General features: G+C 45.4%; 44 protein-coding genes (2 of these 44 running past the window's edge). 6 read left to right on the forward strand and 38 right to left on the reverse strand.

What is annotated here, in order from left to right; all coding sequences use genetic code 11:
* The 13 genes from GC098_RS24615 to gabT form a co-directional block, all read right to left on the reverse strand.
* On the reverse strand, positions 1-1,135 hold the 5' portion of the coding sequence (locus tag GC098_RS24615) for a flavin monoamine oxidase family protein (protein ID WP_171645858.1). The gene continues 458 nt to the left of window position 1, outside the view; the window shows 1,135 of its 1,593 coding nt (coding positions 1-1,135); the start codon lies at positions 1,133-1,135; its stop codon lies beyond the left edge, outside the window.
* A 37-nt stretch (positions 1,136-1,172) separates the two neighbouring features.
* Positions 1,173-2,606, reverse strand: a complete 1,434-nt coding sequence (locus GC098_RS24620; protein ID WP_171645859.1) for a gamma-aminobutyraldehyde dehydrogenase — start codon at positions 2,604-2,606, stop codon at positions 1,173-1,175.
* Positions 2,607-2,641: 35 nt separating this feature from the next.
* Complete coding sequence (locus GC098_RS24625; protein ID WP_171645860.1) at positions 2,642-3,700, reverse strand: ABC transporter substrate-binding protein; 1,059 nt, start codon at positions 3,698-3,700, stop codon at positions 2,642-2,644.
* 37 nt (positions 3,701-3,737) lie between these two features.
* Positions 3,738-4,520, reverse strand: coding sequence for an ABC transporter permease (locus GC098_RS24630; RefSeq protein ID WP_171645861.1), 783 nt, complete (start codon positions 4,518-4,520; stop codon positions 3,738-3,740).
* Position 4,521: 1 nt separating this feature from the next.
* Positions 4,522-5,421 (reverse strand): ABC transporter permease, encoded by a 900-nt coding sequence (locus GC098_RS24635; protein WP_171645862.1) that lies wholly within the window; start codon positions 5,419-5,421, stop codon positions 4,522-4,524.
* A gap of 30 nt (positions 5,422-5,451) precedes the next feature.
* On the reverse strand, positions 5,452-6,555 hold the full coding sequence (locus GC098_RS24640) for an ABC transporter ATP-binding protein (RefSeq protein ID WP_171645863.1): 1,104 nt from the start codon (positions 6,553-6,555) through the stop codon (positions 5,452-5,454).
* Between the two features lie 19 nt (positions 6,556-6,574).
* Entirely contained in the window at positions 6,575-8,179 is a 1,605-nt protein-coding gene (locus GC098_RS24645) for an amidohydrolase (RefSeq protein WP_171645864.1), read from the reverse strand.
* A 118-nt stretch (positions 8,180-8,297) separates the two neighbouring features.
* Positions 8,298-9,437 (reverse strand): saccharopine dehydrogenase family protein, encoded by a 1,140-nt coding sequence (locus tag GC098_RS24650; RefSeq protein WP_171645865.1) that lies wholly within the window; start codon positions 9,435-9,437, stop codon positions 8,298-8,300.
* A 43-nt stretch (positions 9,438-9,480) separates the two neighbouring features.
* Positions 9,481-10,941: an aldehyde dehydrogenase family protein gene (locus GC098_RS24655; protein ID WP_171645866.1), complete on the reverse strand. Its 1,461-nt coding sequence runs from the start codon at positions 10,939-10,941 to the stop codon at positions 9,481-9,483.
* A 29-nt stretch (positions 10,942-10,970) separates the two neighbouring features.
* A complete protein-coding gene (locus tag GC098_RS24660) occupies positions 10,971-12,329 on the reverse strand; it encodes an aspartate aminotransferase family protein (protein ID WP_171645867.1) in 1,359 nt (452 codons plus the stop codon).
* A gap of 20 nt (positions 12,330-12,349) precedes the next feature.
* Positions 12,350-13,813 carry a CoA-acylating methylmalonate-semialdehyde dehydrogenase gene (locus tag GC098_RS24665; RefSeq protein WP_171645868.1) on the reverse strand — a complete coding sequence of 488 codons (1,464 nt, stop codon included), beginning with the start codon at positions 13,811-13,813 and terminating at the stop codon, positions 12,350-12,352.
* A 42-nt stretch (positions 13,814-13,855) separates the two neighbouring features.
* The gene (locus GC098_RS24670; RefSeq protein ID WP_171645869.1) at positions 13,856-15,283 is read right to left on the reverse strand and encodes an aldehyde dehydrogenase family protein; all 1,428 of its coding nucleotides are present in this window, start codon (positions 15,281-15,283) and stop codon (positions 13,856-13,858) included.
* A gap of 9 nt (positions 15,284-15,292) precedes the next feature.
* A complete protein-coding gene (gene gabT, locus GC098_RS24675) occupies positions 15,293-16,648 on the reverse strand; it encodes a 4-aminobutyrate--2-oxoglutarate transaminase (RefSeq protein ID WP_171645870.1) in 1,356 nt (451 codons plus the stop codon).
* A gap of 189 nt (positions 16,649-16,837) precedes the next feature.
* On the opposite strand from gabT, the gene GC098_RS24680 reads away from it, so the two are divergent.
* Positions 16,838-18,427, forward strand: coding sequence for a PucR family transcriptional regulator (locus GC098_RS24680; protein ID WP_171645871.1), 1,590 nt, complete (start codon positions 16,838-16,840; stop codon positions 18,425-18,427).
* 150 nt (positions 18,428-18,577) lie between these two features.
* Here GC098_RS24680 and GC098_RS24685 read toward each other — a convergent pair whose 3' ends face one another.
* The 4 genes from GC098_RS24685 to GC098_RS24700 are packed head-to-tail and all read right to left on the reverse strand — an operon-like array spanning position 18,578 to position 23,120.
* Positions 18,578-18,814, reverse strand: a complete 237-nt coding sequence (locus GC098_RS24685) for a twin-arginine translocase TatA/TatE family subunit (RefSeq protein WP_171645872.1) — start codon at positions 18,812-18,814, stop codon at positions 18,578-18,580.
* A gap of 42 nt (positions 18,815-18,856) precedes the next feature.
* Positions 18,857-20,479, reverse strand: a complete 1,623-nt coding sequence (locus tag GC098_RS24690; protein WP_171645873.1) for a flavin monoamine oxidase family protein — start codon at positions 20,477-20,479, stop codon at positions 18,857-18,859.
* A gap of 39 nt (positions 20,480-20,518) precedes the next feature.
* Entirely contained in the window at positions 20,519-21,709 is a 1,191-nt protein-coding gene (locus GC098_RS24695; protein WP_246358916.1) for an amidohydrolase, read from the reverse strand.
* 34 nt (positions 21,710-21,743) lie between these two features.
* Entirely contained in the window at positions 21,744-23,120 is a 1,377-nt protein-coding gene (locus GC098_RS24700; RefSeq protein WP_171645875.1) for a purine-cytosine permease family protein, read from the reverse strand.
* Between the two features lie 688 nt (positions 23,121-23,808).
* Between GC098_RS24700 and glpX the strand changes: the two genes are divergently transcribed.
* The 4 genes from glpX (at position 23,809) to GC098_RS24725 (ending at position 28,392) form a co-directional block, all read left to right on the forward strand.
* Positions 23,809-24,774, forward strand: coding sequence for a class II fructose-bisphosphatase (glpX, locus tag GC098_RS24705; protein ID WP_171645876.1), 966 nt, complete (start codon positions 23,809-23,811; stop codon positions 24,772-24,774).
* Between the two features lie 518 nt (positions 24,775-25,292).
* The gene (locus GC098_RS24715; protein ID WP_171645878.1) at positions 25,293-26,504 is read left to right on the forward strand and encodes an MFS transporter; all 1,212 of its coding nucleotides are present in this window, start codon (positions 25,293-25,295) and stop codon (positions 26,502-26,504) included.
* Between the two features lie 14 nt (positions 26,505-26,518).
* Positions 26,519-27,478 carry a TIGR03571 family LLM class oxidoreductase gene (locus GC098_RS24720; RefSeq protein ID WP_216625409.1) on the forward strand — a complete coding sequence of 320 codons (960 nt, stop codon included), beginning with the start codon at positions 26,519-26,521 and terminating at the stop codon, positions 27,476-27,478.
* Between the two features lie 74 nt (positions 27,479-27,552).
* Positions 27,553-28,392, forward strand: coding sequence for an aldo/keto reductase (locus tag GC098_RS24725; RefSeq protein ID WP_171645879.1), 840 nt, complete (start codon positions 27,553-27,555; stop codon positions 28,390-28,392).
* 90 nt (positions 28,393-28,482) lie between these two features.
* Here the strand turns inward: GC098_RS24725 and GC098_RS24730 are convergent, their stop codons facing one another.
* The 6 genes from GC098_RS24730 to GC098_RS24755 form a co-directional block, all read right to left on the reverse strand.
* A complete protein-coding gene (locus GC098_RS24730; protein ID WP_171645880.1) occupies positions 28,483-29,388 on the reverse strand; it encodes a LysR family transcriptional regulator in 906 nt (301 codons plus the stop codon).
* Positions 29,389-29,498: 110 nt separating this feature from the next.
* Positions 29,499-30,707 (reverse strand): MFS transporter, encoded by a 1,209-nt coding sequence (locus GC098_RS24735; RefSeq protein ID WP_171645881.1) that lies wholly within the window; start codon positions 30,705-30,707, stop codon positions 29,499-29,501.
* 81 nt (positions 30,708-30,788) lie between these two features.
* Positions 30,789-31,448, reverse strand: a complete 660-nt coding sequence (locus GC098_RS24740; RefSeq protein WP_171645882.1) for a type 1 glutamine amidotransferase domain-containing protein — start codon at positions 31,446-31,448, stop codon at positions 30,789-30,791.
* Between the two features lie 258 nt (positions 31,449-31,706).
* Positions 31,707-34,868, reverse strand: a complete 3,162-nt coding sequence (locus GC098_RS24745) for an alpha-mannosidase (RefSeq protein WP_171645883.1) — start codon at positions 34,866-34,868, stop codon at positions 31,707-31,709.
* Between the two features lie 188 nt (positions 34,869-35,056).
* Positions 35,057-35,713: a YheC/YheD family protein gene (locus GC098_RS24750; protein ID WP_171645884.1), complete on the reverse strand. Its 657-nt coding sequence runs from the start codon at positions 35,711-35,713 to the stop codon at positions 35,057-35,059.
* 91 nt (positions 35,714-35,804) lie between these two features.
* Positions 35,805-36,362, reverse strand: a complete 558-nt coding sequence (locus GC098_RS24755) for an Hcp family type VI secretion system effector (RefSeq protein WP_171645885.1) — start codon at positions 36,360-36,362, stop codon at positions 35,805-35,807.
* A gap of 214 nt (positions 36,363-36,576) precedes the next feature.
* On the opposite strand from GC098_RS24755, the gene GC098_RS24760 reads away from it, so the two are divergent.
* Positions 36,577-37,941, forward strand: coding sequence for an MFS transporter (locus tag GC098_RS24760; RefSeq protein WP_171645886.1), 1,365 nt, complete (start codon positions 36,577-36,579; stop codon positions 37,939-37,941).
* A gap of 444 nt (positions 37,942-38,385) precedes the next feature.
* Here the strand turns inward: GC098_RS24760 and GC098_RS24765 are convergent, their stop codons facing one another.
* From GC098_RS24765 to GC098_RS24830, 15 genes are all read right to left on the reverse strand, one after another.
* On the reverse strand, positions 38,386-39,357 hold the full coding sequence (locus GC098_RS24765) for a Gfo/Idh/MocA family protein (protein WP_216625410.1): 972 nt from the start codon (positions 39,355-39,357) through the stop codon (positions 38,386-38,388).
* Positions 39,358-39,678: 321 nt separating this feature from the next.
* On the reverse strand, positions 39,679-39,948 hold the full coding sequence (locus tag GC098_RS41715) for a hypothetical protein (protein ID WP_246358918.1): 270 nt from the start codon (positions 39,946-39,948) through the stop codon (positions 39,679-39,681).
* Positions 39,926-40,621 (reverse strand): hypothetical protein, encoded by a 696-nt coding sequence (locus GC098_RS41720; RefSeq protein ID WP_246358920.1) that lies wholly within the window; start codon positions 40,619-40,621, stop codon positions 39,926-39,928. Before GC098_RS41720 ends, GC098_RS41715 begins: the two co-directional genes overlap by 23 nt.
* Before the next feature lie 663 nt (positions 40,622-41,284).
* The gene (locus tag GC098_RS24775) at positions 41,285-42,151 is read right to left on the reverse strand and encodes an SDR family oxidoreductase (protein WP_171645887.1); all 867 of its coding nucleotides are present in this window, start codon (positions 42,149-42,151) and stop codon (positions 41,285-41,287) included.
* The gene (locus tag GC098_RS24780) at positions 42,148-42,657 is read right to left on the reverse strand and encodes a hypothetical protein (protein ID WP_171645888.1); all 510 of its coding nucleotides are present in this window, start codon (positions 42,655-42,657) and stop codon (positions 42,148-42,150) included. The genes GC098_RS24775 and GC098_RS24780 overlap by 4 nt, the downstream gene beginning before the upstream one ends.
* A 113-nt stretch (positions 42,658-42,770) precedes the next feature.
* The gene (locus tag GC098_RS24785) at positions 42,771-43,334 is read right to left on the reverse strand and encodes a MarR family winged helix-turn-helix transcriptional regulator (RefSeq protein WP_171645889.1); all 564 of its coding nucleotides are present in this window, start codon (positions 43,332-43,334) and stop codon (positions 42,771-42,773) included.
* A gap of 506 nt (positions 43,335-43,840) precedes the next feature.
* Positions 43,841-44,413 (reverse strand): GNAT family N-acetyltransferase, encoded by a 573-nt coding sequence (locus GC098_RS24790; protein WP_171645890.1) that lies wholly within the window; start codon positions 44,411-44,413, stop codon positions 43,841-43,843.
* 30 nt (positions 44,414-44,443) lie between these two features.
* Positions 44,444-45,784 carry an FAD-dependent oxidoreductase gene (locus GC098_RS24795; protein ID WP_171645891.1) on the reverse strand — a complete coding sequence of 447 codons (1,341 nt, stop codon included), beginning with the start codon at positions 45,782-45,784 and terminating at the stop codon, positions 44,444-44,446.
* 63 nt (positions 45,785-45,847) lie between these two features.
* Complete coding sequence (locus GC098_RS24800) at positions 45,848-46,669, reverse strand: carbohydrate ABC transporter permease (RefSeq protein WP_312880322.1); 822 nt, start codon at positions 46,667-46,669, stop codon at positions 45,848-45,850.
* Between the two features lie 18 nt (positions 46,670-46,687).
* A complete protein-coding gene (locus GC098_RS24805; protein WP_376773943.1) occupies positions 46,688-47,578 on the reverse strand; it encodes a carbohydrate ABC transporter permease in 891 nt (296 codons plus the stop codon).
* A gap of 309 nt (positions 47,579-47,887) precedes the next feature.
* On the reverse strand, positions 47,888-53,032 hold the full coding sequence (locus GC098_RS24810; protein WP_171645892.1) for a sugar-binding protein: 5,145 nt from the start codon (positions 53,030-53,032) through the stop codon (positions 47,888-47,890).
* 39 nt (positions 53,033-53,071) lie between these two features.
* The gene (locus tag GC098_RS24815; protein WP_246358922.1) at positions 53,072-53,920 is read right to left on the reverse strand and encodes a carbohydrate ABC transporter permease; all 849 of its coding nucleotides are present in this window, start codon (positions 53,918-53,920) and stop codon (positions 53,072-53,074) included.
* Positions 53,921-53,940: 20 nt separating this feature from the next.
* Positions 53,941-54,810 (reverse strand): carbohydrate ABC transporter permease, encoded by an 870-nt coding sequence (locus tag GC098_RS24820; protein WP_171645921.1) that lies wholly within the window; start codon positions 54,808-54,810, stop codon positions 53,941-53,943.
* 101 nt (positions 54,811-54,911) lie between these two features.
* Positions 54,912-56,252 carry an ABC transporter substrate-binding protein gene (locus GC098_RS24825; protein ID WP_171645893.1) on the reverse strand — a complete coding sequence of 447 codons (1,341 nt, stop codon included), beginning with the start codon at positions 56,250-56,252 and terminating at the stop codon, positions 54,912-54,914.
* A 104-nt stretch (positions 56,253-56,356) separates the two neighbouring features.
* Positions 56,357-57,671, reverse strand: the 3' portion of a protein-coding gene (locus GC098_RS24830) for a response regulator transcription factor (RefSeq protein WP_171645894.1). The gene runs 131 nt beyond the window's last position; only the last 1,315 of its 1,446 coding nucleotides appear in the window; its start codon lies beyond the right edge, outside the window; the stop codon is at positions 56,357-56,359.

A 57,671-nucleotide genomic window follows, 5' to 3' on the forward strand; every position in this document is an offset into this window, starting at 1 on the left:
AATGGCGATCTGTGAATTGCAGCGCAAGTTTGGAGTTTGTGCCTACACCCAATTCAGCAATCGCTGTTTGCTTCAAACTTCTAAATCCTGCTCGATTTATTTCAACATCTCGTAGTGTAGCTACAGGCAATGCCAGAATTACATAATCAGCCAGTACGCTGCTCATTCTTCCTGTAAAAGTAAGCGAATACGTACCATCGTTATTTTTTCTTATGCACTCTAACGGGGAAGACAACGTAATTTGCCCACTCAATTTGTTTGCTAAACCTTGAGGAATAAGATCATTCCCACCACGAACATGATATCTTTCTTCGCCTCCGCTTCCAAAAGGTGAGTATTCCTCTTTAGAAGAGGTGCTCATGGCGTAAATCATGGATAGTGCGCTTAGCTTCGAACTCTCAAGGCCGACACTAGCTGTATAGGCTAAATCAGCCTCTTTTGCAAACTTTGAATTCATGCCATTCGGAACATTGGCTGTTAGCCAATCTACAATTGACATATTATCCAATTGCTTGCCACGTGCTGTATGGTGATTGTATAACGTCACATCGCCTGCAGCTTTACGATCTCTTTGAAGGGGAGCCCAGACATCCAAAAACATGCGGGAAAATTCCTCCAGTGAACAAAGGGATCCATCCATGACAACCCTGAAGTCGCCATTTTCGTAAGCCCATAAGTCATCCACTTGCAGATTGAGTTCCTGAATCAGATTTAAAATATCCGCGTGGTCGGTATTAATTAATTCTCCGCCGTGCTCATACGTTTGTCCTTCATTGAAGGCATTCCTTCCAGTAAAGCAGCGGCCGCCAATGCGTGAAGAGGCCTCATAGACTTGAGCGTTGATTCCTGCCTGTTTTAAACGATAAGCAGCCGTTAATCCTGCTAGCCCAGCACCTACGATCGCAACGCGGGGAGCTGTTGCCGCATTCACTAATTTGGCTCCTACGTTAAAGACAACCGGCGGCACCGCCAATACGGCTGAAGCAAGCAATGCTTTCTGCAAAAATTCTCTACGCGAAATGGTATGTTGAACGCGTTCTTCGATCACTTGTTCAACAGGAACATTTCTTTTGACCGCTTCACCGGCAATACTGGCTGCTGATTTCATTTGACGCATAAATGGTGTTTTTGACATATCATTCATCCTCCACGGGTTTCAGATAATTCAATCATCATTCAAATTTCATCATGACATGCTTCAAGCGGGTATACTCTTCTAACGCGTGGATGGACAAATCCGATCCGTATCCTGACATTTTATGTCCTCCATGCGGCATTTCACTGGTCAACATCAGATGAGCATTCGTCCATACTTCACCAAACTCCAGCTCTCTGCTAGCTCTCATTGCACGGTCCAAATTTTTGGTCCAGACGGACGAAGCCAACCCGTACTTGCAATCGTTTGCCATTTGAATGGCTTCTTCATCGGTTTTAAACGGTGTTACCGTGATAACGGGACCAAACACTTCTTCCTGAATAATTTCATCGGACTGCTTCGCTCCTGCGATCACGGTCGGTTTGTAGAAGAAGCCCGGTCGTTCCAAGCGAGAGCCGCCGGCTAACACTTGACAACCCGAGATCTGAACAGCACGCTGCACCATTTCATCAATCTTCTTCAGATGTGCCTCTGAAATGACAGGACCAACCACTGTATCTGGCAGCATCGGATCGCCAATGGCTGAACTTTCAACAAAAGGAATTAATTTCTGAATAAATTCGTCATAGATGCTTTCTTGAATGTAAATGCGAGTTGCCGCCGTACAATCTTGCCCGCTGTTATAATATCCGCCGGCAGCTGCCCAAAACACGGCGTCTTCGATATTGGCGTCGTCAAAAACGATAAATGGCGCTTTACCGCCAAGCTCCAAATGCAATTTCTTCATGGAGTTCGCCGCTTCCTTGGCAATGGAAATGCCTGCGCGCACGCTACCCGTAAGCGCTGCCATTTTCACTTCCGGGTGACGTACAAGCGCAGCCCCAGCCTCGGTGCCTTGACCGGTAACTACATTTAGTACCCCTGGAGGTAAAATCCCGATGCTGAGTTCCGCCAGCTTCAATGCCGTTAACGGCGTAAGCTCGGAAGGCTTAAGAACAACGGTATTACCTGTCGCGAGCGCAGGCCCGATCTTCCATATAGCCATCGCAAGCGGAAAGTTCCATGGCGCTATGGAGCCAATGACGCCAAGCGGTTCCCTGCGAATCATGCTGTTGTGCTGAGCAAGGTATTCACCTGAAACCGGACCCTGTAGCATGCGTGCCGCACTTGCAAAAAACCTCAAATTGTCCACGATGAATTCAATCAAATGCGTTGAAAATTGAATCGGTGTTCCTACGTTCTGTGTTTCCATCACAGCCAATTCATCCGCATGCTGCTCAATGCGATCCGCCAGTTTTAATAAAGCCAAACTGCGTTCTCCCGGCGTCGTACGCTTCCATGATTGAAATGCAATACCAGCGGCCTTAACGGCCGCGTTGATATCGTCTTCCGTGCAAGCAGGAGCTTCTGCAATGACATCCCCAGTTGTCGGGTTAATGATTGCATCGAATTGTTCGCTGCGACTGTCTACAAACTCGCCATTAATAAAGATTTGCTTTCTTTGGACCATGTTCGATTTCTCCCCTTCTTCTCTCTTCCTTTTTCCTACTCTAACAGCCACTGCTCAAAGCGCTCTTGAACTTTATCGAAATTTTCAATCCAGTAGTCATCGCCCGCTCCAAATTGAATCTTCTGCAGTTCAGGCGTTACACCAAGACGCTTCTTATCGGCTTCCGACAACTTAGCAATCGCTTTCTGGTTGGCAGGTGCATAGTCGGAATTTTTGCCGTATTCCAATTGAACTTCCTCGGATGTGGCAAAAGCAATAAATTTCATTGCCAAATCTTTATTTTTCGTACCTTTGGGAATCACCCAGCCTTCATAAGAGCGGAACGCGTTCTCATAGGTAAAATCAACTGGCGCTCCCTTCCTCTTCTGTTCAGCGAGCGTACCGTCATAGGCGGTCGAGAGGACTGCCGTTCCGTTGGTTAACAGATCTGGCACTTGCGCACCGCTAGTCCACCATGTTTTCATTTCCTTTTTGATTTCATTTAATTTCTTAAGTGCACGCTCGACGTCGAGTGGATACAGCTTATCAGCAGGTACGCCATCAGCAATAAGCGCCATTTCCATACTTGGAGCCGGGAACCTGTAAGCCGAGCGACCGCCAGGGAATTTTTTCAAATCCCAAAAATCGGCCCACGTCTTCGGTGCATGTGCCGCGTCTATTTTCTTCGAATTCCAGCTCATTACTGTCGCAAACGATTCAGAAGCGATATAATTCGCGGTCGCCGTTTGATCGTCATAACCATCCTTCTTAATGATACTGTAATCCAATGGTTCAAACTGTCCTTGTTGACCTGCTAATTTACCGTAAAATGAATCGACGTTCACGACATCCCATGTGACATTGCCGCTATCCACCATCGCTTTCAGCTTTCCGTAATCCGGCGGTGTCTCAATGTCAATCTTCACATTATATTTTTTCTCAAAAGCTTCATATACAGGTACTTTCCGATAGCCTACCGTGTTGGCATCCCAGTCAACAACCGTTAATTTCTGCGGCTTATCTTGACCTGCACTCCCTCCCTGTTCATTACTGCAAGCGATTAGTGAAGCACTTAAGGCGTAAACAACAACCATGATACTCAGCTTTTTCAACATATTTATTTCCCCCTCGTATACAAATAAGATGATAGAACTACTCCTTTGGAACGCTTCTCTTCGCTGCAGCTGCACCCATCCATCCTTGGATCAAGAACAAGGCTACAGTCATAACAATCAAAATGGTCGATACAACAGCAATGCTTGGGTCGATACTCGTTCGCAAGCTTTCCCAATATTTGATGGGAAGTGTTTTGGTATGGGAGCCTGCCATAAAGAGCGAAATGATCGGCTCATCAAAAACAATCGAAAATGCGAATAGCGCTCCTGAGAACAATCCCGTCTTAATTATGGGAACCGTAATCTTGAAAAATGCGCCAACGGGAGTGGATCCCAGTCCCATGGCAGCCAATTCCAAGTTGCGATCTACTCCTTTCAAACTGGCCGATACGGTTGTGAACACAATCGGAATCGAAATAACCGCATTGGATAAAATCATTCCCGTATACGTATCCGTTAACTTGAATGGCGCAAAGAAATGATATAGACCAATCGCAACAACGACTGTAGGAACCACCATCGGCGAGAGCATTAAGGGTACAAATAACTTCTTCCCCCAAAAATTCAACCGAATAAAGGCAATCGCAGCCATCGTACCTAAAATGAGAGAGACAATGGCCGTTATAAGTCCGATGATCAGACTGCGGAAAAATACTTGCATCCATACAGGACTTTGCAATACCTTTTCATACCACATGAGTGAATAGCCAGGCGGCGGAACTTGAAAATAGGCTACAGATGTAAACGACAACGGGATAATCAGCACAATAGGGAGCAGAAACACAAATAGAATTAGCGCTACCAGAAGCCTTAACCACATGTTATATCACCCCCTTCAGTGCAGAGTGTTTTCTAAATATAACAAATGGGATAGCGATTAGAAGGATGGTTGCTCCTAAGAGAATGATAGAAAGTGCAGCTGCCAAATGCCAATTCAAGGTTACGTTGATGAAATTAGCAATGAGATTGGAGATCATCTTATCCTTAGGACCCCCTAAGATCACTCCCGTAATAAAAAAGCCGAGACTGAAGACAAAAGAAATAAGTACGCCTGCGATCACTCCCGGCATGGATAAGGGGAGCATCACATCACGAAAAGCTCGCCAAGGACGGGCGCCCATTCCTTCAGCCGCTTGAAGCAATCGGCCATCAATCCCTTTCATGACGGAATATATGCATAGAACCATGTACGGAAATAAGTAATGAACCATACCAATAACGTTGCCAGTTGTGGAGTACAGCAGGTGAAGCGGCTGGTTGATTACACCGATTGCCAGCAATACTTTATTGATGACACCTTCTTCCTGCAGCATGATCATCCACGTAAATGTTCGAATGAGCACGCTGATCCAGAAAGGAATCATGATGAGAGACATTGTAAATCTTTGCCACTTCTCAGATTGTATCTTGTAGAGCAAATAGGCAACAGGATACCCGAGCAATAGCGTAATCAAAGTGGCAGTGAATGAGACCTTAAACGTATAGACAATAACCTTTAAATACACAGGTGTGGTAAACACTTGAATGAGATATTTAGCTGTATAAGCAACTCCGTCATGTACGCCTAATTTCATTATTCGCAAGATCGGAATAAACGTTAGCAGCAGCATATATAAGGCTGGAATGATAAATAGCAGCCAATTGACACCTGGTATGGCGGATAAAGCAGCACTTTTTCTTTTTAAAGGCATTGACGTCATTTGTGTTTGCGCGTTATTCATAGGATGGCTCGCCTCACTCTCCTTCTAATTCTATGATGCTGGAGTAACTTCCTTAACTTCATCGTCCGGAATCAGTGATGCGTCGCCTGCATGCCAACCGACCCCAATCTCATCACCAACGACAATTTCCCTTGAGACGACGTATGGCAGCTTAATAGATAATGGTTCATTCGTATCCGTCCTTGCCTCAATTCGGAAAGAATCTCCGATATACGTTTTTTCCAAAACCGTTGCTTTGTATGTATTGGTATATGTCGTTCCTTCTCGAACAACATGAATATTTTCAGGACGAATCGCAAGAATGATGGCTTCGTTCAAAGTGACATTAGGCTGGGCCTTGATCTTACATACTTGACCGTTCAATAATTTCACCACAGCCATTCCTGAATCTTCTTGGATAACTTCACCGTGGAACCAGTTGACCTCACCAATGAATGAAGAAACGAATTTGCTTTGCGGATAATTGTACAGTCTTTCCGGTGTATCGATTTGCTCGATTCTTCCTCTATTCATGACACAAATCCGATCCGACATCGTCAGCGCCTCTTCTTGGTCATGTGTCACATTGACTGTCGTAATACCCAATTTCTCTTGTATATGTTTAATTTCATACTGCATTTGATGCCGTAAATTTTTATCAAGCGCCCCTAACGGTTCATCCAATAAGAGAAGAGGCGGATTAAAAACAATCGCCCGAGCAAGAGCCACTCGCTGCTGCTGACCACCGCTAAGTTGACTGGGATAACGTGAAACAAAGTCTTCCAGTCGAACGGTTTGAAGGACTTTATTCACTTGTTCTTTCAATTCCGGCTTCGGAATTTTACGCAGACGGAGCGGATAAGCGATATTGTCAAAAATCGTCATGTGTGGGAACAAAGCGTAATTTTGAAATACCATCCCAATATTGCGATCATAAGCTTTCTTATTCGTGATATCTTGCCCATCCAAAAAAATCGCTCCGCTATTTAACTCTTCAAAGCCTGCGATTAATTTAAGTAAAGTCGTTTTTCCTGAACCACTCGGCCCCAAAATGGTAACAAACTCACCTTTATTAATGGATAAATGAACGTTATCAACAGCTGTATACTTTTTATAAAACTTCTGTGCGCTTCTGATCTCCAAGTGAGCTGTCATGAAATTTCTCTCCAATCTCTTATTTCTGCTTTTCAAAGACGACTTTACCATCCATGACGGTCAATTCTACCTTCGCATCCTTTATACTTTCCGTCGGTACGTTGAACAAATCGCAGTCGATGACGATCAGATCAGCCAACATCCCTTCTTCTAGCGTACCTAATTCGTCTTCTCTAAATACACCATAAGCCGCCGTTGATGTATACGCTTTCAACGTCTCTGCTAGTGTAATCGCTTCACTTTCATTAAACAACTCACCTTTACCAACAACCCTGGTGACAGCTCGATAAATTTCCAATAGCGGATTAAGCGATACGACTGGATAGTCCGTATTTAACACGACTTTCGCTCCCGCATCCAAGAGCGATCTGATTGCGAATGTATACTTATCCCGATCACCTATACAGGAAAAATAGTGACTCTTATTGATGAGTTCCATGTGCTCAGGCTGCATCGACGCGATAACGTCCAATTCTTTAAACCGCGGAATATCTTGGGGATGCACGACCTCGATATGTTCAATCGTATGTCTAGCATCTCTAACCCCATTCTTCAGCTGCGCTTCTTCGAATAAATCGAGTGCATATCGCACTGCACCGTCGCCTACTGCATGAAACCGAATCCGAAACCCTTCTTTATCTGCGGCAAGCACATATTCTCTCATCTCCGCAGGAAGCGGGGGACCGCAAGTATCCGGAATGTCCGTGTAAGGCTCAACAAGGTTTGCCGTATGTGTGGTAACGACGCCATCCAGAAATTCTTTCAAGCCAGAAAAAAGCAGTTTACCTGAACGATACTTATCTCGGTAATATTGCGCCCTTTGCATATCCCCATCCAGCCCAATCAAAAAGTGAATCCGTGTTGTCAGTTTCTCTTGCTTCTCAAACTCTTCATATAGTTCTATTTCATTGATTTCTAAGTCCGTAATTTTGAAAATGTCCGTTAATGAGGTGACGCCAAACTTAGCGGCATTACGCAAGAATGTTTCAAACACTTGTCTTTTCCGGTTATCCGTCAGCTTCATCGCGTGTTTCGTAGCGATACTAGCCGCGGACTCATAGAGAATTCCCGTAGGTTCCCCAAATTCATCCCTCATAATCTCGCCATGCAGCGGATTCGGTGTATTCCTATCAATGCCGAGTATTTCTAAGGCCTTTGAATTCACCCAAGCCGTATGACCTGACGCATGAGATAAATATACAGGACGGTCGGGAATAACTGCATCGAGCGAGGAACGGTGAGGCAGCTTCGGATCGTCCCACTTGGTGTGATACCACATGTACCCTTGAACCCATTCCTCATCTGGCCTTGATTTTGCAAATTCCGAAACCTTATCAACGACTTCTTGTTCAGATCGGGCCCCTAGTAGATTAACATTATCCTCCATAATACAAGCAGGTATGATATGAAGATGCAGATCATTAAAACCTGGCATAACCAGTTTATCTTCAAAATGATAAACCTTTGTATGTGGTCCGATCAGTCCCTGCATCTCGGGCTGTGTACCCACTGCCACAATTATATTGCCCTTAATCGCAATGGAGGCTGGCTTCGGCGAATCTTCAACACCTGTAAACACGGCATTACTTGTTATTATAATATCTACATTTTCTATGTGTTTCAAAGGTTAACCTCCTAGTGTAGTCAAAGTTGAGAAGCTTAGTTAAAAACGTTTAACCGATAATTGATCTTATCATTTATCGATTAAACGTCCTAGTGTTTCTAACTCATCCGCGAATACCTTACTGCTTTTTCGTTTCGCTAATTGTGATGTAGAGCTCGACATTTTTATTTTTCAAGTATGAAATATACGTTTCAGGGTCCACACAAAGCTCTGGCGGTTGGACGCCTTTCTCTGTAATTTCACCCTTCAAAAGCATTTGCGCAGCGATTGAAGCAGGAATCGCCGTTGCATATTGCGTTGGACTGACTGCCCAATCTTGATGATATCTGGTCAACAATTCCAATCTCACCGTAGTCGAGTTTCCGTTCTTAATTCCTTTGATTTCAACCAATAAGGAATCAACCCCCCAAACCGGCTTCTCTTTCTTGGCTAACACCTTGGTCAACAGCGATACAAGCTGACGGCGAGGCACTGTACCATCTTCCAACTCATTCGTATCGACTAGAGCGAGTTCTTCCAACATTTTGATTTTCTCGATGGTCGCTGGATCCCAAGTGTCTTTGTACGTAATTTCTTTCACTTGCGGGAAGCTTGAAGGCAGCGTAGCAAGCTCGGAGTGAATGATCGAATACGTTTTTTGAATGCCTAAATCTTCATGGAAGTGCGTAAACTCTTCATCTGCTAACGGAGCAATTTCAACCAACTCGCCATTTTTCACAGCAATGGCTGGTTTGACTGCTTCATCAATGATTGTATCTGCAGCAAAGGCGAACGTTGTACCTGAGGACGTAGATCCATAACGGATATGAATTTCATCAGCTGTATCAAGCAGATTTACACCATAGCGGCAAAATACGTTCGAAGTACCTGGATCAGACCCCATACCTGTAATCGAAAGGACATTCGCTTCTTTCATTTGAGCATCCAATTTCAATTGTTCATTCGTATATTTGAAGAGTCCACCTAGATCAAGCACGCTGACGCCCACCGCTGAAGCCGCTTTCATAGCATCCAGATTAAAAACGTAATTCGTCGCATTAACGCACACTTTGCCTTGTCGCAATACATCTTTGGACGCTTCAAAATCTCTAATATTTAAGGTAACCGTCGTGACACCCTTGCCGACCCATGCGGCTAATTCGTCCAGCCTCGCTTGATCCAAGTCAGCAGCCACGACCTCGACGCCACTTTCTACTAAATCTTTTACGATAACTTTACCGATTGTTCCTGTCGCACCTAATACAACTACTTTATTCAAAGGTATCCCTCCAGTTGGTTTTGTGTGTACACGTTATTGGCAGTTATTGCGGCAACCAACCAGCCGGGGTAACGTTTAGTTTGAGATTAATTTGTTTTGGCTCCACAAACTGCCCGAAACCATACGTTCCCAAATCTCTTCCGATACCACTCATCTTAAATCCGCCCCACGGAGCTTCATTGTAGGTGTTATGATACGTATTAATCCACGTAATACCCGCTCGAATTTTGCGGATCACTCGCATTGCTCTTGCCGAATCGCTCGTAAATACGCCGCCTGCCAAGCCAAATCTGGTGCCGTTGGCTAAACGGATGGCTTCCTCTTCGGTTTGGAACTTCTGAATGACGAGAACCGGTCCAAAAATTTCTTCTTGAACAATTCTCATATTGGGTGTCGTATCGGTGAAAATGGCCGGTTCAAAGAAATAGCCTCTGCCCTCGATACGCTTACCGCCACATAACAATGTCGCGCCCTCATTCAAACCGATTTCAACATAGCCTAGAACGTTCTTCAGCTGAGCTTCTGATACAAGCGGCCCCATTAATGTGTCTTCCTCAATACCCGGTCCAATCTTAATTTTCTTCACTTTGATTAACAATTGTTCAACAAAACGGTTATACAAGCTTTCTTGGACAATTAAACGGGACCCCGCAGAGCACACTTGACCTTGATTGGCGAAAATAGCATAAAGCGCATATTCAACCGCCGCTTCAAAGTCAGCATCTTCAAAAACGACGAGCGGCGACTTTCCTCCCAGTTCCAAGCTTAATCTCTTCATGGTCGGAGCAGCCTTTTGTGCGATCTCAACCCCTGTTTCTGTTCCCCCAGTAAAGGAGATTTTATCAACAAGCGGATTGACGGATATTTCATTCCCGATGGTAGCGCCTGGTCCCAAGACAAGGTTAATGATACCTTTCGGGAATCCTAATTGATCGATCAGTTCGAACAATTTAATTACCGTAAGCGGCGTAACGGAAGCAGGCTTTACAACTACGGTACATCCTGCAGCAATTGCGGCGGCAATCTTCTGAGTTGCCATCACTAGCGGATAGTTCCAAGGCGTAATTAATGCCACCACTCCTATTGCTTCTGTAACTACCATGGCCTGAACATCATCTGGTACGTCATACACCTGTCCGTGCGGCTTTGTTGCTAACCCCGCATAATAACGGAACTGGTTCACCGCATCGATGACGTCATATCTGGATTCATTTATTGCTTTCCCATTATTCAACGTTTCGAGTTTGGCAAACTCTTCCGCGCTTTCCTCTAATCTATTTGCAAGCCGAAGCAGCAATTCAGCACGATCTCTTGCCTTGCTTTCCATCCATCCATCTTCATAGAACGCCCTGTGTGCTGCCTCAATGGCCAATTTAACATCATCTACATTGCCTTCTGTAACAACCGCTATCATTTCTTCTGTAGCAGGATTTACAATATTACGTGTCTTGCCGCTGCTTCCAAGCATCCATTGCCCATCTATGTACATGTTCTTAACATCCATTCTATCATGCCTCCTTCCTATGACACTGTCTATTGACTTTCCATTACTTCTTTAAAGGTGCCAATAATAAAATCCAAATCTTCGTCTGTAGACGAAAGTGGAGGTGACAAGGCAAGAATGTTGTTGTAGCCCGGCACCGTATCCCCATTGCGACCGATGATCAATCCTTTAGCTTTGCAAGCTGCAATAATTTTACCTACAGCCGCAGGTGCGAGCGGTTCTTTGGTGGCTTTGTCCGCCACGAGTTCGATCCCCATTAGGAAGCCGAAACTGCGAATGTCGCCAACCATTCGATGATCCAGAAGTTCAGCCATTTCATCTGCCAGTCGCTGTCCGAGCTGCTTGGATCGTTCAACTAAGTTTTCTGTTTCCATAATTTCTAGATTTTTCAGCGCCAAAGCACAACAAGCTGGGCTACCGCCAAACGTATTCACATGCCGCAGATGGCTGAATTCACCTTGTTCTTTAAATGCTTCATAGATATCCTTGCGAACAGCTGTCGCAGATAACGGAAGATATCCGCTTGTCAAACCTTTGGCCATCGTCACAATATCTGGTTTCATATTGAAGTTCATATGTCCAAATTTCATGCCGGAACGACCGAATCCGCATATCACTTCATCGATGATCAGCAGCACGTTATACTTCTTACAAATATTTTGCACTTCATCAAGGTAAATTTGATGAGGCACGAGGATGCCGCCTCCGGTAATCGCCGGCTCCATAATAACAGCAGCGACAGTATCCTTGCCTTCCCAAATAATTCTCTCCTCGATCTCTCGCGCACAGAGAAGGTTGAAATCCTCAACCGACATGCCTTCAGGTCGGCGGTAGCTATCCGGCGGACGTACATGGAGGAATCCTCCGCCAAGCGGCTCATACATATACTTGCGAGAAGCTTGGCCTGTAGCACCCAATGCGCCCATCGAGTTGCCATGATAAGCACGATAACGGGAAATAAATTTATGTCGGTTAGGCGAATCCGTTTGCTGATGATACTGTCTGGCGATCTTAAAAGCCGTTTCATTGGCATCTGAGCCGCTGTTGGAAAAAAAGATCACATATTCGCCTTCAAGCCATTCATTTAGCTTTTCCGCCAACGCAATCGCTGGAAGATGACTTTGGGAAAGCGGGTAATAAGCCATCGTTTTCAGCTGCTCATAGGCCGCTTCTGCCAATTCTTGTCTTCCGTAACCGACATTCACGCACCAGAGACCCGACATTGCGTCTAGATAGCGATTGCCATTCATATCCTCAATCCAGGAACCGCTGCCTTGTGTGACGACCATCGGCGCTTGATTCGGATTGTATGGAGACATCCCATGCCACAAATACTGACGATCTTTTGCTGTAATTTCCTCACTATTTAAGTTATTAAAAGAAGACATGTCCCCTCAACCCTTTCGCATTAATAACGAGCCGTCAACATTTTCTTCCGCGTGTAGAACTCAACGCCGTCGCGCCCGTTAGCATGTAAATCTCCGTAGAAAGACTTCTTGTATCCGGAGAATGGGAAGAAAGCCATAGGCGCTGGAACCCCAATATTCACGCCTAACATACCCGCATCGATGTCCTCGCGGAACTCACGAACCGCCTTGGCGCTGTCCGTATAGATGCAAGCCCCATTCGCAAATTCGGAAGCGTTGGCGATCTCAATCGCTTCCGTCAAATCCTTGGCACGAACAATCGAAAGAACAGGAGCAAAGATTTCATCTTTCCAAATTTGCATATATACTTTGACATGATCGAAAATGGTCGGTCCAACAAAGTAACCTTCGTCGTTTACCGCTGCGTCTTTACTTCCGTCTCGCACGAGTTCTGCACCTTCCGACTCGCCGATTCCAATATAGTTGAGCGTTCGATGTTTATTTTCCTCACGAATGACAGGACCCAGGAAAATACCTTTTTCCATGCCGTTGCCTATTGTAATCTGATCTGCCGCTTGCTTTAGTCGTTCAACTAGCTTGTCGGCGATATCGCCAACCGCAACGACAACCGCGCAAGCCATGCAGCGTTCACCCGCTGAGCCGAAAGCACCGTTAATGATTTGGATCACCGTATTGTCTAGCTCTGCATCCGGCATAACAATGGAATGATTTTTCGCTCCCGCTAGCGCCTGAACCCTTTTGTTGTTCGCGCTAGCTGTTTTGTATATATATTCGGCAACAGGTTGAGAACCAACAAATGATATCGCTTTTATTTCTTCATTCTCGAGCAGACCATTAACGACATCTCGCGCGCCATGTACGATGTTTAAGACACCGTCAGGCAAGCCCGCTTCTTGGAACAGTTCGGCCAGTCGGTTCGCAAGCAAAGGTGTACGTTCGGATGGTTTCAACACGAACGTATTGCCGCATGCGATGGCAAGCGGGAACATCCAGCATGGAACCATCATAGGGAAATTAAACGGTGTGATTCCCCCGACAACACCGATCGGGTATCGATACATACCCGACTCAAGCCCCGTTGCAATATCCGGAAGCTGTGATCCCATCATCAGCGTCGGAATGCCTGCAGCGAATTCAACACATTCGATACCTCGTTGTACTTCCCCATAGGCCTCTTGGTAACTCTTGCCATTTTCCAAGGTTACGATCTGTGCCAGCTCTTCCCAGTGCTGCACGAGTAGCTGTTGATAACGGAACAGGAGATGTGCTCTTTTGGGCACTGCGGTTTTCTTCCAACTGGCAAACGCTTTATTTGCCACTTCAGCCGCTTTGTTCACATCCTCCTTGGAAGAGAAAGGAACATAGGCAATAATTTCACCTGTTGCTGGATTAGGTACTTCTTCATAATGGGACCCGCTGAAATCGACCCACTGTCCACCTATAAAGTTTTTCAAATATTTTGCTTCCGTCTGCACTTGTGCCATCGTGGACCTCCTTGAAATTGATGATGTATCCCTAACACCGAACTATTTTAGCTTGATCGAGATTAGCTTCAGTTCTGTCATTTCTTCCACCGCATACTTAACGCCCTCACGGCCGAATCCACTTTCTTTCACACCGCCGTATGGCATGTTATCGACTCGAAATGTTGGGAAATCGTTAATCATAACTCCGCCTACTTCAAGTTGTTCCGCAGCTTGCATGGCCGAATGAATGTTATTGGTGTATATCCCAGCTTGAAGTCCGAATCGGGAATGGTTCACTTCCTCAATCGCTTGCTCCAGATTGGCGAAAGGAGCGACGGTTACGATAGGCCCGAACACTTCCTCACAGGAGACAGGCTCATCCGCAGGTGCATTCGTCAATATCGTAGGCAGAAATATACGTGAATTTAGTAGTTTACCGCCAGTAACAACTTGGGCGCCTTTGGCTACAGCGCTTTCAACCCATGCTTCCATCCGCCGTACTTCCTTCTCACTGATCAAAGCAGACACATCCGTGTCCTCATCTAATGGATCGCCGATAACAAGCTTTTCCACTTGCGCCTTGAACTTATGTAAAAAGTCCGCATAGTGATTTTGGTGTACGAAAATGCGTTGAATAGAAATACAGACTTGACCACTAAAAGAAAAGGCTCCAAGTACACAGCGGTCGATTAGCTCATCGGTAATTTCGTACGTTTTGTCAATGATCAAAGCCGAATTGGAACCCAATTCCAACGTAACACGTTTCAAGCCGGCTTTGTTTTTCATCGCGATCCCGACGGCTGGGCTACCCGTGAACGTAACGGCCTTCACTCTCGGATCTCGTACCAATTTTTCTCCAACAACCGAACCGGGACCAGGTACTACATTTAAAGCTCCATCAGGCAGTCCTGCTTCTTGGAAAATCTCAGCCAACACCAATGAAGAAATGGGCGTTTGTCCTGCAGGCTTCAATACAATCGCATTTCCTGCAGCAATGGCCGGCCCGACTTTATGCGCTACCAAGTTAAACGGAAAGTTGAATGGCGTAATCGCCGCTACCACACCAAGCGGTTTGCGCATGGTAAAGGCAATTCTTCCTTCTCCACCCGGAGCTGCATCCAAGGGGACCGTTTCTCCGTGTATGCGACTTGCTTCCATAGCTGCAAACTTATACGTCTGAATCGTACGAGCGATTTCACCTCTCGCGGTCTTAATCGGTTTTGCCGCTTCCATGGCCAAGACACGAGCAAGCTCCTCTTTACGTTTTTCTAATAGATTAGCAACCTTATCTAAAATAGCTGAACGTTGATGTGCCGGCAATTTGGCCATCTCCGCAGCAGCTGATTCTGCTGCCCCAATCGCTGCATCCGTATCCGCTTCGCTGGCATGTGCCACATCCGCTATCTTGTTCCCTGAAAATGGGGAATACAGCGTTACGTACTGAGCTGCTTCTTCCCGTTGTCCGTTAATAAACAAATGCCATTTCACATGCATCCCCTACTTTCTCAGTTGTGCATACTGCTGAAGCAATACTTCTTTGATAATATCTAACCCTTCCGCAAGCTCGTCATCTGTTATGACTAGAGGGGTTAGGAAACGAATGACATTGCCGTGCACCCCTGCGCTTAACAGGATAACCCCAGCTTCATAGCATCCTTTTTGCACAGCAGCCACAAATGCTTTGGCTGGCTCTTTGTTCTCAGAATCAATGAATTCAACAGCGCACATCGCTCCCAGCCCACGCACATCTGCAATCAGTGGGACTGTTTTCTGTAAGTCTCTGAAAAAGTCCATAATCGTTTGTCCGATCCTACGGGATTTTTCTAAAAGACCTTCGCGCTCGATTTTATCAATCACGGCCATTGCGGCAACACATCCCAGCGGACTGCCGCCATAGGTCCCGCCGATTTCCCCTGGGGACGGGGCATCCATAATTTCTGCCCGGCCTGTAACTGCGCTGATCGGCAATCCTGCTGCAATCGACTTGGACATCGTGATTAGATCGGGTTCGATTCCAAAATGTGTACTGGCAAACATTTCTCCCGTTCGCCCGAAGCCTGTTTGAATTTCATCCGCAATAAACAAAATATTGTTTTGTTTACATATGTCATACACACCTTTAACAAATTCCTTCGGAGGAACAATGAACCCGCCTTCTCCTTGCACGGGTTCCATAATGACTGCTGCCAATTCTTCCGGTGAAGCCTCCGTATACAGGAAATCTTCGAACTGCTTAACGCAATACAGAGCATACTCTTTCTCCGACATCCCTTCAGGACGGCTCGTTGGATTGGGATATTGAGCTTTATAGGTGGCAGGTGCAAATGGACCCATTTGGAATTTATAAGGCTTCACTTTGCTTGTGAGCGACATGCCGAGCAGCGTACGCCCATGGAATCCACGAGTAAACGAGACAATTCCAGGTTTCCCTGTATATTTCCGGGCAATTTTCACCGCGTTTTCTACAGCTTCTGCACCGCTGTTCAGGAGAATCGTCTTTTTCTTAAAATGACCAGGAGTGATTTCTGCAAGCTTCTCAGCAAGTTCAAGATAGGACTCATACATCGCGACATGAAAGCAAGTATGAATATACTTCTCGGCTTGCTTCTGAACAGCCTCCACGATCTCTGGCGGACAATGGCCTACATTCATAGTTCCAATAGCTCCAGCAAAATCCAAGAAAACATTGCCATCCACATCATATATCAAAGACCCTTTGGCCTTTTGTACAAAAACGGGAGCATTATTGCCGACGCCTCTTGGTACTAATTCTCGCCTTTTTTCTAATAATTCCTGGGTACGGCTTGCCGGGAATTCTGAAGCAACAGATACAAATTTGCGTGTCATTTCCATCTTCGCATCCCCCTTCTGCTTTCCATGTTCAAAGGATTTCTATCTTTTTATGTAGCGCTAACTAAAAGCGCTTTCTTTTCTCATTTTAAGCCTATCATTTCAAGAATACTATTGCGCTCGGAGATAAGTTTTAATATATTTATTATCACTAAGGGATAATAAATTGGTTGTTGATGGGGGTAACAAATCATGAAGTTTTTCGACGCTCTACAACTTCCTTCGCTTCAACAGGCTAGAATTGCTGCAGGCGCAGAAGGCCTTCATAGGACGATCCGTTGGGTGTCTATCGTTGACTTGCCTGACCCGTTGTCTTGTGTGAGTTCAGGGGATTTACTCCTGACGACGGGCTACGGATGGCCTCGAGATGAAAAAAAACTGCTTGATCTCATCATCGAATTGAATGCGTGTGGGCTTGCAGGGTTAGGACTTGCTGTCCCCGAGTACTTCACAAATATGCCGTTAACTGTATGTAGAGTGGCGGACGAGCTGCATTTTCCAATCATCGAAATTCCGTGGGAAATTCAATTCAATACTATAACCGAAGAAATCCTCAGTTCCATCCTGACCTATCAATATAATATTCAGGAACAGTCAGAGTTCGTTCATCAAGAGCTCATGCGTATCGCTTTGGATGCTAATGATCTTCAGGAAATAGCCGTTACCTTGGGCAAATTAATTAAACGACCCGTTATCATTCAGCATCCGGAAGGTCCTATTCTAGCCTCTTATAACATGAACAAAGATGGGCTCGAAGAAGAAGAGCAATTGTTTCATCAAGAAATGATTAGCTTTCGAAAGGAACAAGTTCAGCATATACCACTGCGTTCCCACTCCAGGCCAATCCGAATTCCCGCCGTACCAGAGTCTGGTTTACCCGCACGGCTCTTATGTCCAATTTCAATCAAAAAAGAACTGGCTGGTTTATTATGGATCATCGAGGGACAACAACCTCTTAGAGAGGTAGATCAGCGTGCTGCTCAAACGGCTTCCATCGTGATGGCGCTGCACATTTCTCAGCAGCGGGCGCTAGCCTCATTGGAGGCTCAGCTAGGGTATTCTTTCCTGGATTCATTGCTTGAAAGTCAGTTCAATACAACACCCCAGATCTTACGACGGGCTGAACTATTAGGCTTCGACCCAGAGGGCATTTATTCCGTTGGTACGATTATCATGAATTCCTCCGTTCCCCTATCACGTGAAGGCATCATAAAGCGAGAACGGCTGGCTGATAAATTAAAGCTAAGAATGCAAGAGCTCAAAATTCCGACGGTACTCTCTCTGACACAAAACCAACTCCTATTTTTAATTCCCGAAAGTGTCCTTTCGGAGGATATATGGAAGTCGATGAAAGACATTAATCTCTCTTTTGCCGTCAGTCTTCCTTATCGAGGATTTACCAATGTTCGTCAGGGTTATAAAGAAGTGAGCTCAATCCTTCCACATATAAGCTTCGGTCAACTCCATCGCTACCAGGACTTGCTGGTCCCCCGCGTTCTGATGGGTGATCACGATGCACGATCTTCCTTTCTCGGTAAACTATTTGATCCGCTTCAAAGAAGTAGAAACGGTGATGTACTGATTAGCACCTTATTAACTTTCGCCCGAATGGGCTTTCAACTCAAAAAAACAGCCGACGAATTAAACATTCATCCGAAAACGTTGCGCTACCGATTGGATCGCGCGATTTCATTGGGGAATTTCGACCTCAACGAAGCAGAAACGCAATTCCATCTTCAACTAGCCGTACGCATCTTTTCTTTAGAAAATGCCCGCATTTGATAACTTGTTGAAAAACACGTCAGTTGACAAAACAAGAAAAGCGGTTGGGAAGGAATAGTATCCTGCTCAACCGCTATTCATAAAAATACATCACTTTTTATCTACTGTGAGCTGCTCTTCCAGAGATTTACCTACTTTGAGACAGCCTCATTATTTATCGCTTATTTGATGGTGGCCGTTTTGCTGCAAAGAAGGTTCGTTCGTGCCTGTACCAACTTCTTTGCGCGGAGTCTGCGCTTCGTCATCGGCAAAGCCGGTAGTGGCGCTTTTGAACTCACGGAGCATTTTGCCAAAGCCACGTCCGAGCTCGGGCAGCTTGTTCGGTCCAAACAGAAGCAGAGCAACACCTGCGATTAGAATAATATGCCACGGGGATAACGCGCCCATGAGGAATACCTCCTCCTTAATTCGAGAACATTCAATCTAGTCTCATAACGCATTTGCTGTTGATGGGACTGACGCTTGAGAACATACTATCGCAGTAATTTCACTAGCTGCACGTTGTCCGCTTTCAACTGCGCCATTTAAGAAGCCCTGAAATAACGAAGAAGTGTGTTCACCAGCAAAGTGACAATTCCCCTCCTGAACACCCTCATAACCCGCAAACAATGTAGTCTGACCGACCTTATAGTAGGAATACGAGCCTTTCGAGAATTTATTGCCAGGCCAATAGTCTAGTGTGACCATGCCATTCCACTTGGCAGTAATGCCTGGTAACACAGGTTCCAATTGCCCAAGAAATTTTATTGCTTGGGAATTCAGAGTCCCACTGTTCAAACTTGTTGCGACGTCTGTACCTGCGAATTCCACTAAAATACCAGTTGATCCAGATTGCGCACGAGTGACCTCCCACGTATCTTGGTATCCCGTGTCTGAGAACGATCCGCCCGTACATCCTAAATTATACCAAGAACGTTCAGTAAATTGTAATTGCAGCTTTGCATTGACTCCCATCCCCAATTGAGTTATGGCCGTTTGTTTCAACTGACTAAAGCCAGCTTCACTAAAATCTACGGATTCACGAAGAATGGAGAACGGCATGGCAAGTACGACATGATCAGCAACAACGTTCTGGGTGTTGACACCTACCTTGAAAGTAAGTGTGTACGTGGAGTCGCTATTTTTCTTTATCTTAATCAGTTCATAACCTGTCGAAATTTGATTAGGACATCTTTGGGCAAGAATTTGTGGTATCTGGTCATTTCCTCCATGGACATGATACTTCCCGTTCGATTTCCCCAAAATACGCGGTTGTCCGGGGCCCAGTGCTCCTAATATCCATATGAGATTGAGAGAGCTTAATTCGGTTGAAGGCGCTCCAAATTCATTTTCGTAGGTGAGATCCAATAGTTTCCCCAAATTTGAATTCACACCGCCAGGCACATATTGATTTATCCAGCCTCTAACTGACATGTGATCTAATTCCCAACCACGCTGTGTATAATTGTTATACTGTGTAGAGGCCGCATTCGAGTAGTCACTGTGAATTTGTTGCCAAATTGCTTGCAGATCATTAGAAAATTGAGCAAGGCTATAGCGCGCACCGTTAACATAGTAGAAATCCTCCGTACCTGTCGGTTGCGCATTTAACACATCATCAACGTTCAATCCCAATTCTTGCGAGAGATGCAGAATATCCGTATGATTCTGGTCTATCAATTCCCCACCATGTTCCGCGATTTGTCCATTAGCGAAATCTCCACGTCGTGTCCAACAACGGCCACCTACACGGCTTGATGCTTCATACACTTGAGCAATCAGACCCGCCTGTTTTAACCGATAAGCACATGTAAGTCCAGCTAACCCAGCACCGACAATTGCAATTCGTGGCGTTGTAGATGCATTTGCCACGAGATTGCCAAAGCGCAAAAATGAGCTTGGTATAGCAGCCACCACCCCCATCGTCACTGCCTTTTGTAGGAACTCCCTTCGTGTGATGGATTGTTGGATTCTTTCCTCACTGATTTGTTCGACTGAAACACCTCTCTTCGATGACTCTGAGGCAATCGAAACGGCGTCTAGCACTCTTTGAAACAATCGGGTTCTAGCCATATTAGTTATCCTCCCTTTGATAAAGATTTCAGAGCAAAACTACGATTGTGACAGTAATTTAAACGTAGAGTGAACAAACATTTTCACTCCATTCTCTAGTGCATCCTCATCAATTGTAAACTGAGGATGATGGAGTGGATTCGTAATTCCCTTTTGTTGATTCCCAGCTCCCACCCAGAAGTAGGTTCCCGGTGCTTTTTGTTGAAACGCAGAAAAGTCATCACCAGCCATGATCGGTCTTCTTCGCTCAAGAGCTTCCTCGCCCAGCACTTCACATACGGTTTCCTCAATAACTTTGGTTACTTGTTCATCATTAATAACGATGTCATAACCAGGAACATATTGGAAAGCGTAAGTTGCGCTATGTGCTTCCGTGATGCCTTTAATCACTTTTTCCAAAAGTGCTGGTAAACCTTTGCGGAACTCAGGATTTAAAGTATGTATCCAACCAACAACCTGAACAGAGCTTGGAATTACGCAAAACTCTGTGCCACCAGTAAATTGAGTAATCGAGATGACAGTACTGTCAAGAGGATCATTACACCTTGAGACAATGTGCTGTAGGTTTGTTACAACTTGTGCAGCAACTGCGATACTGTCAATCGTTTGATGAGGTAATGCAGCATGCCCGCCTTTGCCATGGATAGTAAGATTAAAACCATCCGATGAAGCCGTCATAGGACCGTAAATGATTCCGATTTTACCGACTTCAATCTGGGGTAAAAGGTGAACCGCAATGACGTAGTCTACATCCTCCATAACTCCTGCAGATACCATCTCTCCGGCACCACCCGGATGTGTTTCCTCGCCATGTTGGAACAGAAACCGTACCTCACCGATGATTTGCTCTTTTAGACCTGCAAGAATTCTTGCTGTTCCGAGTAACATAGCCGTATGTCCATCATGTCCACAAGCATGCATAGCTCCAGGGGTTTTGGAAACAAAGTCAAATTTATTTTCTTCTTGAATAGGCAATGCATCTATATCAGCTCGGATAGCCAATATTTTCCCCGGTTGTTTTCCAATGAGACGAGCCATTACACTCGTTCTGGTTGGCCGGGAAACCTCCAATCCGCCAAACGACTGAAGCGTATCATAAACGAACTGGGACGTTTTTTCTTCGTGGAAAGACAACTCAGGGTTTTGATGAAGAAAGCGCCTCCATTTAACCACATCATTTTTAACTAAATGAACAAGGTTGTTTAGTGTTTGAGATTGTTTCGTTTCCAATGATAAGACCCCTTTCGAAAATTTATAAAAGTAATTACAAATCAAGATTATGATGGATATTCTTTTGACTACCATGAAGTGTACGTCTCATTGGATAGTAATAAACCGCCGCTGATACGATCAAGCCAACAATCCAAGCCAGATCCGTTCCGCCTAAATACTTGGAAATCGATCCTTCGTAAAGCGGGGAGCTTACAAAAGGAACCTCCACAAGTCCACCGATTATATAAGCAATAATGGCAATCCAATTAACTCTACCGTACTCACCATTGATGTCGAATATAGCTTTAACGTTATAATTACTTTTACGTAAGAAGTAAAAGTCCACCAGGTTAATTGATGTCCACGGCACCATAAAATACATCAGTAACAGTAAGAAATTTGAGAAGAAATGCATGAAATTGTCCTGCGCCATGATTGGGATTACTGTACAGACCGCCGTTACCAAAAACATGAGCCAGAACCGAGTTTTTGGTGTACCGCGAAGCTTTGTAATCGGTTCCAAAGTAGCTATAAGAGACATAAATCCTCCATAGATACCGACTGGAGCAGCAGCGATACCACCCAGTATGATTAAAAGATTGATAATGATTGAGAAATTTGAACCTACTAATTCGGTAAGTCCTCTTGTCGGATTTCCCTCAAAATCGCTAAATAAAGTTGCCATTATCGCTCCGAGGATCATCATCCAGCTACTTGAGATAACAGTCCCTGCGTATGTATAAAAGAATGTCTGCCTAGTCGGTGTGTTCACCGGCAGATAGCGAGAATAGTCAGCAACATATGGGGCATAAGTAATCTGCCATGTTACCATGATGCTAAGTATTAAGAAAAATATGGGAGCATTAAAATGACCTATCGACCAGGCTTCGGCAGACATGGGCATTTTCAGTGCAAGAAATGTAAGCACTAAAAACACGACTGCAAAAATAATTGAAAGATACCGATTGATAGAATGAATTAAATCATATCCATATACGGCTATCACAAAAGTGATAATATTGAAAATTACAATCGCTGCCGTTGATGGCATGGGAATAATATTTGTTAATGAATGGCTATACAGAATGGCTCCTGTCGAACCAAAGCCAATGTACATAATGAGCACCAGAATAAGAGGAAGAATAGCTCCTATTACACCAAATTGCGCCCTACTCTGGATCATTTGGGGAATCCCTAATTGGGGACCTTGCGCAGAATGATAAGCCATAAAAATCGCGCCAATCAGGTTGCCGGCAACAATGGCTACTATGCTCCAAAATAGATTTAATCCGAGTATTATGGCTAAAGCTCCTGTCACCACTGGGACTAGTTGCATATTAATGCCAAACCAAATTGTAAATAAACTTTTCGGGCTGCCATGTCGCTCATTTTCAGGAATAAAGTCAATGCTATGCTTTTCTACTTTCATCTTCACTCAGTCCCTTCACTATGCGTTTGTAATTGAATAAAATGTTAACTCATATCCATGATAACGCTTACAAGAAAGACTGAAGTTATAAATTACTGCCTGTAACTAAGTATCGACGTTCTAATAAAAGCCTCCTTTTTTCTTAAAGCCTACACTAACACTTGAAGATAGAAATAAATCCACATCTGCTTTTGCCCGTTCGTTTCCGTTCTCATCAGGACTACTTGCTCTTTCACCTGGAATATTTTTGAAATCCCACTTTATTCCATCTTACTTAAAAAGCGCTTACTTGAATCTAGCCAAACTTGCGAAAAGCTAGCACAATTTTGTTGCGCCCGAAAGTGTCCTTAATAGCCAGGTATTTGTTTATTTTGAAAACATCTTGCATAGAAATAATAGTAGAAAGGAACTTACGATGAGGCTTACCTTAGACAGAAAAATATTGGCGTATACTTGCCGATCAAACGGGTATGTCGGCCAAACATATTTCCAACTTGGTTACTAACAATCAATATGAAACTCAAAAAGCCATACAGTCAATGGAAATGAATGCTAAGGAAGTAACAGAAGGAATGTTTATGATCAATGAAGCAGGAGAATCGTTTAGGCATATTAATTTAAAATATAGAATGTCCTTCTTTAATATGGGAAAACTAGTGAAATCTAAATAAGGATAGGGAGAGAAACCATGGAACGGGAACTTGCGTTGGAAATAGTTCGAGTAACGGAGTTGGCTGCTTTAGCTTCAGCTCCTTGGATGGGTAGAGGAGATAAAAATAGTGCGGATGGCGCTGCAACTTCAGCCATGCGCGCTATGTTCGACTCGGTATCGATTCGGGGAACTGTCGTTATAGGAGAAGGTGAGATGGATGAGGCACCCATGCTCTATATTGGTGAGCAAGTAGGAAGTATGAACGGGCCGGAGGTAGACATCGCGGTTGATCCACTCGAGGGAACCGATATTGTGGCTAAAGGCTTGAACAACGCGCTTTCGGTAATTGCCGTAGCAGGAAAAGGGAATTTGCTTCATGCGCCTGATATGTATATGGAGAAGTTAGCAGTTGGCCCGGCACTAGTTGGCATACTAAGTCTAAATGATCCTATGGAAATAACACTCGCGAAAGCGGCGGAGGTCCTGAATAAGCAAGTTTCAGATCTTACGGTTATGATACTTGACCGAGTTCGTCATGAATCGCTTGTTAAAACTTTGCGAAATGTTGGAGTCAGGATTAAATTTCTTTCGGATGGTGACGTTGCTGGCGCAATGGCTCCGGCTTTTCCTGAAGCAGGGATCGATCTTTATGTCGGTTCTGGTGGGGCTCCCGAAGGCGTACTTGCTGCAGCAGCGTTGAAATGTCTGGGCGGAGAGCTGCAAGGACGTTTGATGCCTGCTGACAGCAGCGAATACGACCGTTGTATTGAAATGGGTATTAAAGATCCTAACAAAATCTTGACGATGGATGATATGGTGGGTACGGAAGATGTTATTTTCGCAGCGACAGGCGTAACGCCTGGCGAGTTCTTGGAAGGCGTGAGATATTTACCGGATCAGCGGGCTGAAACGCATTCCATTGTCATGCGAGCAAAAACCAAAACGATACGCAACATCCGTACTTTACACTATTTGCCGAATAAACCATTGCTGAAGAAATGATACTCCCTGAAATATAGAGACTAAACGGGAATGAATAAGACTAATCAAAAACGCTAAGCCTTCGAATTTGAAAGGCTTGGCGTTTTTTTTGCTGAGCGAGAGAATTTGTGGATGCAGGCCTATTCCTTCGGTAAATGACAATAAGAAACCGCTCTCAAAACTCGTTTTCTCTTTTCTTCATGAACCCAACTCGTATTATTTAAACGTAAGATACGGTGGCAACGGAGACTTTTGATTTTTGAGCTATGTCCTTCAAGTACATTTTGACTGCTCTAAGCAGTAGTATTCCCAGAATTAATGGCACCATGCATTGCCTTACTTTACTAACGAGTAACTCAGGAGGCACCTATTTGTAATTCGCATATAAGGGTACTTTCAGGTACCTATAGCACTTAAAAGTCCCTATAGTACTTAAAAGTACGTACTTATCAAAAACAACTTAATGGTTTTATAATAGCACTTGTGAAGCGAAAGTAAAGCTTACAGCTGTTCAAAATACATTCATTAGGAGGCAAAACATGAACCAGTCATTATCACAATCTGCATCACAACATAAAGTGAAGCAAAATACAGGAACATGGGCGCTTCTTGCCCTTGCGATTAGCGCATTTGGAATCGGAACAACAGAGTTTGTACCAGTAGGCCTGCTCGCGTCTATCGCGAATGACTTAAACATTGGCATCACGCTAGCTGGCCTTCTTATTTCTGGTTATGCGATTGGCGTCGCGGTCGGAGCGCCGATTCTCACCGCGCTCACCAATCGGATGAGCCGGAAATCCTTGCTCATGTCGCTGATGGTTGTTTTCATCATCGGTAACGCTGTCGCTGCACTTTCACCGTCATTTGAAATACTGCTTGTTGCACGTTTCATCACCGCATTTTCTCATGGTGTCTTTTTCTCCATTGGAGCGACCATTGCTGTTCAGCTCGTATCTCCAGAGAAAAAGGGCAGTGCCATTGCTCTCATGTTCACTGGTCTTACCATCGCCATTGTTACCGGTGTTCCATTGGGGACATTTATCGGCCAAGCCTTCGGCTGGAGAGCAACTTTCTGGGGCGTTGCCTTACTAGGTGTAATTACGATCATTTCCAGTGCCGCACTTATCCCTAAAAATCTCAAGCAATCTCCACCCGCTAAATTTTCAGACATGTTCCGTCTGCTCACCAATGGCCGTTTGGTCCTAGGCTTTCTTATCACGGCATTCGGTTATGGAGGGACGTTTGTTGCTTTCACTTATTTAACTCCACTCCTGCATGATGTGACTGGCATAAGTTCAGGCATGATTAACATTATTTTGATCATTTATGGTGTTGCTGTTGCATTCGGTAACTCTGTTGGTGGCAAATTAGCAAATAAAAACCCTTTACGAGCACTATTTTGGATGTTTATTATTCAAGCAGCCGTTCTAATCCTTTTAACATTCCTTGCTCCATTTAAAGTGGCTGGCGTGATTGGTGTTATCTTAATGGGCTTGCTTGCTTTCATGAATGTGCCTGGTCTTCAATTATATGTCGTCCAATTGGCTGAAAAGTATGTACCTTCAGCGGTCGATGTTGCATCAGCGATCAATATTGCAGCGTTCAACGTCGGTATTGCTATTGGCTCGATCGTCGGTGGGGTTGTTATCGACTCCATGGGTCTTGTTCATACCCCATGGGTTGGTGCTTTAATGGTTCTCGTTGCCATCCTACTCACTGGTATTTCTGCTAAGCTGGAACGGAAATCATAATAGGAGGCATTTATATGTTTGAGCATCATCAAACTTATCAAAGGATGTACAAAGAAGGCGAGTTAACGCTTGGCCTCCACATTCCATTAGAAAACTTTCAATCAAATACACCTACGATGGCTAATCAGGTTGAGCTTGCACAAGCTGCTGAAGGATACGGATTTACTACGCTCTGGCTCCGAGACGTTATTTTGGAAGATCCCCAGTTTGGGGATCCGGCTGTCGGTCAAATTTATGATAGTCTAATTTTCGGTACGCACCTGCTTAGTCAGACCAAACAAATTGCGATTGGAACATCCGCGCTGGTACTTCCGCTTCGCCATCCACTGAGGATGGCGAAAGAAGTTGCTACCATCGAAGCCCTCTTTCCCGAAAGGTTCATCATGGGAATATCATCTGGAGATAGACGAGCTGACTTCAAGGGTCTTGGCGTAGTTCATTCTAGCCGCGGCAGCCAGTTCCGTGAAGCCTTCTCCTATCTAGAAAAGGCGCTTTATGAAAACTATCCTAGAATTGACTCCAGTTATGGTCATATCGAGCAAGCAACACTCGTGCCAAAACTGAAGAATAGAATTCCTACCATGGTTACCGGTTTTGCACAGCAAGATCTCGATTGGCTTGGACAGAACGGCGATGGATGGATGTACTATCCACAAGGACCTATGCGGCAGCTAGAAGCCATAACGGCATGGCGAGAGTCTGCTGACCGCCAAAACCATACGGAGTTTCGTCCATTCTCTATGCCTATGCATCTCGATTTAGCGGAAGATCCAGATGAAGAAGCAACACCCATTCGGCTTGGTTTTCGAATAGGAAGAAATAAACTAATCGAATTAATTGAAGTTTACAAAACGATTGGTGTTAATCATCTCTTCTTTGCTCTCTTTGACAGCGATCGACCAGCTGGCGAGGTCATACATGAGCTTGGAGAATACGTGCTTCCGCACTTCCCACCGCATCGAATCAGTCTTTGAAATCATATGTCTAATTAAAAAAACAGTAACGGGTGGACATCGTTTTTTCACCCCAATATTAGGAGGATAATCAAATGAAACACTTACAAGATACAATTCAATTAAACCATGGGAAAGCTTTTCCTTGGCTAGGTCTAGGCGTCTTTCAGGTCGAGGATGGCGATACCGTCATTGCAGCCGTTGAAGAAGCCATTGTCATTGGTTACCGTCACATTGATACTGCAGCTATTTATCAGAACGAAGAAGGCGTTGGGGAAGGTATCAGGCGTGGCTTGAAACGCACGGGCCTTCAACGTGAAGACTTGTTTATCACCTCGAAATTATGGAATGCAGACCAAGGCTATGATAGCGCAATAGCAGCTTATGAGAAAAGCTTAAAGAATCTGGGATTAGAAAAGCTTGATTTATACCTTATACACTGGCCTGTTGAAAATAAATATCTAGAAAGCTGGAAAGCGCTCGAGTTTCTGTATAACGAAGGACGTGTGGGGGCTATTGGGGTTAGTAACTTTCACATCCACCACCTTGAAAACCTGCTTAAAGATGCAACTGTGAAACCGGCTATTAATCAAGTAGAGCGTCATCCGCGACTCGTTCAGAATGAACTTAAATCTTTTTTAGATAAAAACGGGATTCAAGCCGTCGCTTGGGCACCTCTGATGCAGGGAGAGATTCTGCATGAACCCGTCATCCAAGCTATCGCAGACCGCGCGGGAAAATCAGTTGCCCAAATCGTCCTGCGTTGGCAGCTGCAAAGCGGCTGGGCAACGATTCCGAAATCCATTCAAGCTAGACGCATTCAGTCCAATGCAGAAATCTTTGATTTCTCATTAAATGATACGGATATGGCAGCTATTTCGGCCCTTGATCAGCATCGCCGGGTGGGTCCAGACCCTGATAATTTTGATTTTTAAGTTTAAATTGAATAAGTTTTTAAAATTAGATTTAACAAACGAGGCTGTCCCAAAAGTCATTTGGGGACAGCCTCGTTACCTTTTACTGCACTAGAGGTCAGGTGATTTTTGTGAGTAAGTAGGAAGCATATTACCTTTAAGAGCTTCTATCATCATTCTTATTTTTGGCATTGTTGAATTTTTTATTTTAAAGGCAACGTATAAATCATTCGTTACTTTATAAGGCTTACAAATTATTTTCACTTTGTTTGTTTGCAAGGAGTTCGCCAGCATGTATGTAGGCAATAAACTAATTCCAGCTCCATGTTCGATAGCAGACAAAATAATATGCAAATCGGGTAAAACATGTTTTGGTTTCATCTGAGGACGTTTTTGAAAGTTTTCTCTCCAAAATCTTCGGATAATGGGCAATTCTAGACCGTAACTAAGCCATGTTTGTGAACATAACCAAGCTTCTAACTGCTTCGAGTCATTGAAATCAGGTTCCTCATAATCATAAGGTGCTGTTACAACAAACTCTTCTTCTACATAATGCAGATATTCTATCCCAGGTGCTGAATACTTTTGTGAGGTCACGATGATATCTACCTTGTCTTCCGTTAATAGGTCTAAAATATAGGCTGCCAGCCCGTAATAAGCAATTACACGAATATGTAAGCTTCCGAGATATGGAGCCATTCTTTCTCTAAAAAACTCATGCGCAGTGCCGATTTTTACAACCGGAAGCGTAGGCGATGAGACGGCTTTGAAACTTAGCGTTGCCAACTCAAGTGACTCAATAAGAGGTGCCAAATAGGAATAAAGTTCTTTGCCTCGTTCAGTCGGAACCATTTTCCTTGATGTCCTTGTAAATAAAGGTTCGCCAACCTCAGCTTCTAATGCAGCTAGATGTTGACTCATGGCCGGTTGTGTCATAATCCTCGTTTTGGCTGCTTCCGATACAGAATTATGTTTATATATAGTAATAAAACTTCGATACCATTCAAAATTCGCCATTTACAAGATCCTCTCGTACGATACTGTCTCATTCATCTATATTATATCCCCCCTCCATTCTGTTTTCACTACACCTACGATTTACCTTCAATGACAAAGAGAGCCTCGAATCAAACTCGAGACTCCCTTTTCATTTGCTGCCTTCCCCAGAGGGTAAAGAGAATACCTACGACAGTAACCAGTGCAGCCACCCAAGGTACTGCTTGAAGTCCGCCACCAAATTTCTGCTCAATCACAACTCCTCCAAGGTATGCACCTAGAGCATTTCCCAGGTTAAAAGCGGCTATATTCAGCGTAGATGCTAAGGTAGGCGCTTCTTTGGCCGTATTTAACATGTGAAGTTGCAACCCAGGTACGATACCGAATGCCGCTATTCCCAAAATGAATATCGTAATCAAAGCGAGAATTTTGTTCTGATCGGTTAAACTAAACACGGCCAAAACAATTGCTAAGAGAGTAAGGATTCCAATAAGTGAGGGCATCAGTTTTCGGTCTGCTAGTTTTCCGCCATAAATATTCCCTATGGTTATTCCTAGACCAAACAAGACAAGGATGTAGGAGACTGAACTTGGTGAGAATCCTGTTATATCCACCAAAATCGGTGCTATATAGGTAAAGGCTGTAAAGACACCTCCAAATCCAAACACAGTCATCAATAGCGCGATATGAACGACAGGCTTCCGTAAGACACCTAGTTCCTGACGCAAGCTTGATTGTACAGCTTTGACATGCGGGACGAGCACCACAACACCAACTAGTGCTATGATCCCAATGATGGTGATTGCCCAGAACGTAGACCGCCAGCCATAAGCTTGTCCCAAAAACGTTCCTATCGGAACACCCAAGATGTTTGCCAAGGTTAACCCCGTAAACATGATCGCAATAGCACCCGCTCGCTTCTCTTTGGGAACCAACTGCGCCGCGACTACCGAACCTACACCAAAAAAAGAGCCGTGCGTCAACGCTGCAATGATGCGAGCAATCATGAGTACAAAGTAGTTCGGTGAAAGTGCTGCTAGTGCGTTCCCTGCAATAAAAATAAGCATAAGTAAAATTAAGAGCGCCTTACGCTGCATTTTGTGTGTCGCGATTGTGATGAAAGGCGCTCCAATTGCAACTCCCAGCGCATAACCAGTGATAAGCATGCCGGCTGAAGGGATAGAAACACTCAGGCTTACTGCCACTTCCGGTAGCAAACCCATAATAATGAATTCGGTCATTCCGATGGCAAAAGCCCCTAAAGTGAGTGCGTATAAAGCTATTTTCGACCCTTTACGTATAGAGACTGAAGTTTGATCAGAAAGGCTAGTTGTACTCAAGTTCGGTCCCTCCTTTAATGAATGCAAATAATAACAGGACAACAGATGAATGTCGTCCTGTCATGGGCTACAAATGAAAAACTAGTTCAGTTTGGCGATAACTTCTTTGGCTACGCTAAGTGTTGATTGCGGATTTTGACCTGTAATTAAATTTCCATCAACTTCAAAATGATCGCTCCAATCTGGTGCGGCAACAAAGATCGGGCCCGCCTCACGAAGCTTGGACTCTAATAAGAAAGGCATATCTTGATCCAAACCAGCCGCTTTTTCTTCCGTATCTGTAAAGGCTGTAATACGTTTACCTTCGATTAGATATTTTCCGTCAGATAACTTTGCATTTACCAAACCTGCTGGTCCATGACATACTGCAGCTACGATTTTTTCGGCCTCATAAAATTCTCTGAGCAAGGATTGAAGCTTTTCGTTATCCGGCAGATCAAACATCGTTCCGTGACCGCCTGGCAAGTAAATCACATCATAATCCGCAGCCTTAACCTCATTTAGTTTGATAGTATCCGCAAGAAATTGTTCAGTATCCAATATTTCTTGATGCAAATCAGCACTCAAACTATTTTTATCAATAGGTGTTTTACCGCCTAAAGGACTAGCTACTGTGATATCAAATCCTTGCTTTGAAAACTCAATATAAGACTCAGCAAATTCCGAAAGCCAAAGTCCTGTAGACTTTTCACTGTTTATTTGACTGGCTGAAGTGACCACGATTAATATATTTTTTTTCATTTTGTTTCCTCTCCTCTGTATCTGTTTTCTTGTTACAAGCCCTATTGTATCTTTAGATAATCTATAAATCCAATTAGATATTTGATGTTTATCCATAAAAATATTTATACATTTAGCTATGTAATAAACAACCAAAAAAGCATAAAAAATCCCCTCCGGTAAACAGTGTTAGTCCATCGGATACCTTTTCATCATCGGCAAACGGAAACAAGCCGCAGAGCTATCTCAGCGGCTTGTTCAAGAATATATCAAATTATGCTAGCAAATATGAATGATAAACGTTTTGATCTCGTAAGGGTTCAGCTGAACATCAATCAATGATTCGTAATGACAATCACCAAGAGGCCTTTCGAGCAGGTCGCATTCCTGCCAGGACATGACCTTAACATCGCTCGAAATTTGCGTTTGGCCGCTAATACCTGCAAACTCGTGAATTCGGAGAATAATCGCGTCATGATCCTCTGCTTTTTTTACCGCATCGATCATAACATGATCGCTCGATAGACGGAACAAGCTGAACGAGTCTTCGGTAGACTTGCCGAGCACAAACGTTAACGGATTGTTAAGCGACCAAGCGGACTGCACCGTTCCACCGTTATACCAGTCGCTGGCATGAGGGAAGAGTGAATACGTAAATTCATGCTCTCCTTGATCGGCCGTCGGGTCTGGAACCATAGCGGACTTGATCAGGGTAAGACGCATCACATGGTCTTTTACATCATAACCGTATTTACAATCGTTCATCAGACTGACGCCATATCCGCGTTCGGACAAATCGGCCCACTGATGGCCAACCGTTTCAAACCGGGCATAGTCCCAGCTTGTATTCCAATGGGTCGGACGCTTCACGTTGCCGAATTGAATATCGTAAGTCGCTTCCGTTGCCCGGATTCGCAGCGGAAAAGCTACTTTCAACAGTTTGCGCTGTTCATTCCAATTAACGTGGGTCTGGAAATCGATTCTGCGACTGTACGCATAGAGCACCATATCCTGCACCACGGTAGAATCCATATAGGACCACTCGAAACGGATTACCACAGCCAAAGGACCGCTGTCCGTTACTTCGATCCGGGTCAGAATATTCACTTCCTGCTTTTTCTCCGTGTAAAAGATGTCAATATCCCACGCTTCGTGCCGGCCTTTCGGCTTATCTTCGAACACTTCGAAACGATTCCCTGTTTCGCCTGCGGCGAGTATTTCCCGGCGCTCAATTCGATCGTAAAGACGGACAATCTGACCAAAGTCATTCCATTCTATTTCATAATAAGGCGTCACAAACCCATGATCCAACTTCATGAATTTATTCTCTGCTATAGCCTGCACAGTCTGATCGACCCGTTCCTTTCGATGGATGACAGCGAATCCCATCGGAGAGATTCTTTCTACGTTTACCCACCAGTTTCCACCTACAAGCTGAGCCTCCAGTGGTCGATCCGAAGCATCAAACCACCCTACTCCGGCTTCCTCCGTTTGCTTTTCGGTAATGCAAACGAGATCTGTTCTCTCCCACGAAGAACCGTTAAACACAGTCACTTCGCATCCCTTTTCCCTACCCGCTGTCAAAAGCAAAGCTGACTGATCCCACACCTTTTGACCTATCGTTAACGCCTCTTCGTATTCGACTCTGCTGTCCTCATACACCTCGCGGATCGACGATCCAGGGATAATATCGTGGAATTGGTTGCGCAAAATAATTTTCCAGCCTTCATGCAGCGCAGGGGAAGTTTCGGCTTCCGCCGCTTTACCTTTGGCATTCAAAATATAGCTCATGACCTGCACCCATTCCGTTTCCCGATACAGCAGCTCCAGCTTGCGATTCATCCGTTTGTTGTAAGCCTGACTCGTATAAGTACCGCGGTGCAGCTCCAAATACAACTCGCCGTCCCACGTGTGCACGTATGAATTGGTGTTGCTGATGCTCGCCTGCAATTCGTTAAAATACTCATCAGCACGCCCCGTCTTCACATGAGGAATGCCTGGAATATCGTCCAGCCTGCGTCGCATCTCTAGCATCTCACGATTGACACCTCCGCCGCCGTCGCCGAACCCGTAAGCAAGCAGCAAATTCGTATTGAGCGTCTTATCACGGTAGCTTTCCCAGATCCCCTGTACCGATGAAGGCGTCACTTTCCCGTTGTACGTGTAATAAAAGGCTCCTTCGCTCGAACCGGGATCCGGCGTAGTAATAAAATGGGTCAGTACTTCCGTCCCGTCAATACCCCGCCATTTAAAAGTGTCATGAGGCATCCGGTTATATTGGTTCCAGCTGATTTTGGTCGTCATAAACGATTCGATGCCAGATTTGCGTAAAATTTGCGGCAGCGCCCAACTGTAGCCAAACACGTCAGGCAGCCATAAATACTTGCATTCCACACCGAATTCCTCACGGAAAAATCGGGTTCCGTACAACAGCTGCCGCACCAGAGATTCCCCAGAGGCTAAGTTGCAATCCGCCTCCAGCCACATTGCTCCACCGGCTTCCCAGCGACCTTCCTTGATGCGTTCCTTCATACGCTCGTAAATTTGTGGATAATCAGACTTGATATATTCATACAGCTGCGGCTGTGTTTGCAAAAAGATATACTCCGGATACTGCTCCATCAAACGCAGTACGGTTGAAAACGATCTCGCTGCCTTTTCCCTCGTATGCTTCAGCTGCCACAACCAAGCTACATCTATATGCGTATGTCCGATACACTGTACCACAACCGAGTGAAGCTTGGGCATCGACGACAAAGTCTGCCGGAGTTGTTCACGTGCCTTTTCGACTGACTTGTAAAAGCCTTCGCTCCCTGGCCTCGACCAGTCGAGTATTAAGAAGGCCTGATCCAGCATAGAAAGCAGCTGATGGCGCTCCGGACGATTTTCGTCTAGTATACGGACCGTTTCCAGCAGCGCTTTAGCCGTATAGTATAAATCGTCCGCGTATTCATCCAACCAACAAACAGAAGCCAGCCCCAGCTGGCTCTCCATCTCGCGGTGGCTCTCATATCCCCCTAGCCCTGACCACAAGCGGAAGCGTAGCTGAGCAGTATGACCGATCACAACTTCAGGCATAAAAACTTCCTCATGATTCGAGTCTACTCCTTGATACGGCTCTCCGTTCAGAAATAGCAGCGATTCGAACCCGCTGTTCGTTCCACCTCCAGTTTGTCCTAGGCAGAACCGGCCAAGTACCTTTCTTCCTTCCCACTCAGCGGGAATCCTCACATCTGCAGCCAGCCAGTAGTACACATCGCGGCCTTTCCAGCGGTCACCTATACGTATGTCCATCCACTCGCCGTCTTCCGACGGATACGCTCCAATTGTGCCATCCTCATCCAGTTTGATTCGAAACTTATCTATGTGCCGTTCATCGCGATAGCGGTACGACTCCAACTCATTTATGCGTGACTGCAATTTCTCCACGGTCCAAAACATCCAATTTCTCCTCCTTATTCTTACTAGTATGTCTATTGTAATGGATGCGAAGCTCCTTATGTGATAGGTAATTTGATGATACTGAGGGGGTAAAATCATTAAATATGATTCTTATTGGGTTCAAGATAGACGTAATACGAGAAAAAATCAAAAAGACTGCCACCAGGCAGCCCTTTTGATATTATGCTCTAATGAGGTTTCGTATTCACTTCAAAAATCCATACATTTCCCCGCTTGTCGATGCCAAAATCGTAACCCAGCATTCCAATGCCTGGATAGCGAGATTCGAGCAGCATCGTACATGTTCGGGCCACTCCGCACATCTTGTCAATTTTGGATTTGACTAGCGAAGCAGGGAAAGTCCGCCGCAGCGCATGAGCCCCTTTAAGTAATGTGCCGCCCCGGCAAATGTTTGTGACGAACATTCCCGGGCGCGCCAATCGGCCGACAACAGCTCGGATCACCCATGACCGACCTGCTTTTTTCAGTTTGACGCGATAATCTACGGGCCTACCGTCAATTGTAGCTAAGTCAATGCCCTGCTGCAGCATAAACGGGCGGTTTTTGCGAATCTGGTTTAACGTGGAAAATAGCTCGTTCCAAGTGCGAAATGTTCGTTTCGTTCCGCTGTCGTGCAGCAAATAACCGTTACCCGTTTTTTTGATTTTTACTACACTGCTTCCCCCGGTTCCAATGATCGGCTTTGCCACAACAAATACATATTGTCGCAGCATGACCTGTAGGTTCGAAGCGCTAAAACGGCGCATGGTAGGAATATGCTTGGCAACGCCGGCATGCCCCAACAAAACGGAGAACTTCGACCATTTATTAGCAACCAAACGCATGAGAGATTCCTCCTTCCGTACAAGGCTTCCTCTATGCTAGAGTATTCCTCTTCCGTCAGAAGGGATTGGGACAATCAAATAAGTGAATAACTTATTTTTTCATATTCTCAATAAAATCCCAGCCGCCCGTATTCGTATTCGTGGCCTTCCCATCTGGTCCTACGGCTGTGTATTTAAAGTTAATCGCTCCATAATTCAACTCAATGTATTCATCTAAATTATTTAAGTTATATTTACTAACGCTAATCTTTTCTAAATCGATGGTGACGATCGGGAACCTTTGTTCGCCAGTCTTAACGAACACAAGTTGGCCTTTCTCAATGGTTTTTCCCATGACCATATCCATAAACAAAGGTACGGAAGAAAGATCAAAACTTTTACTGATATCCATCGCTTTCCGAACAGCTTTACCGGCACCAGCTCCGGTGGTTGAACTGCTGTTTAATGTAGAACTATTTTCGAATTCAAATGAAACATCTTGAAGCTGTATCCACTTTTCATATCCTTTCGTAACAGATTCACCCGAAATTCCGTCTAATTTCAGATAAACATCGAAATCACTACTTTCCGCAGCTGCGGGAACAACACCGAAAGCAAGAACAAACAAGCACATGGTGAAGAAGACTATTGAATTTCTTAACCTTCTCAAGCATATCACTCCTCTTCTCGTTTGATACATTCTGTATCAATTGACCTAAATATATCCGATAATTTTTCTTTTGTAAATGAGGCTTTAGTCAACTTTTAGGCGACAAAATGTCCTTCCCTACAAGCACGTCACCTAGTGAAAGACCGATTTTTATCATGCAGTCCAACCTAATTAGGATTATAATGAATTAAAAAAAGAGAAAGAGAGAAATGATATGTTTAATAAAAACAAGCAGCTTTGGCTAATCACAGCCGTAGGCCTTGGAGTTCTCTTAAATCCGCTGAATACGTCGATGATTTCAGTTGCATTCTCACGGCTGCAAACCGAATTTCATGTCACTTATAGTGCTATCTCTTGGCTGATCGCTACTTACTATGTGACAAGTGCCATTGCTCAACCAATTATGGGGAAAATAAGCGATATCTTCGGTCGCAAGCGTATCTTCTTAATTGGACTTGCTCTCGTTACAGTATCATCCATGTTAGCTCCGCTCGCACCGAGCATTGGATGGCTTATCGGCTTTCGCGTCATTCAAGCGATTGGAACATCTTCGCTGTACCCAGCCGGCATGGGGATAATTCGAAGCAGCATCACGGAAAATCAAGCTAGAGCTCTAAGCGTGATGTCGATTTTTTCTTCTACGTCGGCCGCCCTCGGTCCATCTATAGGAGGTTTTTTGATCCAGTATGGAGATTGGCCAGCTATTTTCATTGTGAACTTTCCGGTTATCCTCATTGCTTTTCTGCTTTCTATCAAAATTCTTCCGAAAGACGGCCCGCGCAAGTCACTCGCCAAAGGCGGTCTGGATTTGTGGGGCATTGCCTTTTTTGCAGCACTTATCATCAGTTGGCTATTTTTCTTTCTCTCCTTCGAAAAGAGGGTCAACTTCTGGTTTCTTTTAACCAGCTTAGTGCTGAGTTATGTTTTCTATAAATTCGAGTTAAAGCGCGCCCAGCCGTTTATTGATGTGATCTTTTTGAAAAAAAATCTCAACGTTTGTTTGGTCTATGTCCAGTTTATTTGCGTCAACATCGTATTCTACTCGATCATGTTCAGCATTCCTTCTTATTTACAGCAAGTCCGGCAATTCGATGCGCAGCAGGTAGGCATGATGATGCTGGCCTTATCAGGCTTAGGGATTTTCACTACACCACTGGTTGGCAGATGGATTGACAATTCCGGCTCCAAAACACCACTAATCACAGGTTCGCTTATCGTTATAGTGGGTTCACTGCTCATATTGCTGATTCATGAACATTCCGCTTCCTTGGCGATATTTGCAGTCCTATCCGTATTCGGCTTGAGCAGCGGGTTCCAAAATCTCGGATTGCAGACGGCTTTATATTCCTATGTATCTGCTGCGGAGACAGGAATAGCTTCGGGCTTGTTCATGACCTCCAGATTTATGGGGACGATTCTCTCCTCCAGTTTACTTGGAGCCATCTTTAGCCATGAAATCACCACACAGCGACTGCATGGTATGGCCATCGTTTGCGCAGTGATCAGCTTAGTAACACTCACTTTATCGATATTCATGCCAAGTAATTCCGTCCGTACAAAAGCAGTCCAAGGCAGATGATATTGAGGGTAGAAAACAAAAAGGCTGTCCCAAAAGTAGATCTACTTGAGGACAGCTTTTTTTGCCTATATTGTATACTGCTGCTCCTTCAAGCGGAACTTCAATTCGTTATTCCGGAAAATCTGCGCTATAAACCGAAAAAAAGGAACGTGAGTTCGCTATTTGAGCGAATGAACCATCCGGAGGCAAAAAACTGCGAAATAACGCATCGACGTTCCTACTCCTCATGATTTCAGGTCTTTCGTCCAAATCAAATAGTGCTTCAACTCTGTAATTTGTTCCCTTTGCTTGAGCTCCTTCTCCAGTCGGAGCATGGTACGGGACAACTCATCAACGGACGATCGTCACTAAAACGGATTATAAATTCCGTATTTATTATGACTTTCAAAAAAAAAAAAAGCATACTTAACAATGATTTTCTCACTGTTAAGTATGCTTCTTAGCTCATACCATGCGAACGGGTAATCCCGATTTCGCTGATTTGAGCGCAGCAACAGTCACCTGATGTGTCTTAAAGGCATCCTCATAATCCGAAAGAATACGTACGGTATCCCCTGTTTTCAGAGCATGGATGAAGGCTTCATTTTCTACGAGATAGGGATTAACCATTTTTTTAATTTCAGAGGTTGCATGGGCCTCGATCATTTTCAATCGTTCCGTATCCCACTCCAGCATACCCTCCTGCGTATAACAGGTAATACCAACCTTGCCCAAACCATCTGGCAGCACGCACGTATTAGAAATATTAGCTATAACGCCGCTGCGAAATTTTAAAGTGACCGTTCCTACATCGGCTGCTGTTACACCATCAAATTGCTTGTGCATCACTTGATTGCCATACAAAGCGTAGACTTCGTCAATTTCTCCTACACAGAAACGCAGAATATCAACCAGATGTGTGCTTTGTTCTATGAATTGTCCACCTGATCTCTCTTGATCTCTCCACCATGCAACCTGAGGCATATTTCCCATCCAATTGCCTGTAATCATGCCGACATTTTGCCTACTCAACAATTGTTTCATCTGACTTACTGTATCTGTATAACGAAAATGATAGCCTACGGACGTAATCAAGGGTTTCTTGCGTAATTCGGTTAAAATCTGATAGGGCTGCTCGACATTCACACCAAGTGGCTTTTCAACAAAGAAAGGAATGCCTCTCTCGATAAGCTGCATTTCAAATTCCCCATGTGACATTGGTGGTACTAGAATATATACAGCATCTAAGCGCTCGGCATCCAGCATCTCATTAACACTTTCATAGCTGGAAGGAATGCTGTATGCCGAGGCAAACTCCTCCGCTTTTGCTTTACTCGTCCCGCATACCGCTTGGATCTGCACGTCTTCCATCTCGGATAAAATTTTTGCGTGCATCTTACTGAAGCCACCTGTACCGATAATGCCGATATGTAACATGATTACAAGCTCCTGTTCTTATTATATTTTTGCACAACCGAATTTGCCGCCTGCCGCGTCTGCCACCCACTCGCTGCATCGAAAAGTTGCTAGTTGACCAAAGAGAGATAACTGGAAAGTTGAAGATCTCGGTAACGATCCTAGTTGGTAAAGCGAACATTCACGATATACAAATCATTGATTACTTCGTAGGCAGCTAGTCTTATTATACCATCATACGTAATTACAACGTCAGTGTTCGTTTAGCATTCGAATAATAAATAAGAGAGCTAGTTCTTCAGACGTTCGAAGAACTAGCTCTTAATATATAAGAATCTTACTTCATTCCTCAGTAAACAACGAAGTTGCAAATTTCACCTCCGGATACTCTCCATTCGGTCCTTCAAGCAAGCTTCCGTCTTTGTTTTTCAAGTACTTGTCGAAGAAATTCAGAGTATATACATTGATGATGGAAGCGGCTCTTGTCGGATTCATATTCCCGGTCATTCCGAAAATCTCATCCCTATTTGTATCCACAAAATGGAAGGTTTGCGTTCCTACCTTGAAATCTCCTGTCGGTTCAGGCAGTTTAAATACAGGAAAAGCGTACATGAGGCCCGCTGTTACAACCAGCATAATCGCTAGAACGGTATAAGCTGAACTCAACACTAATCGTGGGATTTTTCGGGGACCCGTCTTTTTGAAATAGGTTTAAACCGAAATAGCTAAGAACAAGATCGTCATACAATTGGGTACAAATAGCTGCACTCTGTAACCCTCCACAGTACTTAACTCCCATTTTCTTAGCAATGGGGAGCAGAGCTGCCGGGTCTTGAGCAATTAGGTCGGTTCGAGCGGCATGCGTTTGCACGGAAAAATGCGAATCGGCCACCTGACTCAGATCGAAATTCGAAACGACGGCGAACGAGGTTTCTTGAGAGGCAATAACGTTCCCGTTCTGCTTGGCCTTAATAACCAATTTGAACCATCCCATTTTACCGGGATTAACGGTTAACAGGACGGATCCACCGCTCACCGCTTGACTTCCGGACTTTACGGTGTTATCCCAATAATCGGAATAAACCCAATCAATCGAGTCGCCATCCGTATTGATTTTGAAGCTCTTGGTGTCACTTTCATAGAAAATGTTTCCTATTGTGTTTTGCTCGATAGTAAGTGTTGCCGCATAAGCCACTTGCTTTCCTGAAATTAGGGTGAACCCGCTAGCTACTAGCAGAGATAGCACAAGAAATGAAGAACATAAACGACCAAGCTTTTGTTTCATAGCATTACTTCTCCCTTCAAATGTAAATCATGTATTTAAAATCAATCGAAGCATGTTCTATACTTGTGATGCCACCTTCATTACTAAATTAATTATCGTAAGCGGTTACACTTAAACTTTACTTAACTGGAAAATTATTGTATAAGGACTCTTTTAACTTGTTTAGGGACATTTTTAATTTCTTTCACATCCTACTTCATAGACTTGACTAGCTTGGAAAATATACTTCAAACAAATGTGTAGAAACAAGTCAAAAAAGGGACCTGTTAGACTTCATTGAAGTCCGTCAGGTCCTTTTTTTGAAAACACCGGGAATGAAGATTCCCTCCCGTTTGGTTATTATTAATACCGGCGCAAGAATCGTTTATCCGGCCACAAATATAGATCGCAACCTGCTAAATTAGGGAATTGTTACCCGGTAACCACAGCCGTGAAGGCGTGCGTACCTCCTACCCGCAAATCTAGTGAAGAGGTATCCAGAGAAATCCCTGTCGGAAGGATGAACTCGAGCTTGATGAAATCAGCCCGCAGCGGCCTTGGAAAGTGGGTTGAACAACAAGAAGGGCCAGCGAACTTTATGTTCGGAGGCCCTTTTGTTGTTCAAACACTTCCATTTTACCCAGCTTTCCAAGATACAATTTTCAAAATAGACGCAGTCCGCTTCTACCGAAAATATTGTACATGCTCTTGTAGAAAAGCATCTAGCGTGCGGGGATCTCTACCGAGCAAGCGTTTTATAGTGTCCGTAGGCCTTTCTGGCACTACCGTAGACATGGTTTGAATTTCCACAACGTGGCTCGCAAGCCACGGAGGCATATGCCCGTAGTCGATTAGATTATTGCGTAGTACTTGGGGCTCCAAGTTAATGTAGTTTATCGGCCGATCAAGCAGGGCGGATAGTTTACTTGCGATCTGGGGATAGCTGAAAATCTCTGAACCCGTAAGCGTATAGATTTGGCCTACTGCCTCGCGATTAGTCAGAACCTCTGCGACAACATCTGCGATATCGCGACAGTCAATGAAGTTACAAGGTGAATCGCCCATGGCGCCGAAGAAAATATTTTGGGTTGTGACCGTTGGTACAAGACGCAATAAGTTTTGCATGAACGCATAGGGGCGCAACACAGTGTGAGTGAGACCCGATTCGCTCAAGGTTTTCTCGATTTCTTGATGCCAGCCTGCCACTGCTACTGGAGAGCTCATCTCAAAGACAGGACTGGATATCTTTACGATGTGCTTGATACCCGCTTCGGCAGCAATCCCAATGATCGAAGTCTCCAATTCGATTTGTATTGGACTATTGGACATGGCAAGGAAGAGCTGGCTAGCTCCTGCAAAAGCGCGGCGCAGCGATTCGGGGTCGGAAGCATCCGCAGATGCGACCTCGATCGTCGACCGGGCTTTATCCCCGATCTGAGCACGTAACTTCTCTGGCTCTCTGCTCAACGCCCGGGCGGGCACACCAAGATCCACCAAACGTTTCAAAAGCGCACTACCTATCGTACCTGTTGCTCCAATAATAACGATCATTTTTTATCTTCTCCTTTGGATGAAAAATTTGTTTTGACGGCAAGTCGCCACCGCCATGTTACGATCGTGCTGGCAATCACGCCGGATAACGGGAAATCGATCCAGACACGATCGATCCAAGCCAAGTTATCGATGGGAATTATAATTCCCAGTAAATTGGCTGTCGCCCAAGCGGCGCATAGGCCCAACATGGCTCCCATCAACGCGAACAGCCCAACCACAATGAAGTGAGGCGCGGCGAAGAGCCACCGTTTACGACCTCCCCGGATGCGCAACCAAAGGCCAAGCATCAAGGCTATCAAGGCCGATGTTCCGCCGATTGTGGTCAAGGCCGCTATTTGGAGCCCCTTGTCAGCGGTGACCAATCCCCCAATACCTGCCATAATAGCTGGAGATACATAAGCCATTACAACTTCACGCCAAAGTATTAAAGTCTTTGTTTTAGAACCAGCAGCCTTGATGTCGATAAGACTTTCTGCCTTACTCGGGTATCCCGTCTTGTTCATTCAGTTACACCCTTCCTTTCTTCTTATAAATTGCTCAGCAATTGCTTTTTCTTTATAATTAGGAGGCTAACTATATGAGAGTGAGAATGGGCTAGCTTCATCACTAGCCCATTCTACTCATTACTGATGTGTTCCTTTGATCCGACTGGTTCGTCCGTAAGCGCTGAGATGCCTTTTGTAACTCGGCCGAGCAGGTCGAGAAATACGCTGCGTTCCTCGATACTGAGTAAGCCCACCATGGCTTCCAGCCGTGCAAAATGCTCGGGAGCCATTTCACGGAGCTTCCTCGCTCCTTGCTCTGTCAAGATGACCGCTTTCTGACGGCCATCGACAGAACTTGATCGCCGGGAAACGAGGCCATCTCGCTCAAGCGTGTCGATAAGTCCAGTCACTGTAGCACGTGTAACACCTAGATGCTCGGCCAATTGCGAGGGCAACACTTCTCCTTCATTATCTTCAAGATCAGCTAATAACCGATATCGCCCTGTTGATAAACCGAATCTGGAGAAATGAATCTCCGAAGCATGTCCAAGCTTGGCTCCCGCTGCCATCAGCCTAGACGCGACGAGCACAGCCTGTGCGTCTATGTCGAGATGATAGCGATCAATCTGACGCTTGGATTGTGCAAGTGAGGGAATTGCATCAATGTCATTTGTTATTTTAGTTTCGTTGGCCATATAATTAGTATGGCGCCTAACTATTTATTTGTCAACTTATTTTTCAACACAGCTTCAAAGTTTGACTGGATTTCCTAGTAAGCGATTACATTTCAATTTTACTTAACTGGAAAATTATTGTATACGGACTCTTTTAACTTGTATAGGGACATTTTTAATTTCTTCGACATCGTACTTCATAGACTTGACTAGCTTGGGAAATATACTTCAAACAGATGTGTAGAAACAAGTCAAAAGGGACCTGTTAGACTTCAATGAAGTCCGTCAGGTCCTTTTTTTGAAAACACCGGGAATGAAGATTCCCTCCCGTTAGGTTATTATTAATACCGGCGCAAAAATCGTTTATCCGGCCACAAATATAGGCGAATTGATCCTTAAATACATGTGGTGTCTGATCCACTCCGTTGATATAGATCGCATACACAGCTGTATACTCGCTTTCAAATCGGAAGACTGAGTAGTTAATAATATGAATTCTTCCCATCACATACTCAGCCATTTGGCAATTAATTGTACGAATATTCTATGAATGACTTAAGACGATTCTTAACATCGTGCCAATCCTCATCAATAATACTGTACACAACATAATCTAATCCATTATATTTTTTCCTAAGGATTCCTTCCTTTTTTGCTCCCAACCGTTCAATAGCTTTTTGTGAACGGCAATTTGTTGACGCAGCGATAATTTCGACACGAACAGCTTCCCATATCTCAAATGCATATTTTAGTAACAAGTATTTACACTCCGTGTTTACCGCCGTTCTCCAAACCTCAGGGGAATACCATGTCCAGCCAACATTTAAATTCTTGTGTACAGGCGAAATCCGTAAATATCGAGTCATTCCAACCATTTTGTTTAATTTTTTATCAAAGACAGCGTACGGAAATTCTTCTCCGCTTTCCCTTCCCAAAACCGCTGAATGAATAAAGCTCCGCATTTCTTCTATGGTTTGAACTTTTGTTGGCAGGTGCTCCCAAATTTCGGGAGATCGTGAGCATTGAAATAACGAATCGGCGTGCTCATATTCAATTGGGATTAATGATATTCTTTTGCCTTGCAAATGAGTCAAATTCATATCTATTTTCCCTACCTCTATATGTTCCTTTTACTTACACAACACATGTGTTTCCTTTACAGAACCTTCTACAAATTGGCCTCGGGTTTGCAGAATGTAACGAATCTCTTCGGCAGAAACCATACGAACATCACTGAAGCCAGATTTGACGGTTAACGCTGCGGCGGTTCCTGCTGCTTCACCGATCGCACTAATTCCTGACATTACGCGATAAGACGCATGAGCCTCAAATGTACCGCTAATGCAGCGCGAGCTTAATAGCAGGTTGCTTAACCCTTTAGCGATGAGACAGCGATAAGGAATATGATAATACCCCGGGCTTGGTAAAATAGTCATATACTCTTGCTGATTTTTATTTCCATCAGGATCATGTACATCCACATCATAAGCACAAGCAGCCACCATATCATCAAACTTGCGTACACTTAAGCAGTCTTCTCCAGTTAACATATAGTCGCCGATAACTCTGCGGCCTTCACGAACCCCTAGCTTCGTAAAAATAGTCTCGATCTTGGCATCCCGAAAAGCAGGATGCTCTTTGATCGCTTCAACCAATTCATATACTTGAACTTTCCCTACTTCAAACGCACGTTCAACTGATCCCGGAATTGTAGGATCAACATCGCTCACAGCAGTCGAATTAAAAAGGAACGCCTTCCCATCTGGATAAGGGAATGCTAACACGCCTTGGCGCATATTGGTGCTATTCGTTTTCTGTTTCATAGCAAGATAATATGGTTTTAGCTTCTCTTCCAGCCAAAAAAAGCAGCCCCAGCTCGTGACATCCTTCACTTTAAACAAAGAGGAATCGAATCCAGTGAGTTTGAAAGTAACCGTCGCCGTCTGCATCTTCCCATCTTTCTCTCGACCCTTTTGAAATTGCGCTCCCGCCAATGCGGACAAATTCCCGTCTGCCGTTCCGTCAAGAAACACACGACCAAATACACGCGTTTGGTTAGATCCTGTGACAGTCAACGAACGAATATTCCCGTCTTCTACCTGCACAGCATCCACTTCGCAATCTGTCCACACGGTCAGATTTTTCTCTTTTCGAATTAATCGATGATAGGTTTCTTTCAATTCCTGTTCATCATAACTTGGCACTGTTTCCTCGTCGAAGGTCAAGCCTGTGTTCTGATAGGCCAGTGGGAATAATTCCTTATGAATACCTGTGTTCACACACCGTCCATGATGATCACGAAATTTACATACTAAGGCAACAGCTGCATGTACCCCAGTCCCGCCAATTTCACTCATCTTTTCAATAAGCAGCACCTTACAGTTTAATCTAGAAGCAGCTATAGCAGCGCAAATACCGCCTACACCTGCCCCTACAATCACAATATCAAAAACGTTAGTGGAATCATTCATTGATATCTCTCCTTCATTATTGCCCTAACGCCTATAGGGCATTTATTAATTTTTTTATTACTGTTACCCCTTCAGGCCACTGCTGGCAATGCCTTCAACAAAGAATCTTTGGAAGATGGCTACGACGATAATGAGAGGAAGCAGCGCCGAAACAGAAGCAGCCATAATCAATGAATAATTCGCACCGTATTCATCTACAAAGCTTGAAAGACCTATCGGTAGTGTAAATAAATAACTCGAACGCAGGAAGATCAACGGATTCTCATATTCGTTCCAGTGCCAAGTAAAGGTAAGTATGAGCAGTGTCACGATGGCAGGCTTCGTTAATGGCAAACAAATTTGCCAATATATTCGGAAGAATCCCGCTCCATCCACTTTTGCCGCTTCAAGAAGCTCGTTCGGGATCGTACTGAAAAACTGCCTCATCAGGAACGTTCCGAATACGGTAAATATCCCCGGTAAAATGACAGCCCAATGGGTGTTCACCAAACCAATGCGATCGAACAGGATAAACCTAGGGACAAGCAGCACCTGAGCGGGGATGATCATCGTGGCCAAGTACATGAGGAAGATAAAGTCTCTTCCCTTAAAGTTCAGTTTGGCGAATGCGAACCCAGCCAGTGAGCTGGTGATGATGGAGCCGACAACCGTAAAGAAGGTGATTTTGGCCGAGTTCCAGTAAAACAAAGCAAATTTATATTTGCCGCCCCAAACCTCTTCGTAATTCGAGAGAATCGGATTTTTGGGAATCCAATTGATCGGGTATTTGAATAAATCAGCTTGGATTTTGAAGGACGAAGAAATCATCCAGATAAACGGGATCAAAACCATTACACCCAAAACCAACATGACAAGGGTAACACTTAATTTTCGCAAAGAAACCACAACAAACCCACTCCTTCATTAAAAATGCTGCTGCCACTTCTTCTGACTGCGCCATTGAACCAAAGTAATCGAAAAGATGATGATGAACAAAACCCAGGACATCGCTGCCGCATAACCCATTTTGTAATTTTGGAAGGCAGTGAGATAAATATGATAAGCAATAACCATCGTCGAATTGACCGGTCCGCCTTGCGTCATCACATTCACAACGGCAAAGACCTGGAAGGTGGAAATAATCAGTGTAATAGCAATCAAAAAAGTAGTTGGCTTCAGCATAGGGACCGTGATCTTGAAAAACTGCCTCATCCCCGTGGCCCCGTCAATCGAAGCCGCTTCATACAAATCTTTCGGGATTCCTTGCAGTCCCGCCATATACAGCACCATCGTGTAACCGATGTAAGTCCATACGACCATAATGATGATGGCCGGCAATGCCCACGCCGTACTTCCCAACCACCCGGGAGGATTGACAACTCCTAGTGATCTTAGGAATGCATTGATGGGACCATCCTGGGCATTGTAAAGCACGCTCCACACCACAGAAACGGCAACCAAACTGCTGACATAAGGCAGGAAAAACAAAGTTCGTAGTAGACCTTTAGCATAGACATGTCGATTAAGCAACACAGCTACAACCAAACCGATCGCCATTGCACTGGGCACCGTTACTCCGGTTAAAATAAAATTATTCTTTAGTGCTTTCCATAAATAAACGTCATTCACTAATTTTTTAAGATTTCCTAGTCCAGCGAAACTCAGCCCAGCAAAGCCCTTTAAGTAATCCCAATCTGCAAAAATCAGCATAAAACTGAAAAGCAGAGGTAGAATGACGAAGAAGAAAACGCCGAGAAAGTTCGGCAAAATAAACAAATAACCCGCCAATTGTTCCTTCATGTTATGTTTGGACACTCGTCGCATGATGCCACCTCTTTTAGCAATATTAAATCCATACCCGTATCATAATCAGTAGCGAATCAGAGTGGAATGGCGTGATTTAGGTTGTTACAGCGTTAATTTTAAGATGTAGGAAAACAAATGAAAAAAATATGAGCAAACGAAAAAACTCCGGCTGTCTGCATACGCAGATGGCAACCGGAATTCTTATGCTCCTTCCCGTGTCGGCTGTACGCCCGGATGTTTTTTCATCCATATGGAAATCTTCATAGACAAAAAAAGAGCGCTATAGCGGCTTTCGCTAGCGCTCAATTCCTTTAATGGTCACTTGATCTTATAACTTCCCTTCAGGTCGGCGCCGATGACTTGAAACACAGGGTCTGCGGTCGTGTCGCTTCCATTCCAGACTAGCATCGATATGGTGGCTTTCCCATGGCTGTCCGGCGTCGTTCGGAGCATCATACGAACGGTATACGTCTTGCCGTTTGAGTTCGCCGAGCCCTGCAAGTAAGCCCTGTCTTCTGCCGTAATCACCCAATCTACCGTGTCGAAGGTCCATTCAATACCCTGAGGTTCAGCATGAATGCGGACATGATTCGATTCAACGTTCAGGTGTGCTTTCTTCGCTTTATTCCCCAGGAAGGAAGAATTGCCTGTTAAATCAAAATGTCCGTTTAGTTCAATCGAACCCGCTTCGGGATCGTAAACAGCAAGGTGAGAAACCGTTTCGGAAGCCTTGTAGTAATCGTTAGCCAATAATTTCGTTCTCACCTCGTATAAACCGGCGGGCAAATCGACGCCAAGGAATACGTTCCCGACCGCATCCGTCATATATACTTGCTGAACAACGCTTGCATGTAAAGGTGTTACCGTACCATCCGGATTTATCGCCGAAAGAACGAATTCGACCGGAAGTCCTTCCACCGACCCATGTCCTCCTCCGACGCGCATAACATGTGCCGACAATACTAGGTTCTCATCTGTGCGGGCCGCAAGGATGCTCGTATATTGAATAGCCACCTCATCTTTGGTTACGGTCAATATGCCGTTTGCCTCGGTTCCCCTGGTATAGGCCTCTTCATTTCCTGCATAAATCGCCTTTACTTCAATCAATCGGCTATCCGTCTCAGCGGTTGCACCGATTTCGATTGCGTACGGCAATGAAGCTTTGCCATTCGCATCCGTAAGCGCCCTCCCCACAGGAAGGCCATTCACTTCGAATTCGACCTGTCCGCCGGCTACCGATTGACCGTTCGCATCCTTCAGTTCAGCTTCTAAATAAACTTCATTGCCGTATGCTCCCGAGCTGTCTCTTACTTCGACAGCCATGCTATGAAACAGCTGGAACGAAACGGTTTCACTCACTTGTTGGCCGTAAGCGCTCTCGGCCAACACGCTAAATGAGTGCTTTCCTTTCTCCGTCACGGCAGATCCCGTTGTCCACGCTTCTCCATCCAATTCCATCCGCGTAATCGTCCAGTCTCCCGACTCATCTAGAAGACGTACGGCAGGCGTCACTTTATCCGTATACACTTCGCCTTCCCTAATGCCATCGATCTGGATCAAAGGCTTATAGGACGGCATTATCCATTGCATGGAACGGAACAGACTTGGCCTCTTCTCATTGCCAATTCCGGAACCCCATTCCACCCAACCTTTTCTTCCGTTGCCGTCATTCTCATTCACGAGCAGCGAAAAGCTCATAACATCTCCACTCTGGGGCTGAATCGGCGTCAGCTCCGACCAAGGCAGAGCAAGCTTATAGATCGTCAGCTTCTGCTCCTCATCCCTTGTTACCGCTGCTTCACCATTATGCACCGGCCCTGCCGGCAATCCCCCCATCGTCGTCCAGCGATATATTTGCGGGCCATCAGGCGTATCCGATACTCCATACTCATACCAGCCCAGGCTTTCGCCAGGAATTCCAGGTGACAAGGCAAACTGAATGCTGTCATTTTTCCATATATTAGCCCCGAAGGCTGCTGCCGCATGAACATCGTCCTTTATTTTTGCAGTCAGGTACAAATGATCCTGATCATAGTGGAGCCAGGCTTGCCCGCTCACTTCAATTTTTCCGCGATGACCGGAGAGCAAAACAGGCTTGCCCTGCGACAAATCGATTGTAGGCGCTAAAGCTTCAATTTCCGGCTCGATGCGGTCATTGACCGCAATCGTCCCCCGATTGACTGGATTAAAACTGAAATTCCCTTCATATACATATGGCTTCTGCTCCGCAAACTCGACGCGGATGGATGCCGGCTGATCTCCTCCCAGCGCAATCGGGCTGAGCGGGATGCTGAATTGCTGTTTACTGCCCGGCAGTACGGTCTTGTTGACAAGCTCTTGACCAGACTGTCCTCCAACCCGCCAGGTTATACGGCTAACAGTAAGACCTGCGGCCTTTCTAAAGTTTTCTACATCTACATTCAACATTTGACTGTATTGCCCTGCAATCTGCTGCATCGCAGGTCTGACAGTAACCTTGTGCGGCATACCCGTAACAACCTCATGCTGCAGCTTGCCTATCTTGTTGCCTGCTTCGTCCAACAAGTGAATCGCTACCGAGCGGAAGCCTTCCCGCGTCTCGCTGACAGTAAGAGAAAGCGTTGTCATTTGTCCTTGCATAGCTACAAGTGGATAGCTGCTTTCCTCCATCTTCGCTGTTATAGCGAGCTTAGGCCCAGTCTCGTTTTTCGCTGTTAATGTGAACGTATGCGGATCGCCTACTGCCCCTTGCTCCCCGAAGACAGCAAAAGTGTCGTCCTTCACGATCCGGCTTATGACTCCTTTAATATAAACAGGTTCTCCTGTCAGCGTCATATAGATCTTGCCATTATGCGGTGTGTAAATTTCTGTGTTTCCCATAAAATCCGTAACTTCCACTATGTTGCCCGTTTCAATCACGGCTTGGGTTTCCTCCGATGCCCAGACAACTCTAAGAGCTTCGCCGGCTTTCGAGAACAAATTACTTTTAATCGGGTCGCTGAATTGCTCGATCCTCTCGAAAGCAGCGCCGTCCAGCTGCCTACTCATGGCAGCATAGCTCGCATAGGCAGGCTTTGGTGTATAAGCCCCCATCGGGTCATCCTTATGCCGGACCAAACCGAAGTTGTCTTCATTATAATCAGCTTTAAGTCCGTCATTCATGAAATCATACCAGTTCATCCGTTCAAGTCCGAGTTCCAGTCCCTTAACAAATCCGCGTGGCAAATAATTGGCCTGTGTCTTCTCGTCGACCCCTTTGGCGGATTGATGTGTCGGCGAGCCGAATTCGGTCACCCAGATGGGTACAAGCTTGCCGTCATTGTATTTCTTAATCAAGGTTTTCAGGTCTTCCAGTTTGGCGAATACCTCGTCAGGAGCGTTCGGATCCATATAGGTCTGTACGGACACCGCATCCAGATATTTCAGGCCGGCATTTTTGTCCTCGCCTTCTCCCACGCCCTTCAATACACCTTCAATCCAGTTCAAGTCGACGCCCCCTGAGACGATGCCGACAACAGGCACATCGGGGTACGCCGGCTTGACTACATTATAGGTCTCCTTCATCAGTTTGAAGTAATAGTCCGGCTGTGAATTGGCGGGACTATTGCCCCTTTTGCCAAAACCGCCATTGAATTCATTGTACACGTTGAACCCGATAAGTTGATCCTTGTAACTCCCCACATAGGCCTTGGCGTATTCGGCAAGCCCCCTTCTTCCCGCATCCGTGAAGGGCGTGCCATTGTTATCATAGAACGGATTATTGAACGCCGCCACTAAGAGCAGCTTAATATCATTATCCGCAAGCTTCTTCATATAGTCATCTGGTGTAGGAGTAAAGGTATAGACGCCCTTTTCCTTCTCAATGCTGGACCATTCTATGCCATCCCTGACATAAGATGCGCCCATATATCGGATAAGCTTGCTCAGCTCTTTACTCCATCCAGAGGCAGTCCAGCCCATATGAGTGCTGACGCCAAATGGCGAGTTGCCATTACCGGACGGCAAAGCGGAAGAAACGACCGTGTAAGCTGTTTTTCGGACTAGCGGTTCACTACCGGACTGCTCTGCAGAAACCTCCAACGTAAAATAGCCTAATTTGCTGAAAGGTACTGTTATCCGGGCCTCCCCGGCGTTCGTCCTCTCGCTTCCCGAAGCGACTCTCGCGCCATAAATATCATAAGCGGTCCAATTTATTATCGGCCTGCCTGATCTTACAATAAAAGCATTCGGATCATGATCCAGAAAAATATTGCCAAGCGCAGTTTGTTGAATTTTCAGCTCCGGCAGCCAGCCACCGAGCTGAGCCGTAATCTGATCAACCAGAATAGAGGCCGTTAACGAACCATTCTTAATGTCAAAACGATCGAAGAGTATCGTAATGGCTCCAGCCGGCTCGTGCCATATCCCGTCGTTGGCGCCGTTCCAATGCGTAAACGACTTCGATCCCATTTGACTGAGCACTATCTGCTGCCAATCAGATGTATTTTGCAACGTAATTCGCTGCTCGAACGTTTGCCCCGTTGAGTCTGTTGTTCGTATGCGCACGGACTTCAGATCCGAGGTTTTGACCCAGAGGGCAAGTTGTTCAATGTCCAGGTCATCCACCGTCTTTTTTATAGACGCATATGGCGAACCTGTAGGGCTTTTGCTGAAATCCGCTAGTATTTGCCCCGTATAGTTCCCTTGGTAACTATAAACCGATTCCATTACATTGAGGCTTCCCTTTACGGCAGGCGTATCGCCAAGACTAAAAATCCATTCATCATTTCCTTGCTCAAAATCACTGATTACATGATCAAAATCCTTCGGCGGAACTGTTACTTGAGCCGTAATCTGGTCTACCAGCACCGCAGCAGTTAACGCGCCATTCTTAATGTCAAAGCGATCGAAGAATATCGATATGTTTCTCACCGGTTTATGCCATATCCCATCGTTGGCGCCGTTCCAATACGTAAACGACTTCGATCCCATTTGACTGACTACTACCTGCTGCCAATCGGATTTGTCTTGCAAAGTAATGCGCTGCTGGAACGTCTGTCCCGTCGAATCTGTTGTTCGTATGCGCACGGACTTCAGATCCGTGGTTTTGACCCAGAACGCAAATTGGGTAATGTCTAGATCTTCCATTTCTTTTTTTATTAACACATACGGCGAACCTGTAGGCCTTTGACTGAAATCTGCTAGTAATTGCCCCGTATAGCTCCCTTGGTAACTATAAACCGATTCGATTACATTTAGGCTTCCCTTTACGGCAGGCGTATCGCCGAGACTGAAAATCCATTCATCATTTCCTTGCTCAAAATCACTGATTAAGTAGTTAAAATCCGCTGCTGCAAGAGCTGGTTGTGAAGTATTCATGACTACTTCTTGTACAGATTCCGTTTCTTCAACTGCATACACTCGGTCCGCATTCAATTGTCCAATGCCGTTCCAAATGCCAGACAAACAAATTGCGAGAAGGATTACACCTAACTTTTTAATCATAGGCCGTTCATTCCTCCTTATTCTATTTTGTATCCGCTATCATCCTTTGACTGCCGAGCTTGAGAAGCCTTGAATAATATACTTCTGACCCAGAAAAAATACGATGAGCAGAGGCACGACACCTGCTGTGGCGGCAGCCATCATCAAGTTGTAGTCTACGCCGGCTTCCAGCATGAAGTTCTGCATGCCAAGCGGAACCGTGTAAAGCTTCTTGTCCAGCAGGAAAATCAGCGCATTTTCATAATCGTTCCACGTCCATGTAAAATCAATGATCGCGAAGGTGGCCAATACGGGCTTGGAGAGTGGCAGGAACAATTGAATGAAAATCCGGAAATGCCCTGCCCCGTCAATGAAGGCCGCTTCGGATATTTCATGCGGAATGCTCATGAAAAACTGCCGGATCATAAATACGCCGAATACCGTAAACAAGCCCGGGAGAATCAGCGCCCAATGGGTATTGTAAATATGCATCCACTCAAACATGATGAATTTAGGGACAAACAGCACTTGCTGCGGAATCATCATCAGACACAGGTACAGCAAGAAAATGGTGTTCCTGCCCTTGAACTCAATGCGGCTGAATCCATATGCGGCCAATGCGGCTAGCAGCGGTGCTCCAATCATCAGAAACACGGAAATCTTCAGAGAGTTCAAATAAAAAAGGGCAAATCCGTCTCCGGCCGTCCAGACCTTGATGTGGTTGGTCAACACCGGGTCAAGCGGAATCCACTGGATCGGGTAGGTGAAGACGTCCTTGGCTTTCTTAAACGAAGTGCTGATCATCCAGATCATTGGCAACAGCAAAAGCAGGCTGACTAGGACCATGATAATGGTATTCAAGCCCTTACCCAGCCGCTCTTTGATCATTTTGTTGCTTCTTGCATTCATGTTGCGTCTTTCCCCCTTCCCTAGTAATGGACCCACTTTTTCTGACCTGCCCACTGAATGAGCGTAATGCAAAGGATAAGCAGGAACATGGTCCACGAAACGGCTGACGCGTATCCCATTTCATAGAAGTTAAATGCTTTTTTGTATGCGAAAATGGAGAAAACCGTCGTACTGTTGGCGGGCCCTCCCTGGGTAATGGCATAGATCATGCCAAAGCCCTTGATGGAGCCGATACAGCCGGTAATCATCAGAAAAAATGTCGTTGGGCTGACCAAAGGCAAAATAATAAGACGCAGCAGTTGCCCAAACGTCGCTCCGTCCATCTTGGCGGCTTCCAACTGCTCCGAGGATATTTCCTGCAGGGCAGCCAAATAAATAATCATGTTGTACCCGATGCCGGCTGCAATCATCATGACGAGCACCGCATACATGGCCGTATCGGGAGAGGCAAACCATTTGGGCGGATCTGCTATGCCGATGGAACGCAGGAAGGCATTGATGGGGCCATTGGCAGGCTGGAACAGCACCATCCAGACGAAGGCAATAGCGATGCCGCTGGTAAAATAGGGAGCGAAAAAGAAGGCCCGAAGCGTCTTCTGGAAATAGACGCGATTGTTCAGCATAACCGCGATCAGAAAACCCATCATAATCGCAATCGGCACTGGGATTAACACCAACAGGGTGTTTTTGACCGAAACGGCAAACAAGTCGTCTCTCACCATCATCTTGAAATTGTCCAATCCGATAAAATGCGGTGGTTCCCCGCTAGCGAATACCCAATCCGTAAACATCAAATAAAAAGAGAACAGGGCTGGAATCAGCATGAAAATCATCATTCCGATAAGATTTGGGGCGATGAATACATAGCCAAGCAGCCTCTGTCGTTTCATCCAGTTCACGATCGGTCACCACCTTTCTCTATAATATGGGCTTACGATAAAGGAGAAGCGCGGCACGAATGTCCCTGCCTCTCCTCTGGCATTCAGATATCCTATTTTTTGGCCGCTTGCAAGTTCTCGTTATGCACCCGGGCGAGTTCCTTCGCACCTTCATCGGGAGTCAGCTTCTGAGTGAAGACCTTGTCATAGATGACCTGTTGCTCGATTCCCGTTTTCTTGTCCATACGGCTTAATCCGAGCGGAAGGCTGCCGAACATAACGCGCTTGATCGAATCAATGTCATAGGTATTCTCTACGCCCTTGAACATTAGAGAGATAGCCTCATCAACGGGGAAGTCCTTGGATGATGGCACTCTTCCCCCTGCCGCCATCGGCAGCATCCCAGTATCCGAATACCACTTGATAAATTTCCAGGCTGCTTCCGGATTCTTAGTGTGGGGATTGATGGAGAGCACATCGCCCAAGCCGCCGGCGTTGATATAGTCGGTCTGATCCTTGTTTACTTTGGGAGCCGGCGCTGCCGATACCTTAAAAGTACGGGGATAATCCTTTATATTGTTGGTGGTCCTGAAAATCTGGTTGGTGGAAAAGATCATCGCCGTCTCCCCCTTCACAAACATTTGATCCAGGGCCGGCTTCGAGGTGATTTGCTCTGTATGGGGCATGATGCTCTTGTCTTTGAACATCATGTCCGAATACACCTGAAGTGCCTTGACCGTCAGCGGATTATCGAAGGCCGAGGTGCCGTCCGGTTTAGTCAGCTGCAGACCTTGCTTCAGCATGGAGCCGTTGATGGGCACATTGAAGTAATAATCAGATTGCGCCGCTCCCCAAACCTTGTCTCCCTTCAACTTGTTCGCATAATCCCTGAACTCGTCCAGTCCCCAATCCGTGGGAACCTTAAGCCCCTTGGCATCCAGCATGTCCTTATTCAACCAGACAAAGGACAAGCCCTTCTGGGTGGGAACGCCGTAATACTTGCCGTCCACCTTCCACAAGGAGGCGCCTGTGCCCATTTTTTGGTCCACATTGTAGTCGGTGAACTTGCTCAGATCAAGAGCGTTGCCCGCTTTGATCCGCTTCTCGTAGAGGCTGTAATCATAGCTCATGAACATGTCCACGGGCTGGTTGGAAATAAGAGCCGTATCCAGCTTTAGATTTCCTGCATCGTCATTGACGAACCTCACATACTCCACCTGGATATCTGGATTTTGCTTGTTCCAGTTATCTACAACAGTTTGAGGACCATTCTCGGGCGGCACGCCTCCCCACATGGTGAGCTTGATCGGCTCCTTTTTTGCCGCAGCGCCTGGCGCTGTGCTTGCCGCAGGCGAAGTCGTTCCCTCCGCTTGATTGCCACCACAGCCGGCAAGCGCCAGAGGCAATGCCACAAGCGCAGCCAGTCCTGCGCTCAACCATTTTCTGTTTCTCATCTTACCTGTAACCTCCCTGTAATCGGATGTTTGATTCATCCCAACTATACCAAGCCGCGCCTTTGCTTCTAAGGGGTGAAACTTGCAGGTTGATAGTACAAAACTTAGATATTGTTCTCCCGCCTGAAGGAACTTGGCGTTTGTCCAACCATGCGCTTGAATACCTTGATGAAGTAGGCATCGTCGGCAAAGCCCGTTTGAAAGGCGATCTCCTCCACAGTCATCTTGGTATGCAGCAGCAAGCGCTTCGCCTGTTCGATCCGGATGTTTTGCAAATAGGCAATAGGCGTCAATCCGGTTTTTTTGCCGAACACGGTGCTTAGGTAGTCCACATTGATGGATACGAGTTTGGCTAAATCTGTAACCTTGATATTTTCCTTGTAATGCTCCAGCATATATTGAATCACCCTGTTCACCTCGGGATGGTCCGTAAAGCTGACATGTTCCTCCTTCAGATGCCGAATAAGCTCCCGTATAGTTTGCAGAACATGCGCCAGCAGCGATTCATGGCTTATAGCCGAATTGACGTTGATTCCCTCAAGATCCTCCAATTTTCGTCCTGCCAGCATCGCCAAGATATGAAGAAGATGGGCCGCCAGCATTTTCACTTCCATATGGGAGAACGACGAGGCCTCCATGCTCTCCCATATAAGGGTTGCCACCTCAGCGCATTTGGGTTTATTGCGCTCTTCAAAGCAGCGGATCAGCTCGGCTTCCAGCTCCGCGATTGGCGGCAGCTCATGCCGCTCCTTCACCGGGCTTGCCTCACGGCCGTACCAAGCGCCGTTCAACTGATTCAGCGCAGAGCGCCAATCCTGGGACAAACGATCCAGACTGCTGCCGGCTGTCAGTCCGGCCGGACAGTTCGGCTTGTTCCAGTGGGCATGATCTGGCTTCTTCTTCTGAAAGCTCCAGCAAAAGAAGGTTGTTTGTCCCCCTTCATAGAAGGAGTGGACCAACAGATACGCTTCTGACCTGATACCCGCCTGAGCCGCAGCAGCGGGAACGACTCCGCTCAGCACAGCAATAATATCAAGCCTCAGACTAAGAAATCTCTCCGCTGCCGCAACCGTTCCGGCCTGATCCTCATGAGCCGATGCGCCTGTTCCCCGGATGTCCGACCAGGTACGGTGATAAAGAGGATAAAGCGCCTCTCCCGCACCTCGAAGCTCTTCAAGCAATTCCCCCTTGATCCGCGCCAGGTTTTCCAACAGAACATCATCATTTAAAGACAGCTTTAATAGATAGTTGAAGGCGCCGTACTGAAGGGCGTCCCGGGCGTAATCAAAGTGGCTCATGGCCGTCAGCATAATAAACCGGCTGCGGATTCCCGCCTTCCGTGTTTCCTTCAGCAGTTCAATCCCGTCCATGCCCGGCATGACAATATCTGCAATCACGACATCGGGCTTAAGCTCCAGG

This window comes from Paenibacillus phytorum, from assembly GCF_013141715.1.
Taxonomy (GTDB): Bacteria; Bacillota; Bacilli; order Paenibacillales; family NBRC-103111; genus Paenibacillus_E; species Paenibacillus_E phytorum.

Coding starts and splice junctions, on each gene's coding strand:
- GC098_RS24620 (WP_171645859.1), bottom strand. CDS start 2,606: ATGGTCCAAAGAAAGCAAATCTTTATTAATGGCGAGTTTGTAGACAGT.
- GC098_RS24625 (WP_171645860.1), bottom strand. CDS start 3,700: ATGTTGAAAAAGCTGAGTATCATGGTTGTTGTTTACGCCTTAAGTGCT.
- GC098_RS24630 (WP_171645861.1), bottom strand. CDS start 4,520: ATGTGGTTAAGGCTTCTGGTAGCGCTAATTCTATTTGTGTTTCTGCTC.
- GC098_RS24635 (WP_171645862.1), bottom strand. CDS start 5,421: ATGAATAACGCGCAAACACAAATGACGTCAATGCCTTTAAAAAGAAAA.
- GC098_RS24640 (WP_171645863.1), bottom strand. CDS start 6,555: ATGACAGCTCACTTGGAGATCAGAAGCGCACAGAAGTTTTATAAAAAG.
- GC098_RS24655 (WP_171645866.1), bottom strand. CDS start 10,941: ATGGATGTTAAGAACATGTACATAGATGGGCAATGGATGCTTGGAAGC.
- GC098_RS24660 (WP_171645867.1), bottom strand. CDS start 12,329: ATGTCTTCTTTTAATAACTTAAATAGTGAGGAAATTACAGCAAAAGAT.
- GC098_RS24665 (WP_171645868.1), bottom strand. CDS start 13,813: ATGGCACAAGTGCAGACGGAAGCAAAATATTTGAAAAACTTTATAGGT.
- gabT (WP_171645870.1), bottom strand. CDS start 16,648: ATGGAAATGACACGCAAATTTGTATCTGTTGCTTCAGAATTCCCGGCA.
- GC098_RS24680 (WP_171645871.1), top strand. CDS start 16,838: ATGAAGTTTTTCGACGCTCTACAACTTCCTTCGCTTCAACAGGCTAGA.
- GC098_RS24685 (WP_171645872.1), bottom strand. CDS start 18,814: ATGGGCGCGTTATCCCCGTGGCATATTATTCTAATCGCAGGTGTTGCT.
- GC098_RS24690 (WP_171645873.1), bottom strand. CDS start 20,479: ATGGCTAGAACCCGATTGTTTCAAAGAGTGCTAGACGCCGTTTCGATT.
- GC098_RS24700 (WP_171645875.1), bottom strand. CDS start 23,120: ATGAAAGTAGAAAAGCATAGCATTGACTTTATTCCTGAAAATGAGCGA.
- glpX (WP_171645876.1), top strand. CDS start 23,809: ATGGAACGGGAACTTGCGTTGGAAATAGTTCGAGTAACGGAGTTGGCT.
- GC098_RS24715 (WP_171645878.1), top strand. CDS start 25,293: ATGAACCAGTCATTATCACAATCTGCATCACAACATAAAGTGAAGCAA.
- GC098_RS24720 (WP_216625409.1), top strand. CDS start 26,519: ATGTTTGAGCATCATCAAACTTATCAAAGGATGTACAAAGAAGGCGAG.
- GC098_RS24725 (WP_171645879.1), top strand. CDS start 27,553: ATGAAACACTTACAAGATACAATTCAATTAAACCATGGGAAAGCTTTT.
- GC098_RS24730 (WP_171645880.1), bottom strand. CDS start 29,388: ATGGCGAATTTTGAATGGTATCGAAGTTTTATTACTATATATAAACAT.
- GC098_RS24740 (WP_171645882.1), bottom strand. CDS start 31,448: ATGAAAAAAAATATATTAATCGTGGTCACTTCAGCCAGTCAAATAAAC.
- GC098_RS24745 (WP_171645883.1), bottom strand. CDS start 34,868: ATGTTTTGGACCGTGGAGAAATTGCAGTCACGCATAAATGAGTTGGAG.
- GC098_RS24750 (WP_171645884.1), bottom strand. CDS start 35,713: ATGCGTTTGGTTGCTAATAAATGGTCGAAGTTCTCCGTTTTGTTGGGG.
- GC098_RS24760 (WP_171645886.1), top strand. CDS start 36,577: ATGTTTAATAAAAACAAGCAGCTTTGGCTAATCACAGCCGTAGGCCTT.
- GC098_RS24765 (WP_216625410.1), bottom strand. CDS start 39,357: ATGTTACATATCGGCATTATCGGTACAGGTGGCTTCAGTAAGATGCAC.
- GC098_RS41715 (WP_246358918.1), bottom strand. CDS start 39,948: ATGTACGCTTTTCCTGTATTTAAACTGCCTGAACCGACAGGAGATTTC.
- GC098_RS41720 (WP_246358920.1), bottom strand. CDS start 40,621: ATGAAACAAAAGCTTGGTCGTTTATGTTCTTCATTTCTTGTGCTATCT.
- GC098_RS24775 (WP_171645887.1), bottom strand. CDS start 42,151: ATGATCGTTATTATTGGAGCAACAGGTACGATAGGTAGTGCGCTTTTG.
- GC098_RS24780 (WP_171645888.1), bottom strand. CDS start 42,657: ATGAACAAGACGGGATACCCGAGTAAGGCAGAAAGTCTTATCGACATC.
- GC098_RS24785 (WP_171645889.1), bottom strand. CDS start 43,334: ATGGCCAACGAAACTAAAATAACAAATGACATTGATGCAATTCCCTCA.
- GC098_RS24790 (WP_171645890.1), bottom strand. CDS start 44,413: ATGAATTTGACTCATTTGCAAGGCAAAAGAATATCATTAATCCCAATT.
- GC098_RS24795 (WP_171645891.1), bottom strand. CDS start 45,784: ATGAATGATTCCACTAACGTTTTTGATATTGTGATTGTAGGGGCAGGT.
- GC098_RS24810 (WP_171645892.1), bottom strand. CDS start 53,032: ATGATTAAAAAGTTAGGTGTAATCCTTCTCGCAATTTGTTTGTCTGGC.
- GC098_RS24815 (WP_246358922.1), bottom strand. CDS start 53,920: ATGAATGCAAGAAGCAACAAAATGATCAAAGAGCGGCTGGGTAAGGGC.
- GC098_RS24820 (WP_171645921.1), bottom strand. CDS start 54,810: ATGAAACGACAGAGGCTGCTTGGCTATGTATTCATCGCCCCAAATCTT.
- GC098_RS24825 (WP_171645893.1), bottom strand. CDS start 56,252: ATGAGAAACAGAAAATGGTTGAGCGCAGGACTGGCTGCGCTTGTGGCA.